This is a genomic window from Hyunsoonleella pacifica (genome assembly GCF_004310335.1).
Lineage (GTDB): Bacteria > Bacteroidota > Bacteroidia > Flavobacteriales > Flavobacteriaceae > Jejuia > Jejuia pacifica.
This window is the reverse complement of record NZ_SIRS01000002.1, coordinates 115,343-173,013: the sequence shown is the minus strand read 5'-3', so window position 1 is coordinate 173,013 and position 57,671 is coordinate 115,343. Positions and strand designations below refer to the sequence as shown.

General features: G+C 32.9%; 55 protein-coding genes (1 of these 55 cut by a window edge). 37 read left to right on the top strand and 18 right to left on the bottom strand.

All coding sequences use genetic code 11. The features are described from left to right. Positions 1-15: 15 nt before the first annotated feature. Positions 16-429, bottom strand: a complete 414-nt coding sequence (locus tag EYD46_RS04195) for a TerB family tellurite resistance protein (RefSeq protein WP_130935814.1) — start codon at positions 427-429, stop codon at positions 16-18. Between the two features lie 359 nt (positions 430-788). Here EYD46_RS04195 and EYD46_RS04190 point away from each other — a divergent pair, with 359 nt between their 5' ends. Beyond that, positions 789-1,067, top strand: a complete 279-nt coding sequence (locus EYD46_RS04190) for a DUF1456 family protein (RefSeq protein WP_130935813.1) — start codon at positions 789-791, stop codon at positions 1,065-1,067. 39 nt (positions 1,068-1,106) lie between these two features. Here the strand turns inward: EYD46_RS04190 and sucC are convergent, their stop codons facing one another. Continuing rightward, complete coding sequence (sucC, locus tag EYD46_RS04185; protein WP_130935812.1) at positions 1,107-2,297, bottom strand: ADP-forming succinate--CoA ligase subunit beta; 1,191 nt, start codon at positions 2,295-2,297, stop codon at positions 1,107-1,109. A gap of 208 nt (positions 2,298-2,505) precedes the next feature. Here sucC and lysA point away from each other — a divergent pair, with 208 nt between their 5' ends. The 5 genes from lysA to EYD46_RS04160 all read left to right on the top strand — a co-directional run bounded on the left by lysA (position 2,506) and on the right by EYD46_RS04160 (position 8,378). After that, the gene (lysA, locus tag EYD46_RS04180) at positions 2,506-3,741 is read left to right on the top strand and encodes a diaminopimelate decarboxylase (RefSeq protein ID WP_130936230.1); all 1,236 of its coding nucleotides are present in this window, start codon (positions 2,506-2,508) and stop codon (positions 3,739-3,741) included. 428 nt (positions 3,742-4,169) lie between these two features. Further along, the gene (locus EYD46_RS04175; protein ID WP_229731282.1) at positions 4,170-5,348 is read left to right on the top strand and encodes a DUF1624 domain-containing protein; all 1,179 of its coding nucleotides are present in this window, start codon (positions 4,170-4,172) and stop codon (positions 5,346-5,348) included. Between the two features lie 172 nt (positions 5,349-5,520). Continuing rightward, the gene (locus tag EYD46_RS04170; RefSeq protein WP_130935810.1) at positions 5,521-7,002 is read left to right on the top strand and encodes a sensor histidine kinase; all 1,482 of its coding nucleotides are present in this window, start codon (positions 5,521-5,523) and stop codon (positions 7,000-7,002) included. After that, the gene (locus EYD46_RS04165) at positions 6,999-7,385 is read left to right on the top strand and encodes a response regulator (protein WP_165454334.1); all 387 of its coding nucleotides are present in this window, start codon (positions 6,999-7,001) and stop codon (positions 7,383-7,385) included. The genes EYD46_RS04170 and EYD46_RS04165 overlap by 4 nt, the downstream gene beginning before the upstream one ends. Before the next feature lie 264 nt (positions 7,386-7,649). Next, positions 7,650-8,378, top strand: a complete 729-nt coding sequence (locus tag EYD46_RS04160; RefSeq protein ID WP_130935808.1) for a hypothetical protein — start codon at positions 7,650-7,652, stop codon at positions 8,376-8,378. A gap of 61 nt (positions 8,379-8,439) precedes the next feature. Here the strand turns inward: EYD46_RS04160 and EYD46_RS04155 are convergent, their stop codons facing one another. The 3 genes from EYD46_RS04155 to glyA all read right to left on the bottom strand — a co-directional run bounded on the left by EYD46_RS04155 (position 8,440) and on the right by glyA (position 10,848). Beyond that, positions 8,440-8,994, bottom strand: a complete 555-nt coding sequence (locus EYD46_RS04155) for a hypothetical protein (RefSeq protein ID WP_130935807.1) — start codon at positions 8,992-8,994, stop codon at positions 8,440-8,442. A 23-nt stretch (positions 8,995-9,017) separates the two neighbouring features. After that, positions 9,018-9,341: a hypothetical protein gene (locus EYD46_RS04150; RefSeq protein WP_130935806.1), complete on the bottom strand. Its 324-nt coding sequence runs from the start codon at positions 9,339-9,341 to the stop codon at positions 9,018-9,020. Positions 9,342-9,576: 235 nt separating this feature from the next. Next, entirely contained in the window at positions 9,577-10,848 is a 1,272-nt protein-coding gene (gene glyA / locus EYD46_RS04145; RefSeq protein ID WP_130935805.1) for a serine hydroxymethyltransferase, read from the bottom strand. Positions 10,849-11,043: 195 nt separating this feature from the next. On the opposite strand from glyA, the gene fahA reads away from it, so the two are divergent. Both fahA and EYD46_RS04135 read left to right on the top strand, forming a co-directional pair. Next, positions 11,044-12,324, top strand: a complete 1,281-nt coding sequence (gene fahA, locus EYD46_RS04140; RefSeq protein ID WP_130935804.1) for a fumarylacetoacetase — start codon at positions 11,044-11,046, stop codon at positions 12,322-12,324. Between the two features lie 345 nt (positions 12,325-12,669). Beyond that, a complete protein-coding gene (locus EYD46_RS04135; RefSeq protein WP_130935803.1) occupies positions 12,670-12,987 on the top strand; it encodes a hypothetical protein in 318 nt (105 codons plus the stop codon). Between the two features lie 400 nt (positions 12,988-13,387). On the opposite strand, the gene EYD46_RS17945 is transcribed toward EYD46_RS04135, so the two are convergent. The 4 genes from EYD46_RS17945 to EYD46_RS17685 all read right to left on the bottom strand — a co-directional run bounded on the left by EYD46_RS17945 (position 13,388) and on the right by EYD46_RS17685 (position 14,897). Then, positions 13,388-13,612 (bottom strand): hypothetical protein, encoded by a 225-nt coding sequence (locus EYD46_RS17945; protein ID WP_229731283.1) that lies wholly within the window; start codon positions 13,610-13,612, stop codon positions 13,388-13,390. A 172-nt stretch (positions 13,613-13,784) separates the two neighbouring features. Continuing rightward, on the bottom strand, positions 13,785-14,312 hold the full coding sequence (locus tag EYD46_RS17940) for a hypothetical protein (RefSeq protein WP_229731284.1): 528 nt from the start codon (positions 14,310-14,312) through the stop codon (positions 13,785-13,787). Next, a complete protein-coding gene (locus EYD46_RS04125; protein ID WP_206662886.1) occupies positions 14,296-14,718 on the bottom strand; it encodes a lecithin retinol acyltransferase family protein in 423 nt (140 codons plus the stop codon). Before EYD46_RS04125 ends, EYD46_RS17940 begins: the two co-directional genes overlap by 17 nt. A gap of 5 nt (positions 14,719-14,723) precedes the next feature. Further along, entirely contained in the window at positions 14,724-14,897 is a 174-nt protein-coding gene (locus EYD46_RS17685; RefSeq protein WP_165454333.1) for a hypothetical protein, read from the bottom strand. Between the two features lie 146 nt (positions 14,898-15,043). Here EYD46_RS17685 and EYD46_RS04120 point away from each other — a divergent pair, with 146 nt between their 5' ends. Next, the gene (locus tag EYD46_RS04120) at positions 15,044-15,385 is read left to right on the top strand and encodes a helix-turn-helix domain-containing protein (RefSeq protein WP_130935802.1); all 342 of its coding nucleotides are present in this window, start codon (positions 15,044-15,046) and stop codon (positions 15,383-15,385) included. Further along, a complete protein-coding gene (locus EYD46_RS04115; RefSeq protein WP_130935801.1) occupies positions 15,360-15,959 on the top strand; it encodes an ImmA/IrrE family metallo-endopeptidase in 600 nt (199 codons plus the stop codon). Before EYD46_RS04120 ends, EYD46_RS04115 begins: the two co-directional genes overlap by 26 nt. A 155-nt stretch (positions 15,960-16,114) precedes the next feature. On the opposite strand, the gene EYD46_RS04110 is transcribed toward EYD46_RS04115, so the two are convergent. Continuing rightward, on the bottom strand, positions 16,115-17,650 hold the full coding sequence (locus tag EYD46_RS04110) for a YifB family Mg chelatase-like AAA ATPase (RefSeq protein WP_130935800.1): 1,536 nt from the start codon (positions 17,648-17,650) through the stop codon (positions 16,115-16,117). Between the two features lie 423 nt (positions 17,651-18,073). Between EYD46_RS04110 and EYD46_RS04105 the strand changes: the two genes are divergently transcribed. The 12 genes from EYD46_RS04105 to EYD46_RS04050 all read left to right on the top strand — a co-directional run bounded on the left by EYD46_RS04105 (position 18,074) and on the right by EYD46_RS04050 (position 35,288). Then, entirely contained in the window at positions 18,074-19,897 is a 1,824-nt protein-coding gene (locus tag EYD46_RS04105; protein ID WP_130935799.1) for a hypothetical protein, read from the top strand. 26 nt (positions 19,898-19,923) lie between these two features. Continuing rightward, a complete protein-coding gene (locus tag EYD46_RS04100) occupies positions 19,924-21,660 on the top strand; it encodes a hypothetical protein (RefSeq protein WP_130935798.1) in 1,737 nt (578 codons plus the stop codon). Then, positions 21,644-22,372 carry a hypothetical protein gene (locus tag EYD46_RS04095; RefSeq protein ID WP_165454332.1) on the top strand — a complete coding sequence of 243 codons (729 nt, stop codon included), beginning with the start codon at positions 21,644-21,646 and terminating at the stop codon, positions 22,370-22,372. The genes EYD46_RS04100 and EYD46_RS04095 overlap by 17 nt, the downstream gene beginning before the upstream one ends. Continuing rightward, positions 22,369-24,351: a hypothetical protein gene (locus tag EYD46_RS04090; RefSeq protein ID WP_130935796.1), complete on the top strand. Its 1,983-nt coding sequence runs from the start codon at positions 22,369-22,371 to the stop codon at positions 24,349-24,351. Before EYD46_RS04095 ends, EYD46_RS04090 begins: the two co-directional genes overlap by 4 nt. 24 nt (positions 24,352-24,375) lie before the next feature. Further along, entirely contained in the window at positions 24,376-26,472 is a 2,097-nt protein-coding gene (locus EYD46_RS04085) for a hypothetical protein (protein ID WP_130935795.1), read from the top strand. 31 nt (positions 26,473-26,503) lie between these two features. Continuing rightward, positions 26,504-28,666 (top strand): hypothetical protein, encoded by a 2,163-nt coding sequence (locus tag EYD46_RS04080; RefSeq protein ID WP_130935794.1) that lies wholly within the window; start codon positions 26,504-26,506, stop codon positions 28,664-28,666. Between the two features lie 28 nt (positions 28,667-28,694). Beyond that, complete coding sequence (locus tag EYD46_RS04075; protein WP_130935793.1) at positions 28,695-31,058, top strand: DUF7452 domain-containing protein; 2,364 nt, start codon at positions 28,695-28,697, stop codon at positions 31,056-31,058. 27 nt (positions 31,059-31,085) lie between these two features. Next, complete coding sequence (locus tag EYD46_RS04070; protein ID WP_130935792.1) at positions 31,086-32,498, top strand: hypothetical protein; 1,413 nt, start codon at positions 31,086-31,088, stop codon at positions 32,496-32,498. 215 nt (positions 32,499-32,713) lie between these two features. Next, entirely contained in the window at positions 32,714-33,256 is a 543-nt protein-coding gene (locus EYD46_RS04065; RefSeq protein ID WP_130935791.1) for a hypothetical protein, read from the top strand. A gap of 19 nt (positions 33,257-33,275) precedes the next feature. Beyond that, positions 33,276-33,929, top strand: a complete 654-nt coding sequence (locus EYD46_RS04060) for a hypothetical protein (protein ID WP_130935790.1) — start codon at positions 33,276-33,278, stop codon at positions 33,927-33,929. Further along, positions 33,899-34,660 carry a sensor histidine kinase gene (locus EYD46_RS04055; protein WP_130935789.1) on the top strand — a complete coding sequence of 254 codons (762 nt, stop codon included), beginning with the start codon at positions 33,899-33,901 and terminating at the stop codon, positions 34,658-34,660. The genes EYD46_RS04060 and EYD46_RS04055 overlap by 31 nt, the downstream gene beginning before the upstream one ends. Continuing rightward, on the top strand, positions 34,647-35,288 hold the full coding sequence (locus tag EYD46_RS04050) for a response regulator transcription factor (RefSeq protein WP_130935788.1): 642 nt from the start codon (positions 34,647-34,649) through the stop codon (positions 35,286-35,288). The genes EYD46_RS04055 and EYD46_RS04050 overlap by 14 nt, the downstream gene beginning before the upstream one ends. Before the next feature lie 15 nt (positions 35,289-35,303). On the opposite strand, the gene EYD46_RS04045 is transcribed toward EYD46_RS04050, so the two are convergent. Both EYD46_RS04045 and EYD46_RS04040 read right to left on the bottom strand, forming a co-directional pair. Next, positions 35,304-36,323 (bottom strand): transglutaminase domain-containing protein, encoded by a 1,020-nt coding sequence (locus EYD46_RS04045; protein WP_130935787.1) that lies wholly within the window; start codon positions 36,321-36,323, stop codon positions 35,304-35,306. Positions 36,324-36,334: 11 nt separating this feature from the next. Further along, a complete protein-coding gene (locus tag EYD46_RS04040) occupies positions 36,335-36,979 on the bottom strand; it encodes a carboxypeptidase-like regulatory domain-containing protein (RefSeq protein ID WP_130935786.1) in 645 nt (214 codons plus the stop codon). A gap of 180 nt (positions 36,980-37,159) precedes the next feature. Here EYD46_RS04040 and EYD46_RS04035 point away from each other — a divergent pair, with 180 nt between their 5' ends. The 10 genes from EYD46_RS04035 to EYD46_RS03990 all read left to right on the top strand — a co-directional run bounded on the left by EYD46_RS04035 (position 37,160) and on the right by EYD46_RS03990 (position 43,729). Next, a complete protein-coding gene (locus tag EYD46_RS04035; RefSeq protein WP_130935785.1) occupies positions 37,160-38,338 on the top strand; it encodes a molybdopterin molybdotransferase MoeA in 1,179 nt (392 codons plus the stop codon). Positions 38,339-38,344: 6 nt separating this feature from the next. Continuing rightward, positions 38,345-38,683: a winged helix-turn-helix domain-containing protein gene (locus tag EYD46_RS04030; protein ID WP_130935784.1), complete on the top strand. Its 339-nt coding sequence runs from the start codon at positions 38,345-38,347 to the stop codon at positions 38,681-38,683. Between the two features lie 113 nt (positions 38,684-38,796). Next, on the top strand, positions 38,797-39,537 hold the full coding sequence (locus tag EYD46_RS04025) for a sulfite exporter TauE/SafE family protein (RefSeq protein ID WP_130935783.1): 741 nt from the start codon (positions 38,797-38,799) through the stop codon (positions 39,535-39,537). 1 nt (position 39,538) lies between these two features. Beyond that, positions 39,539-40,123, top strand: a complete 585-nt coding sequence (gene mobA, locus EYD46_RS04020; protein WP_130935782.1) for a molybdenum cofactor guanylyltransferase — start codon at positions 39,539-39,541, stop codon at positions 40,121-40,123. Next, entirely contained in the window at positions 40,107-40,340 is a 234-nt protein-coding gene (locus tag EYD46_RS04015; protein ID WP_130935781.1) for a MoaD/ThiS family protein, read from the top strand. Before mobA ends, EYD46_RS04015 begins: the two co-directional genes overlap by 17 nt. A gap of 18 nt (positions 40,341-40,358) precedes the next feature. After that, positions 40,359-40,802, top strand: coding sequence for a molybdenum cofactor biosynthesis protein MoaE (locus EYD46_RS04010; RefSeq protein WP_130935780.1), 444 nt, complete (start codon positions 40,359-40,361; stop codon positions 40,800-40,802). Between the two features lie 49 nt (positions 40,803-40,851). Then, a complete protein-coding gene (locus EYD46_RS04005; protein WP_130935779.1) occupies positions 40,852-41,217 on the top strand; it encodes a four helix bundle protein in 366 nt (121 codons plus the stop codon). A 23-nt stretch (positions 41,218-41,240) separates the two neighbouring features. Beyond that, entirely contained in the window at positions 41,241-42,152 is a 912-nt protein-coding gene (moaCB, locus tag EYD46_RS04000; RefSeq protein ID WP_130935778.1) for a bifunctional molybdenum cofactor biosynthesis protein MoaC/MoaB, read from the top strand. A gap of 85 nt (positions 42,153-42,237) precedes the next feature. Beyond that, the gene (gene moaA / locus EYD46_RS03995) at positions 42,238-43,245 is read left to right on the top strand and encodes a GTP 3',8-cyclase MoaA (RefSeq protein WP_130935777.1); all 1,008 of its coding nucleotides are present in this window, start codon (positions 42,238-42,240) and stop codon (positions 43,243-43,245) included. Between the two features lie 25 nt (positions 43,246-43,270). Further along, positions 43,271-43,729: an RNA methyltransferase gene (locus EYD46_RS03990; RefSeq protein ID WP_130935776.1), complete on the top strand. Its 459-nt coding sequence runs from the start codon at positions 43,271-43,273 to the stop codon at positions 43,727-43,729. Between the two features lie 68 nt (positions 43,730-43,797). Here the strand turns inward: EYD46_RS03990 and EYD46_RS03985 are convergent, their stop codons facing one another. Further along, a complete protein-coding gene (locus tag EYD46_RS03985; RefSeq protein WP_130935775.1) occupies positions 43,798-44,988 on the bottom strand; it encodes a response regulator in 1,191 nt (396 codons plus the stop codon). A gap of 175 nt (positions 44,989-45,163) precedes the next feature. On the opposite strand from EYD46_RS03985, the gene EYD46_RS03980 reads away from it, so the two are divergent. Genes EYD46_RS03980 through EYD46_RS03970 form a run of 3 tightly spaced genes read left to right on the top strand, consistent with a single transcriptional unit; the run spans position 45,164 to position 50,973 of the window. Then, positions 45,164-48,250, top strand: coding sequence for a hypothetical protein (locus tag EYD46_RS03980; protein ID WP_130935774.1), 3,087 nt, complete (start codon positions 45,164-45,166; stop codon positions 48,248-48,250). Positions 48,251-48,253: 3 nt separating this feature from the next. Beyond that, the gene (locus EYD46_RS03975) at positions 48,254-49,459 is read left to right on the top strand and encodes a hypothetical protein (RefSeq protein ID WP_229731285.1); all 1,206 of its coding nucleotides are present in this window, start codon (positions 48,254-48,256) and stop codon (positions 49,457-49,459) included. Beyond that, on the top strand, positions 49,456-50,973 hold the full coding sequence (locus EYD46_RS03970) for a cellulase family glycosylhydrolase (RefSeq protein WP_130935773.1): 1,518 nt from the start codon (positions 49,456-49,458) through the stop codon (positions 50,971-50,973). The genes EYD46_RS03975 and EYD46_RS03970 overlap by 4 nt, the downstream gene beginning before the upstream one ends. On the opposite strand, the gene EYD46_RS03965 is transcribed toward EYD46_RS03970, so the two are convergent. The 5 genes from EYD46_RS03965 to EYD46_RS03945 form a co-directional block, all read right to left on the bottom strand. Then, entirely contained in the window at positions 50,963-52,180 is a 1,218-nt protein-coding gene (locus tag EYD46_RS03965) for a glycosyltransferase (protein WP_130935772.1), read from the bottom strand. The two genes, EYD46_RS03970 and EYD46_RS03965, sit on opposite strands and share 11 nt — an antisense overlap. Before the next feature lie 412 nt (positions 52,181-52,592). Further along, positions 52,593-53,834, bottom strand: coding sequence for an oligosaccharide flippase family protein (locus tag EYD46_RS03960; protein ID WP_130935771.1), 1,242 nt, complete (start codon positions 53,832-53,834; stop codon positions 52,593-52,595). Then, the gene (locus tag EYD46_RS03955; RefSeq protein WP_130935770.1) at positions 53,818-54,123 is read right to left on the bottom strand and encodes a hypothetical protein; all 306 of its coding nucleotides are present in this window, start codon (positions 54,121-54,123) and stop codon (positions 53,818-53,820) included. Before EYD46_RS03955 ends, EYD46_RS03960 begins: the two co-directional genes overlap by 17 nt. 26 nt (positions 54,124-54,149) lie before the next feature. Beyond that, on the bottom strand, positions 54,150-54,428 hold the full coding sequence (locus tag EYD46_RS03950) for an STAS domain-containing protein (protein WP_130935769.1): 279 nt from the start codon (positions 54,426-54,428) through the stop codon (positions 54,150-54,152). 123 nt (positions 54,429-54,551) lie between these two features. Beyond that, positions 54,552-55,739 (bottom strand): glycosyltransferase, encoded by a 1,188-nt coding sequence (locus EYD46_RS03945; protein ID WP_130935768.1) that lies wholly within the window; start codon positions 55,737-55,739, stop codon positions 54,552-54,554. A 203-nt stretch (positions 55,740-55,942) separates the two neighbouring features. On the opposite strand from EYD46_RS03945, the gene EYD46_RS03940 reads away from it, so the two are divergent. Both EYD46_RS03940 and EYD46_RS03935 read left to right on the top strand, forming a co-directional pair. Next, positions 55,943-57,079 carry a response regulator gene (locus tag EYD46_RS03940; RefSeq protein WP_130936227.1) on the top strand — a complete coding sequence of 379 codons (1,137 nt, stop codon included), beginning with the start codon at positions 55,943-55,945 and terminating at the stop codon, positions 57,077-57,079. A gap of 180 nt (positions 57,080-57,259) precedes the next feature. Next, positions 57,260-57,671 carry the start of a tetratricopeptide repeat protein gene (locus EYD46_RS03935; RefSeq protein ID WP_229731286.1) on the top strand. It continues 1,661 nt past the right edge of the window, so the window shows 412 of its 2,073 coding nt (coding positions 1-412); the start codon lies at positions 57,260-57,262; the stop codon falls past the right edge of the window.

The window sequence follows — 57,671 nt, the reverse complement described above, 5'->3', positions numbered from 1 at the left end:
TTTTGTCAACATTTACTAGTTATACTGCGTTTTAAAAATATCTATTAAAACATCAGGAGGGACTATTTTATTAGGAAAACTTTCCATTAAGTATAATACTTTCGAAATAGACTCATGACTCAATCCCATACGCAATCCAAAATTATAGAGTTTAATAACTCCTGCAGATGCTGTATTATTACCATGCTCTTGCTCAATATTCATTAGTAAAACTAATCTATGAAATTGAACAATACGTTCACTATGCGATTTTAAATGCGAATAGTTTACGGGATGAGTGATTAAATAATCAAAATCTTCACGTGAAATATCTAATTGTTTGGCTACTCCAAGTAAAAAATTATACTCTATATCTTTTATGTCTTTATCATATTGCGCAAAAGCAATCATTTCTGATAAAAGACTTAATTTTTCCATTCTATTAATCATTCTATGAGGGTAATTTTATTGATAGTATAAATTTACATAGAAAGGTTTTTTGCTAATCGTGGATATACTACCTCTCATCGAAAAACGTAACGCTATTTATCGGGTATTTTATTAGTTTTATCAAGTTTCATTTTTTTTAGTCTGATATAATCGCACATCAACATTTTATCGATAATATCTCAAATACAATAAAAATATTTTAAATTATTGTAAATCAGTGTTTTAAAATAAAAATACAAGTGGTTTTTTACTATAAATTTTAAATTACCTTTGAAAACAATAACAAAACGCCAAAAAGGTATGCCTCTTGTTTTAAAATCGATGAAATGCATTACTGAATTGTGGCTTAAAAATTTGATATGACAAATAATGATATTTTAAAAAAGTTGAGAGTAGCTTTAAAGTTACGTGATGATGATATTGTAAGTATATTAGCTTTAGTTGATTTTAGAATCTCTAAAAGTGAATTGGGAGCGTTTTTCAGGAGAGAAGACCATCCAAAGTATATGGAATGTGGAGATCAAATACTTAGAAATTTTTTAAATGGGTTGGTAATACATTTAAGAGGTCCAATGCCTCCCAAGCAAAAATCGACACCAAAAGGAGAAAATAGAAAACAAAAAAAGAGCGATATTTAAATATCGCTCTTTATATATTTTATCTTTCTAAAAGGGTTTTTAAGACAAAACCTCTTGAACCTTATCAGCAGCTTCTTGGAATTGAGTAGCACTTAATACATCAAGTCCAGAATTGTCAATTAATTCTTTTGCTATATCAGCATTGGTTCCTTGTAACCTTACAATAATAGGTACATTAATATTACCCATATTTTTATAAGCATCAATTACACCTTGTGCTACACGATCACAACGTACAATACCACCAAAAATATTTATCAAAATAGCTTTTACTTCAGGATCTTTTAAAATAATTTTAAATGCAGCCTCTACTCTAGCCGCATCAGCAGTTCCTCCAACATCTAAAAAGTTTGCTGGTTCTCCTCCGGCTTGTTTAATTAAATCCATCGTAGCCATTGCCAAACCTGCACCATTTACCATACACCCTACATTACCATCTAAATCCACATAGTTTAAGCCAACTTCCTTAGCTTCTACTTCAATAGGATTTTCTTCTCGTAAATCCCTTAAATCAATATAATCTTTATGTCTGTATAACGCATTGTCATCAATAGTAACTTTAGCATCTACAGCCATTATTTTGTTATCACTTGTTTTTAAAACAGGATTAATTTCAAATAAAGACGAATCAGATTTTACATAAGCCGTGTATAATGCTGTAACAAATTTTGTCATCTCTTTAAAGGCTGTTCCAGATAAGCCTAAGTTAAACGCTACACGTCTAGCTTGAAATGGCAATAAACCAACTGCAGGATCAACTTCTTCAGTAAAGATTAAATGTGGTGTTTCTTCTGCTACAGTTTCAATATCCATTCCGCCCTCTGTAGAATACATAATCATATTTCTACCAGTACCTCTATTTAAAAGTACAGACATGTAGAACTCATCTGTTTCACTTTCTCCAGGATAATATACATCTTCAGCAACTAAAACTTGGTGTACCTTTTTACCTTCTGCAGAGGTTTGTGGTGTTACCAAATTCATTCCTATAATTTGTCCTGCAATATCTTCTACTTCTTGTAAATTTTTGGCAAGCTTTACACCACCACCTTTTCCTCGTCCACCAGCATGAACTTGGGCCTTTATTACATGCCAACTGGTTCCAGTTTCAGAAGTTAATTGTTTTGCAGCAGCTACGGCTTCATGTTTGTTTTGAGCAACTATACCTCGCTGAATGCGTACACCAAAATTGCTTAAAATTTCTTTTCCTTGATATTCGTGTAAGTTCATAATTTCCTCTATCGTTTTTAAGAAAAGCAAAAGTAAATAATCACTTGTAATTATTCTAATATTTAACGTAGTATTGCTTTCAAAAAAAAAGATTGATAAACTCAGAATGTTAAATAAATAACAAAATGTTTAATTTGTATAATTTTTAGTTATTTGATTTGTTTTTGATGCTAAAAAAATATCTTTGTCCGAAATTAAAAAAACACCAATGGAAAACACCCAGTTGTTAAAGATTGTAAAAGAGTTTGGAAACCCTTTATATGTGTATGATGGAGAAAAAATTGAATCTCAATATCATAAATTAACCAGTGCATTTAAATCTGTAAAAAACTTAAAAATTAATTATGCTGTAAAAGCGTTATCTAATATATCAATACTTAAATTATTTAAAAAACTGGGAGCTGGTATAGACACTGTTTCTATACAAGAAGTACAATTAGGTTTAGCCGCTGGTTTTAAGCCAGAACAGATTATCTATACACCAAATGGTGTGTCTTTAAATGAAATTGAAGAAGCTGCTAAACTTGGTGTAAATATAAATATAGATAACTTATCTATTTTAGAACAGTTTGGAGCAAAGCACCCAAAAACTCCTGTTTGTATTCGTATAAACCCACATGTAATGGCGGGTGGGAATGCTAATATTTCAGTAGGACATATTGATTCTAAATTTGGGATTTCAATCCATCAAATACCGCACTTATTACGTATAGTTGAGAATACTAAAATGAACATCAATGGCATTCACATGCATACGGGTAGTGATATTTTAGATATTGATGTATTTTTATATGCTAGCGAAATTTTATTTGAAACTGCTAAAAACTTCAATAATCTAGAATTTATTGATTTTGGCTCTGGTTTTAAAGTACCATACAAAACTGGTGATATTGAAACTAATATTGAAGAGCTAGGTAAAAAACTTTCTAATAAATTCAACGCTTTCTGTAAAGAATATGGTAAGAATTTAACTTTAGCTTTTGAGCCTGGTAAGTTTTTAGTAAGTGAATCTGGACATTTCCTTACTGAAGTTAATGCTGTAAAGCAAACAACTTCAACGGTTTTTGCTCAGGTAGATTCAGGATTTAACCATTTAATACGACCAATGTTTTATGGTTCACATCACGAAATTGATAATATTTCTAATCCAAATGGCCGTGAACGTTTTTATTCAGTTGTAGGTTATATATGTGAAACAGATACTTTTGGAAACAACAGGCGTATCAATGAAATAAACGAAGGTGATATTTTACGCTTTAAAAATGCTGGCGCATATTGTTTTTCAATGGCTAGTAATTATAATTCTAGATATAGACCTGCTGAAGTGTTATGGTATAAAAACAAAGCTCATTTAATTAGAAAACGTGAAACTTTTGATGATATTCTACACAATCAAGTTGAAGTAGAGTTTTCAGTAAAAAAAGAAAAAGCTACATCGGTATAACAAAAAAGCGTTTCAAATGAAACGCTTTTTTTATTCCATTTACGCCAATTATGTTTTTACAATTTTTTAAACTATACCTTGGTTAGTTTAGTGAAATCTAAATAAATCCCTGAACTCAAACAACTTCATTTAAAACACCAGTCATAGCTGTTTTTAGCAAAACAACCCTACGAGAAATATCATAAACTTTAATTTTCTCAATTCTTACACTATTCTCATAATAAAACCTAGATAACCTTTAACTGAGTTAACAATTGTATTTACGAAATAGTATCACAAAAAAACATCAAAAGTAGTTTTTCTTTCATTTACAGTAGTTTTTTAATCCAATACTAAATACACATATTGTATAAACAGTATATTTTAAAACTAAAGTTTGTTACTTCCCTCATATTTATCTAAATTCAAGGCAATCAACCAAATATATTTTGCAAAACAAATCTAAACGCATTGAATCTATAGACATTTTAAGAGGTCTAGTAATGCTACTAATGGCATTAGACCATACAAGAGACTACTTTCATTATGGCTCATTTTTTTCCGACCCTACAAACCTAGACACTACTACCACTTCTTTATTCTTTACCAGATTTATAACTCATTATTGTGCACCAGTATTTATCTTTTTGGCTGGAACTTCTGCGTTCTTGTACGGTACTAAAAAAAGTAAATCACAATTATTTAAGTTTTTAATCACACGTGGATTTTGGTTAATTTTTTTATCAATTATAGTCAACAATTTTATTTGGAAATTTGATGTTACCTATGGTTTTATAGTCCTTCAAGTAATATGGGCTATTGGCTTGTGTATGATATTATTATCCTTCACTATTTATTTACCAATCAAAGCCATTCTAGCTATAGGTGTACTGTTAGTTGCTGGTCATAATACATTAGATGGTATCGTATTGAAAGGCTCCAGTTTTACTTCCATAATTTGGTACATACTCCATCAGTCACAATTTATAATGATAGATGGTAGAATGTTTGCTTTTGCTTATCCTATCATACCATGGTTTGGACTCATTAGTTTAGGTTATTGTTTTGGGACACTATACAAAAAGGACTTTAATACAGATTTAAGAAGAAAATATTTAGTTAGAATTGGAGTAAGTTGTATTGTATTATTTTTTATTTTTAGATGTACAAATATGTATGGAGACTTAGTACCATGGTCAGCTCAGGATACTACAACCAAAACAATACTATCGTTTTTTAATCTTACCAAATACCCTCCCTCTTTATCGTATCTGTTAGTAACTATTGGTCCAGCATTACTGTTTTTAGTTGCTATTGAAAATGTAAAAAATAAAGTTACCAATATATTGCTTGTTTTTGGACGTGTACCCTTATTCTATTATTTCTTACATATTGTTGTGCTTCATGTATTAGCCATTGTAGGTATATTGATTTTTGGTGGAGACTGGGAAAACATGATTTTAACAAATGATGTATTTAGAAATGCAAAACTTTTAGATTATGGCTACTCGTTATTTGTTGTGTACCTTGTTTGGATAGGTGTAGTAACACTCCTATATTTTCCAAGTAGAACTTACATGCGGTATAAAGTAAACAACCGTGATAAATGGTGGCTTAGTTACTTATAAATAAAATAATTCTAAAAAATTGTTTGAATCTGTAAAAGGAAAGGTTGGGTTAAATTAACCTATTTAAAAAATCTAAACAACTAGCATTTCATTCCAAAAAAAGCTTTTTATCGACTAAATATCCGTTTTAACGATAATTTACATATATTTGTAATCCAAAACCGACCCAGTTATGTATTCCTTGCAACCCAAAAAAGAAACCCTTCACCTCTCTAAAATGGTGGAGGAGATAGCTACCATTGGTACTTGGGAAGTAGACTTAAATACCAATAAATTAATGTGGAGTGATGTTACTAAAAAAATTCATGAAGTACCATCGCATTATACACCAAATGTAAAGTCTGGGATAGAATTTTATAAGGAAGGGGAAAATAGAGAAAGAATCACATCCTTATTTAAAGAACTCGTTGAACATAACACCTATTTTGATGAAGAGTTTGAAATAGTTACCGCCAAAGGAAATCGTAAGTGGGTACGTTCAATTGGTGTTATAGGTTACAGGCGTGGGTCTACAACTAGGGTTGCTTATGGTACTTTTCAAGATGTTACTGAAAAAACCAATTTCACGAGACAAATCTCTATAAGTGAAGAGCAATTCAGAAAAATCTTCGAATTTTCAGAGACTGGTATCGCGTTGATCGATCTTAATGAAAAGTGGCTTAGAATAAATCAACATTTCTGTGATATGCTGGGTTATACAGAAAATGAGTTAAAAAAATTACCTTATTACAAATTAGTTTACCCCGAAGATCTTGAAAGAAATAAAAAAGAGTTTACAGCTTTTCTTAAGGGAGAAAGTCAATCATTTTCAATACAGAAAAGGTTTGTCCATAAAAACGGAGGCCCTATATGGACTTTAATAACAAGGTCTGCAGTTAAAGATAATCTTGGCAATACTATCCACTATGTGTTGCATGCAAAAAATATTAATGATGACAAATTGCAACAAATAAGAATAGAAAAGCTATTAGATATTTCGAGAAAACAAAATGATAAGCTCTTAAATTTTGCTCACATTGTATCTCATAATTTAAGATCTCATTACAGTAATCTACAAATGTTACTTAACGATATTAAATTAGATGATTCTAAATTGGCAAATACCAGCCAATTTGAATTAATGAGAATGACCATAGATAATTTGGGAGAGACCATACATAACTTAAACGATACTGTAGATTTATCAACAAAACATCTTGATGGTCTTAAAACCGTAAACATCAAAAAACATATAGACAATACCATTATAAGCATTAAACCATCTATTAAACAATCTAATGCCATAATACGTCAAAATGTGGATAAATCCATTGAAATACGCTCTATACCGGCATACATAGATAGTATTTTTCTCAATATTTTAAATAATGCTGTGAAATACAAATCTCCAAAGAGACAATTAGTAATTGACATAAATGCTAAAATTGAAAACGAATATGTTATCATACAATTTAGAGATAATGGTTTAGGAATTGATTTGGATTTACATAAAAATAAAATTTTTGGGATGTATAAAACTTTCCATGATGTGCAAAATGCTAATGGTCTGGGGCTTTACATTACTAAAAATCAAATTGATTACCTTGGAGGCGACATCACAGTAGAAAGTAAAGTAGATGTTGGCTCTAGTTTTTACATAAAATTAAAAAAGTGAAAAAAAATAATTTAACCCTTTTAATTGATGATGACCCAGTATACACACTTTTAGCCGAAAAATTATTGAAAAGTGTAAAATTCTCTAATGCATATATTACATTTGATAATGGCAAGGATGCCATAGAGGGTTATAAAAATATGGTGGAATTAGGTAAAATTCCTGATACCATACTTTTGGATTTAAACATGCCCGTTATGGATGGTTGGCAATTCTTAGATGAATTAATAAAGCTTAACCTTCCAATACCTTCAAGGATTTATATTGTAAGCTCTACCATCGATAATAGAGATCTCAAAAAAGTAGAACAATATGAGTGCATTAAAGAACTCATTTCAAAACCTCTTACGCCAGAAAAAGTAATTTATATGATGGAGTCGTAACTAACGTTTTAGTTACAAAATTCACTCTCATATCACTTCTTAAGTAGTCGCTTTAAAAACGTAAGCACAAAACTCCATACATCTTTAAATTTGAATTAATTCCCAAAAAACACTATATTTAAAAATCTGACACTTAGCAAAATCAGTAAATTCATCTCTCAATTCAACAACAATAATTTAATAGCATTGCCCTAAATTAATATTTAATAACCCGTGCTGGAATAGTTTCAGCATTTTATATATTAATTTAAACCAATCAAAATTATGAGAAAATTATTGTTTCTTATTGTATTAATGCCCCTATTTATTATTTCACAAAACGACGACTCGTTTTTGCTCACACTCTCGGAAGTCACTGTAAAACCAGGTCATAATGCACAGTTTATTGCCGGCGTAAAAGCATGGAAAGAATGCTATTTAAAAAATGAAGGTAAAGACAAGTGGAACATGTGGAAACGCCTTCAAGGAGAAGGGAATGTTTACACAATTTCTGGTAGAATGGCCAATTGGGCAGAAATGGATGAAGATGGAGACGAAGCTGGAAAAGCATGCAGAATGACAGTGGTTGATCTTATAATGCCACATGTAAAGAGCTTTCATTATAATATTGCCCGTTTTATGCCAGACGTAAGTAGAAAAGCGCCGTTCTCGGAAAATACTGGTTTAGTTTGGGTGTATAATGTAAAAATAAAAAACTCTACTACATTTATGGAGTGTGTCAAAGCAATCGCTACCGCTGTTAAAAAAGCCGAAAAAGATAATAGAGGATATTGGTACTCTGTAGTTGGTGGTGCTCCTGAAGTAGCAGATTATTTTATAAGTGTACCATTTGATAATTTTGCTGGATTGGATGTAGAACAAGATGGGGTTTGGAAAGTATATGAAAAAGCCAATGGCAAAGAAAAAACAGAAGCGTTAAGAAACAAATTTAGAGCATCGTTATCGCACGATTGGTCCTATATTTATACACTCCAAAAGAAGCTTTCTAACTAACCTTAAAAAAGAAATAGCTTTAAAAAAGTCTAGCATAACCGCTAGACTTTTGTGTTAATTTTTAATCCCTAAGCTTTCCAGCAAATACACTAACTTTAGAATTAAATGGGTTTCCTGATGCACGTCTAAGCATTACCACTTGTCCGCAATGCCATAAGGCATCTGCTATAGGCCCATTTATGACATTCCAAAATGGATATTTACTATTATCAAATTTTGAAAGGTCTTCTGTAGTTCTTAAAATGTCTGAAGCCTTTTTAAAATTTAATAAGGTTTGTTTTCGTTTTTCATCAAAAGTCATTGCTTTACCATCAACAGGCTTAAAATCTTTGATGATTGCACTTAATATAAAGTTTGACAAACCAAACAAATGGTCTATGGTTTCGCCTGAGGTTCTACCAGAATCACTAGGTTTATAGGCTAAATCTTCTGGTCTTAAACCTTCTGTAGCCCAATAATAACGGAACCCTAAGCCATCAATCATTCTAGACACTGCTGTTCCTGCCGTGTAGCTTTCTGCTGCTTCTGGTATTTCGTAATAAGGTAGTTTGGTATCGTCTTGCGCCATGATCGATATAGATAATAAGATTGAAAAAGTAAGTGTAATTGCTTTCATTAATTCCCTTAAGTTTATAGGTTTTATTTAGGCTCTAAAGTCATAACATAATCATAGCTCTCGTTAAAAAGAGCTACCATTTTTTCAGTGTCTTTGAGTATAGATTCTGGTATTAAAACATAGCCTTTCATTACTGCACCATAAGATTGATAAAGTGAAGAATTAAAGGTTTTTATGTACTTTTCTTGTACTTCTTTTGAAAAGCGCACGCCTATTTCTCCTGCCTTATTTAATAATGTAAACATATAGCCATTAGCAGATGTATAAATCATGGATTTTCCCTTACGTTCAAACCTAGGGCATTTGTCTACTATGTTATCATAACGCTTTAGCTGTGCTTCCCACATAATGCTTATGGTTAGTTTTGAAGTCTAAATATAGGATTTATAATATTCGAAGTACTAAAGGAAATCTTAAATTTTCTTGAAACACTGGATTTGCGTTAACGATTGAACGGCATGTTGGAGCTCCTCAAAGAGAGCGACTAGTGAAAGCGTGTTAAAACGCCCAAAAACAAAAAATCCCACCAAAAGGCGAGATTTTTATACTATATTTAAGATAGCCGCATTTAGTATAAAGCCACTACACAAATAAAGGCTTATCCTTCATCATTGCATTTACACGTGCTTTTACAGATTCTAAAGTTGCTTCGTCATCATAATTCGTAACCACCTCATCTATAAGTTCTACAATGGCTTTCATATCGTCTTCCTTACATCCACGAGTAGTAATTGCCGCGGTTCCTAAACGAATTCCTGAGGTTATAAATGGCGACTTATCATCAAATGGTACCATATTTTTATTTGCTGTAATATCTGCCTTTACCAAAGCCTGTTCTGCATCTTTACCTGATACATTTTTGTTTCTTAGATCGATAAGCATCATGTGGTTATCTGTACCACCAGAAATAATATGATAATCTTTAGCGACTAAAGCCTCTGCCATTGCTGCTGCATTCTTTTTTACTTGCAATTGGTATTGTAAAAAATCATCAGTTAAAGCCTCTCCAAACGCAATTGCTTTTGCTGCTATAACATGTTCTAAAGGTCCGCCTTGGTTACCTGGGAATACGGCAGAATCTAGCAACGACGACATTTTTCTAAGCTTGCCACTTTTTAAAGTAATACCAAATGGGTTATCAAAATCTTTCCCCATCATAATCATCCCGCCTCTTGGCCCTCTTAAGGTTTTGTGCGTAGTAGTAGTTACTACATGGCAATGTGGTAACGGATCGTTTAAAATTCCTTTAGCTATTAACCCTGCAGGATGAGAAATATCAGCCAATAAAATAGCACCAACACTATCTGCTATTTCTCTAAAACGTTTAAAATCTATATCTCTTGAGTATGCAGATGCCCCTGCTATAATTAATTTTGGTTGCTCTTTGGTAGCAATCTCTTGTATTTTATCGTAGTTTAAAACTCCTGTTTCTTTTTCAACACCATAAAATACAGGTTTATATAGTCTCCCTGAAAAATTCACTGGAGATCCGTGTGTTAAATGTCCGCCGTGCGATAAATCAAACCCTAAAATGGTATCGCCTGGTTTTATACACGCATGGTACACCGCTGTATTGGCTTGACTTCCTGAGTGAGGCTGTACATTTACATATTCTGCATTAAACAAGGTTTTAGCTCTATCTATAGCAATTTGCTCTACCTCATCCACTACTTCACAACCGCCATAGTAACGTTTACCTGGGTAACCCTCAGCATATTTGTTGGTTAAAACAGAACCTGCAGCTTCCATAACTTGTTCGCTTACAAAGTTCTCTGAGGCAATAAGTTCTATACCGTGTAATTGGCGCTCTTTCTCAGCCTGAATCAATTCAAAAATTTGTTCGTCGCGTTGCATAAAATTAAATTGTCGTTAAATAATTGCGCAAAAATAACAAATACAACCCTTAAAAACATCAAATTTTATAGATTTACTGACCAAGTTATACACCGTTTTATTAACCTTATAACCAAACCTATATTTTATTGATTTTTTTTCTATTAAAATGAAAAAATTATGTAGGTTTGAGAAACATAACATCAAAAAAATACTATGCCATTATCTGCTAATAATCCTGATAGAACCTCGTGGTTACACGTTGATAAAAATTCTGATTTCCCCATCCAAAACATTCCCTTTGGTGTGTTTTTAACACGCGACGATATTATTACCATTGGTACACGTATTGGAGACACTGCCATAGATTTAGGGGCGCTACACCAACTGGGGTATTTTGATGGCATTCCTTTAACTGATGATATTTTTCTTCAGGATACACTAAACGATTTTATAGCAGACGGGCGTAAAACATGGCGTGCCGTAAGGAATCGTATCGCAGAAATTTTTGATGCTGAAAACGATACATTAAAAAACAACAAAAAAGACAAGGAAACGGTTTTGTTCAGATTGGATGAAATTGAAATGCAACTCCCTGTACAAATTGGAGATTACACCGATTTTTACTCTAGTATAGAACATGCTACTAATGTAGGTACCATGTTTAGAGATCCAGATAATGCCCTGTTACCTAACTGGCTACATATTCCTGTAGGGTATCATGGACGTAGTTCGTCTATTATTCCATCTGGTATTCCTGTACACCGTCCGCAGGGGCAAACGCTTCCTAACGATGCTGAAACCCCAATTTTTGGACCAAGTAAATTGGTAGACTTTGAACTAGAAATGGCGTTTATAACTACTGATGCTAACGATTTAGGAGAACCCATTCCTGTGGAGGAAGCCGAAGAATATATTTTTGGACTGGTACTCCTTAATGACTGGAGCGCCAGAGACATTCAAAAATGGGAGTATGTTCCCTTAGGTCCATTTCTTGCAAAAAATTTCGCGTCATCTATTTCGCCTTGGATTATTACTTTAGATGCCCTAGAACCTTATCGTGTTGAAGGTCCTAAACCAAAGAAAAAGCAGCTCCCTTATTTACAAAGTAAAGGTGCTAAAAGTTTTGATATTAATCTAGAGGTATCCATCCAACCAAAAGGTGCTAAAGAAACTGTAGTGAGCAAGTCTAATTTCAAGTACATGTACTGGAATATGGCACAACAATTGGCACACCATACGGTTAATGGTTGCCCTGTAAATTCTGGAGATATGATGGGGAGCGGCACTATTTCTGGTCCTACAGAAGATAGTTATGGCTCTATGCTAGAATTAACTTGGAAAGGCGAAAAACCACTAAAAATGGCAGATAACACCGAGCGTAAGTTTATTAACGATAACGATACGGTAATTATGCGTGGCTATTGTGAAAAAGATGGTACGCGTATTGGTTTTGGAGAAGTATCTACTAAGTTATTGCCAGTTTTTAAGAAGTAATGTTTGTTTTTAGTAGCTAGGCGCCTGCCTGCCAGCAGGCAGATTACCCACAAGGGGTCGGGCTTTCCACTATATCTTTTTCTCGTGCCTCAAAAAAGGATGCCATTGCAATCCCTAACGCGTGTGTTTGCATGCATCAGTACTAAACCTTAAAATACCTTTCCGTTTTACTAGTTTTAGGTTCTATGTGCTTCAAAATTAAAAATAGAGAAATCACTTCTTATCTCCACTAGTTACTAACTAGGGGTAATAGAAAAATAGGATTTTTTAATATCCATTAAAATACGTACTACAACAGGATTATTTTTGTATATTCTCTTTGCTTTAACATTGAATCTTATAATTATGAAAAAATCTATTATAACATTAACAGCTTTACTATTTTGCATCTTAATATCCGCTCAAAACGCTACTAAAACTAATGATAAAAATACCAATAGTTATTTTATACGTTACAAATCTAAAGTTGGTGAGAAACAAAAAGATTTTATCAAAAGAGTAAATAAAGAGTTTGCTAGAGTATCTAAAGGTGGGTGGTATGCGGTACAATTTGATAGACAAAATGAAAAAGATAAAGATGACAACAAGATTTTTGTCCTCTATGTACTTTATAATAAGTACAAAAAAAGTATTGATAAACCAGTGACTCTATATCACGAATAACTGAACTCCTACCCTATCGATACGGGTACTGAGGTCGGGTCTGTCTGCCGGTAGGCTTTTCACTATATCTTTTTGCGTAGCAATCCTGAATCTGTTTCAGAATCTTATTATTTAAAGAACTATTCTCAAAATACTTTGAGCCCCTAGGAATTCTTAAGGATTTAGTAAAAAGGATGCCGTTGCAATCCCTAACGCGCTTGTTTGCAAGCATAAGTACTAAATGTTAACACCTTTTTAATTATTGGGTTTAGGCTGTAGATACTAAAAATTAAAAATGGAAAATTACTCTTACCGCCACTAGTTGCAAACTAGCGGTACGGGGGAAACTAATTAATTTCATTGTATAAAAAAAGCCGACTAATTTTTATGTTAGACGACTTTCTGTTCAAAGTAATACTGATTATGCAACATTATCTAAGTTTTCTAAGTTAAGTGATGGATAATGCTCTTTTGCGTATATCTGAAATTCAAGTAATGAACCCTGATATTTCAATACAAAGTCAATCAAATCTCCTTTTGGTTTATGATAGTCCTTATAGATTCTCTTTATAATTGCCTTTTTTGTGCCATCTTTAAGTTTACTATAGTACTTTTCATTTGATGGATTTACTGTTTTACTATTCAAAATTTCGTAAGAAATGTAATTTCTTGAAATAAACCAGTTATACAAAGTGGAATAGTCCCTTGAGCCACTAATGATATTTTTAGGAAGTAGGATTTTGTGCCTTCCAGAATACACAGGTAATTGTACTTTCTTATAATCCCATTTTTTAGTAATAATATTGAAAAATTTAATCTTAACCTCGTTTGTGGGGGGTATTATACTTTTTACATTGCTTATAAGTAAAGTCTGCGAAAATATCTCTACAAATGTTGGCTAATACGTCTGACATATTATCTTGACCAATACCCTTTACCAGTAATAACACATTGTGGGCTTCATTAGTGATAGATACACCCTTTTTAGCAAATCTATTATTCCTTAACGCAGAAAAAATTGTTTCAGCTTTTTCATAAGCTATACCCTTTCCTTTATTGGTTTTGGAATACCCTAAATTATACTCATTTGCTTCACTCAAATGTGATAAAAAGGGAATACCTTTTTTTCGGTCATTGGCTTTTACAAAGGTGGTATTTAGTTCTTCTAAAAACCTACCACTACGGAAGTTTACTTGTGATGAGATAACTCCTTGCTTGTCGTTCACAATCAAAAAAGGGCATATAAATGCTTCTAAGTCGCTTTCTAGTGGTATGTCGAGATGGTCTGAGTCATCTGGAACACCAAAATGTTCATTGAATGTTAAATTTTCATTTTTCTGTTTCATTGTTTATTAATTTAAAAATTACACTAATTGCAAGAACCGTTAACGCAACGGCTACCTGCGTACTATTTTCTTTACCTTTTTGAACCCAGTTTGCAAAATGCTCACAGTTAAAGTTCAATAGGCTATACTTTTCTCCTAATCGGGAATACGCTCTACGTAACGCTAAACGTCTTTGAAATTCTGTTCCAGAAAAGCGTCTGATTTTTACAGGTTCATATTCCTGTAATAGAGTATTAAGCTCATAATGGGATATAGGTTTAACACCATCTTGTAAGTTTCCTAGAAAGGAATAACCACCTGCGTAAACTATGTAGTGGTTTAGGATTCTGCCTAAACCTGTTCTTTTTTTTGCCACAATCACATCCGCAGGCTGTAATTGATTGTGCATAATTAAATTGTGTATCATAAAAGCTACTTTTCTTTTCTTACTCCTTTAAATTTTCCGCCACTCGTTTTTACATCCATAAATCGACCAGTATCACCGTGCCTTTTCACGTAAAGATTAGTTTTAGGATTTAATACTTGCGAACGATTCTTTACCGCTCCTTTTCTTGCGTTGTCTCCAACAGGCTTATTTTTTGCCATTTTTTATTAATTTAAAAAGTTATATATTTGAACCGTCTCTTATGTGAGACAATCGTCCTAACAAAGACACGAAATTATTTTCGTTTCTCCAAAGAAACATTTGTATTACTTGTGAAACATTATTAACATCTTATCCACAATTCAAAATGAATAACACTTTAGATACTATTAAGTTTTCTGAAATGATTAAGTCCAAGAGAGGAAAAACAGGGCTTAGAAAGTTAGCAGATGAAATAAATATAAGTGCATCTACACTTTCAAGAATTGAACAGGGGAATCTTCCTGATATTGATACTTATTTAAAAATATGCAACTGGCTTGAAGTATCTTCTGAATATTTTGTTTTAGGCAGAGAAAATTCTGACATAGACTCTCACAAAGGGGTTATAGCACATTTACGAGCTGACAAAACATTACCCCCAACTACATCTGAAGCACTAATTCAAATGATTAACTTAGCGTATGAGTCAGCAACAAAGGAAGCCTAAATTACGAAGAGGATTCAAAACTTGGTCTGATAAAAAAAGTGTAGAATGCAGGAAATGGTTAGGGCTTTCAGCTGTTGCTCCACTTTGTGGTTTTGAGCTTTGTGAAAATTTGAAAATACCCGTATTAACCCCGAAGGATGTAAAAGGTCAAAACCCAATTTTGCTTGAAAATTTATTGGGAGAAGGTAGTAATATATGGTCAGCGGCAACTATCCCACTTGGAAATAATAAATTTTGGATTATCCATAATGATACACATTCCAGTCCTAGGCAGCAAAGTAATTTGATGCATGAGCTTGCTCATATCATTTGTGAGCATAAAGTGGATGAATCCAAACTAAAATTAGGTTTATCAGGATTTCTTAGAGACTTTGATGAGGAACAGGAGAATGAAGCCGAATGGTTGGGTGCATGTCTTCAACTACCAAGACCAGCTCTTTTGTGGGCTTTGAAAAAAGGAATGTCTCAAAAAGATATAGCCAATTATTTTAATGCAAGTGAGGAAATGACACGTTACAGGATTAATGTTACAGGTGTGATGTCTCAGCTCCATTACGCGAAAAAGTTTTATTAAAGTACTTATTTCAAATTTAAAAGTTATTTTACTAAAATATTTTGATTTTTTTAATTTTCTCTCTTCTACATGCATATTTATTCTCCCGCTACCTCTAGTTTGCAACTAGTAGCGTTCCGAGTAAGCTTAAAATTCCTGCTTACGCAGGAATGTAGTTACCCCAACCACCCCTCACGATCCAAACTACGATATTGAATAGCCTCACTAATATGAGAACCATTTACAGTTTCAGAACCTTCCAAATCTGCAATAGTTCTAGATACTTTTAAAATTCTATCATAAGCACGGGCCGAGAGATTTAAACGTTCCATAGCGGTTTTTAATAATGCTTTAGAAGCATCGTCTAACACGCAATATTTTCTAATTTGTTTTACATTCATCTGCGCATTATAATGCACACTATCAGAAGCTGCAAAACGTTGGGTTTGTATTTCCCTAGCTTGTGTAACACGATTTCTAATGTCTACCGAAGATTCGCCCTTTCTGTCGTCAGATAGCTTTTCAAAAGGTACTGGTGTAACTTCAATATGAATATCAATCCTATCTAACAGTGGGCCAGAAATTTTGCCCAAATAACGTTGCATTTCAGCTGGGCTCGAGATTACTGGCGCATCTGGATCGTTAAAATAACCACCCGGGCTTGGATTCATACTTGCTACCAACATAAAAGAACTTGGATAGGTTACTGTAAATTTTGCTCTTGATATGGTTACTTCCCTGTCTTCCAAAGGTTGACGCATCACTTCTAAAACTTCACGTTTAAATTCTGGTAATTCATCCAAAAACAATACACCGTTATGCGATAACGAAATTTCTCCAGGTTGCGGATAACTCCCTCCTCCTACTAAAGCTACGTTAGAAATAGTATGATGCGGACTCCGAAACGGCCGTTGCGCCATCAATCCCGTATCTTTCACACGTCCTACTACCGAATGGATTTTTGTGGTTTCCAAAGCTTCATGTAATGTCATAGGAGGTAAAATACTGGGTAGTCGTTTCGCCAACATAGTTTTTCCTGCACCCGGTGGTCCTATTAAAATGATATTATGCCCACCTGCTGCTGCAATTTCCATACATCGTTTTATACCTTCTTGCCCCTTTACATCAGCAAAATCAAACTCTGGGTAATTTAAATTTTTCTCAAATTCTTTTCGGGTATCAATAATGGTTTGCTCTAAAGCTTCTCCTTTATCAAAGTAATTGATAACTTGTTTGATATTGTCTACACCATACACCTCAAGATCATTAACAATAGCAGCCTCTTTCGCATTTTGTGCAGGTAATATAAAGCCCTTAAAGCCTTCTTCTCTTGCTTTTACCGCAATGGGCAATGCACCTTTAATAGGTTGCAAACTTCCATCAAGCGAGAGTTCTCCCATTATTAAATAGTGGTCTAAATCCTCAGCTTTAATCTGACTAGAAGAGGCTAAAATCCCAATAGCCAAAGTCAAATCATAAGCACTGCCCTCTTTTCGCAAATCTGCGGGAGACATATTGATGATTATTTTCTTTCCAGGAATTCTATATCCGTTATTCTGAAGTGCCGCCGCTATTCTAAAATTACTCTCTTTAATGGCATTGTCTGGCAAACCTACCAAATGGTATCCAATACCTTTATCGGTGTTTACCTCTACAGTAACGGTGGTAGCTTCCACACCAAATACAGCGCTACCAAAAACTTTTTTTAGCATAGTAGTTATTTACTTGCTAAATGTAAGAAATGTATTTGTAAAAATACCCCTTGAAAATAATTCAAAGGGTATTATAGTAGGTTTAGTTTTCATGAAAGCCTCATGAATATCATTTAGGAATACTCATACACTATGATTGAGGGAATTGGCATATCAGATTATCCCTGTAATTCAATTGTTAACACGATATTTCGCTAAACAGCAACATACTGTAACCAATAACATATTTTGAATGTACAAGACAAAAATATATTCAAAATCAAAAAAATTCAAGAGCCAAAACCCTAAAAAACTAAGGGTGTTTTTTCTAAATAACAGGGGTTTTCCCCTTTTTAAAAAAGCAGCGAAGCACGCAAACAAAAACAAGAATTTCACTTCAATATACTATAAACCATGGTTTTACATTTGAAAAAATTTAAGATCATGAAAAACAACAACAGAAAACAAATAGTAATTAGAACCATAATACTGGTACTATTTATACACTTTGCAATAGCTGCAAATGCACAAGTAAACTACGACGAAGGAAGAATGGTAATTAACGGTGTGCAATTACTTCAAAACAGTAACGAACCTAACACCTACCACTACTTACCAAAGTACCCAAGATTAGCAACTAAAGATGATGGCGACTTTGAATTGATGTGCATGAAATATATTGGACAAGGTGGCAATGCAAGTGGTGGACTTTTCCATACCCTTATACAGTTTGACCTACCCGATGATGAACTAAAAGACCTTGAAGAAGAACTAAAAGAAAAAAAGGGAGGTGCGAAAATAGCGGGGCCAGTACCATTAAAACAGGTTTTAAAAGATGGAGAAGACGGCATAGCAAGCTTTAAAATCGTATCCTCTATTTTAAATAATGTAGATGGAGACAACCCATTTACACAAAATGTTATAACGTCTGGTCATGCACCTTTATATAAAAACTCTAAAGCAGCAATAGCAGCAAAATTAAGTCAAGAAGGTGCTACACTTTTATGGGAATCTTTACAAGGAAAAACTTCTGATGTTTCTGTAGTTGTGAGTGGTTTTTATGAAGCTAAAGTTAAAGGATATAATGCTGTAGTAACAGCTGATATGTCTACTATCTACGATCATTACAGTAAAGTATATAGCAACCAACAAGGCTATACCAAAAGGCAAATGCGTAAAATTACTGATGAGATGGTTCAAGACCAAAAACTAAACATTGATGTTTTTGATAGATCACAAGGTTTAGGCATAAAAACTGATGACATGAACAGTATCTTATCTTTAGTAACAGACAAACTTATAGAGTTAATGTTTGATGCTGAAATGGGTTGGGCTAAACAACCAGAGAAAGAAACTGCTGTAGAACAGGGACAACTTTTAGGAAGGCGTAAAAGAGGATTCTTTAGTAAGGTTTTTGGAGGCGCCAGAGATGAAAAATATGTTACGGATAACCAGTTTGTTCTTAAAAAGAGGACAGATATCAAAATCAATAAATTTTACTTAAACCTAAGTAAGTCTACAACAATTAAAGTACCCGTTTATTCCTCTGGAAATATAAGTGGTCTGTATGAAGTTTTTAAAGAAGACCCAGCCAGTAAGGACAAATATTTTAGAGTAGTAAATCTAGAAGATTCAGATTTTTTAAAGCGCGAAATTGTTTTTCAACTTGATGGAGAATATGTGGACAGTTTTAGTGAAATATTAAATTCAGTATCTGTTAGTTTTAAAAAACACTATGGAGAAGATCATAATGATGTTACGAGAGATGTAGTTATACAACGCTCTGATTTAGAAGCTGGAAAAGACTACAAAAACATTTTCTATCCAAGGTTAGGCATTACAGGAGCAGATTGGCTAGATTATGAATACAAACTCAGCTGGAATTTAAAAGGAGACGACAAAGCCATAAAATTACCCAAGGCAAAAGATGGGTGGCTAAAAACAAATGAAGCCTCCATAGCATTAACGCCTCCATTTACCAAACGTGTAGTACAGATTGATGCTGACAGAACCTTTTTTAAAGACGCAGATATTCAAGCATGTTCTGTACGATTCTTTACGATACTTAACGGACAACCAAAACCACAAGGCACTGTAGTTTTAAGACAAGGTGATACTGAAAACACTACCACAATTAACTTGTATCATGATAAAGAAGAACCTGTAGTGTATCAGGTAAGTTGGTATAGTAAAACTGGTCCAACTGAATTAAACCCGAAACCTTTGGAGGGTAACTACCTGTTTTTATTACCTCCAGTAAAAGAGTAACACATAACACCTCTAATTTTTTTATCATGAATTATTTAAAACACAACATCACAATAGTTGTACTCCTATTATGGTGTATCACAGCCAATACACAGTCAATTTTAATAGATCAGGGGGTAAATGCAGATGGTTTATGGTGTTTCCCTATTCACAAAAAAGAGAATAGCTACCGTTATTTACCTCAAAGATCAAGACTATCTCTAAAAAATGATAGTATTCCAGAATTTTCATTTTTAAGATACATTTTAGAAAAACCTTCAAATAATACTGCCAAAACAATTACAGAAGCAGGAGGTGGAGGCATACTTAACTTTTTGGTACTATACGATACTCCAGAAGCGTCAGTTTCTAATGCAGAACGCTTTCTAAAGAAAAAATTTGAAAATGATGCCATTACCATTGAAGGCCCAATAGTATTTGATACAGGCAAATACACACTTGTATCTTCTATTCTAAATCCTACCACAGGTAATTCTGAAAAAGCCATACTTGGCACCGGAGAAGCACCTATTCTAGAAAACAGTAAAATACCACTCTCCTTTAGTGTAGACCCAGTGAAATCTAAACTACTACTAGAGAGTTTAAAAATGTCTACGCCAGATGTCTCATTAATTTTTGAATTAGAATTTTCTGGATTAACCGAAAATTATGAAGCCGAGTTAGAAATAGATTGGTCTGAAGTTAAAAAGAGTCATGCTTTTGATGCTGGCGGTAGTATATACTATGTAGGAGCAGATGTAGGCTTTGGTTTTGATAAACTTAGAAAAGACAATGCCATAAAGTTTACAAGTACCGGCAAGGACGAATCTATGGAAAGCCTAGTACAAACCGTGTACGAAAAATTATTAGAACTCATGTTTAAACCTACCCCATTAGAACAGGTACCAGAAGAACATAGAGGTGGTTTAGAAGATGCTTTAGGATCACTATTAGGTTCAAATGGCGCTATGGGTAGTCGCAATACTACTGGCTTTGGGTTAAATGTAAGTTATCAATACAAAGAACACCGTACTACAGGAAAAAGCAATATGGTGTTTAATGGACGAAGTGTGGTTAACAGAAACCACTACATCACTTTTAACGCTGGAGATCTTTATAAAAAATATGGAAATAATAAGGAAATATTTAAAGATGTACCACTATGGGATCCTACGTTTCAACAACGCGATGTATATGTAGGCGTAGATGGCAATATCGAAAAAGAATTCGATAAAATGTTGAATAGTGTTACCGTAAAACTCTACAAGAAACACCAAAATGACTCTATTACTTTAAAAGAAGTTTTACTTACAAAAGACAGCTATAAAAACACTAATGGTAAGTTCGCTATGACCTATTTAAATCATGGAGACAGTAACCAAAACGAATGGCTAAACTACCATTATAAAACCATTTGGAAATTTATAGGGGGAGGTACTTATATCGAAGATTTAAAAAAAGAATCTGCCTCAATGATAAATCTCTACACTCCTTTTGAAAGAAGAAAAATTGAGCTCTCTGGAGACATGCAAGCCCTTAAAGAGCTTAACATAAGAGCTGTTGCTGTAAAAATTAAATACGACTTTTTTGGAGAGCCAAAATCAAAATACGTCACACTTTATCCTAAGGATGAGCTAAGTGAAAAATTCTTCGAAATAACATTACCCAAAGGAATAGAAGATGTTGAATATACTATAACCTGGTATATAAAAAACAGTAGCCCAAAACAAACAACTGGCACGGATAAATACGGGTTAATATTTATTGATGAAGTTCCAAACTAAAAACTTAAAAGACATGATATTTCAGTTAAAATATAGAATACTATTAAGCTTTTTTGCATGCACTTTTGGGTGCTATGCCCAAATCCTAGATGCTTCAGAAGAACTTATTATAAAACTTTCAGACAGTTCAGAAGTAAAAATATACAAGAAAGTAAACGGATTTGATGACACATCAAATGAATACTATTGTTTACCATCACACTTAAAATTCTCTGAAAGCAAGAGTAAAGAGCCTGAATTCTCATTACTCATCTATGCTGAAAAAAGCGGTAACCAAGGAGGAATACTCCATTTCTTAACTACTTGGGGCTTATCTCTACAACAACGCAATGAGGCAGAATCTATTTTAAGAACCCTAAAGGGAGATGAAGCAAGACTCATGGGAGCAGTAACACCAGAGTTAGATACACAGTATTCGAATATTAATATAATAGGCTCCTCTCCCCTAGTTAAAGCCCTAAACACATCAGCTACTAGCTTAGGTAAAGTACCCACTTATTCTAACTCCAAAACAGCGAGTTCGTTCAAGCTTAATAGCTATAATGCGCAAGCATTAAAGACAGCTATAGCAAACAATTCTCAAGATTTAAAAGACATATTTCTCTCTATGCATTTTGTAATCAAGTTTAGAAAAAAAGGAAAAAGCACCCCTCATAAAACAGTTTACAAATTAGAACAGAATTTATACAAATTATTAAATACACAATCATGAAAACAAAAATTAAACAAACAGTAAAATGGGCCATATTATATTGCCTATTATTCACAAGTTTTGTGTCTTTTCAAGCACAAATAGTTGATGACACTAATAAGTTAAGTCTTACGCTTAGTGACGGTACGCAAGTTGTACTATACGGACAAGCCTCTAGTTTATCCGATAGAAAAAGTAAAAATTATTTTTATTTACCAGTATCCCTACGCCTAGGCCAAAAACCAGATACAACACCAGAATTTCTATTTCTACAATACATTACAGAGCAAAACGAAGCAAATGGCGGTATAGGTGGTGCCTTGTTACACATGCTAATGGAGTGGGGTTTAACACCTAAACAACAAAAAGAAGTAGAGCAAATTTTACATGAAGGAAAACAAGGCGCTAGAAAGAAGAGTGTTTTAAAAGGTGCATTAGATGTAAAACCAGATGGAGATAAATCCTTACGTATCATATCTGCAACGTTATCAGACGATAAATTGGCACCATCTGTAGTACAATCATTAAGTGCTCCTGTATTACCTGGGGGAAAAGTAGCAGTAGCATCTAACCTTAGTGCCAATGGCGCACAATTATTAGCAGCCACGTTTAAAAAAACAAGATCTATAACAGATTTATCCATAGAAATGGGCTTTAAATACACTACCCGAATTCCAGCAGCCAAAGGTCGTGTAATTGTCAATTGGAGTGAAGTACAAAGGCACATGGAAAGAGATAAAGCTAAATATGTTGAGGTACATGGTAAAAAGAAAAGAGGGGGCATTTTTGGAGGTATTGTAGATGCTGTTTTTGGAAAAAAATCTGAGGTAAAAAGCAGATCGTATGATGAGGTACGTAGCGTGATAGATTACATGGTAGAAAAAGAATATATCAAAGTAGATTTTGATGAAAACATAGCCGATGATCGTGTTACCAAAATACGAGAAGCCTTTTTTGATTTCTTTTTACAGAAAATGACAGAATCATCAGATTCTGATGCTTTAGCCCCTCCTACAGAAAAAGAAAAGGCAGCTATGCCAAACATTAAATATGGGAAGAAATACACATATAATAGAACCTTTTTTGAAAGTAGTTTTAAAAAGAAAACCGAAACTTATTATCTCAATTACAGATTGGCCGTAGAAAAACCTTTTACGCTTACGGCAAACTTAGCTAGTTGGTATGATGGGGTAAAGAACAACAAAAAATGTGTAGGGTCTGTACTTTTAAACAATCCATTTTTTACACACAGAGACATTAATATGATACTTGATCTAGAGGCCAAGGAAATGTTCGATCAAGAAGTAAACTACGTAACCGTAAATGTTCGAAAAAAACGCAATTCTGGAAACAATTTTAATGACTCCAGAACCATAGATGCAGAACATTTAAAGAAAAACGGATTAAAAGCTACCATAACCTATGCTCGTGGGGAAGATAGAAACCCTGATGTTTACGAATATAAAAGCCAATGGAGTTTAAAAGGCGGAAATCTATATCCACAAGATCCGCAATGGGTTAAAGGCGATTGGCAAGGTTTAACACTATTCCCTCCAATAGTGCCCAGAACTATAGAATTTGAAGCAGATTTAGACGAACTAAGCTCTTTAGGTATCGTTAGAGCTACGCTCCTATTACGCTATTACAAATTTGGACAAGAAATTGAAAGCAACATTCCTCTTACCATATCTAAAGGAGAGCCACTAATTGAAAAAATGATTTTTACTGATCGTAATACCAAAGGCTATGCATATCAACTAGTACTTACCCACAAAGACAAAGGTAAAATGGCTCTAGGATGGGATGATAAAATAAACGATGACTATGTCTATGCCTCTATTCCACAGGAATTAAAAGATGAAGACCCAGACTATTTAGAAAAAATAATCAAAGCAGGAGAAACCATTCTAAAACCTGGAGCCGATGGAAAAGTAAGTAAAGCAGGAGAAATTCTAGAAAAATTTAAAGATGTTATCGGTGTGATAAAAGACGACGAGTAAAGATTTAAAAAAATAAAAACAATCATGAAAATTTTATATAAATATAGTTTGTGTTTGCTATTTGTTACGTTACTACATATAGAAAAAGTAGTGGCTCAGCGGGATTTCGCAATGCAAATTACAGTAGATAAACCTGTTGAAGCAGAAGATGTAGTATTGTTTCCAGGCGTAAAAGACAAAGATTCCTACTGGTACATGTCTAAAAATGTAAAGCTGGCAACTAATGAAGACGGTAGCCCAAAAGTATCCTTTGTAAAATGGGTATATAATGAAGATAATGGAGAAGACGAAGGCTTAGGTGGCGGTGTGCTACATTGCGTTTTTGGATACGGCGCAACTACCGAGCAGTTAAATAAAGCACGCACAGCTCTTAGAAGAATAAATGGAAAGGGAAAAATAGTTGGACCTGTAATTTTTAAAAGTGGTACAGTAACGGTAGCTGTTCCTAAGTTAAATGATCCTGAAAAACAAGAAGTAGTAGCTGTAGCCCCAGCGCCTACGATACAAGGTGCCTATGTGGCTACCAATCTACAATTAGATAAGCGTTCTGCAAGTTTACTTTGGGAGTCATTTGATACACCCAACCCCTTAGTAACTTTCAATTTTAATATGGAATTAGCAGGTTACAACTCACCATTAGAAGCTAAGATTACCATAAACAGAGAGCAAATACATAATTCTAGACGAATGCAAGCAGGTGTTGCCACACCATGGCTTGCTGCAGAAGTAGGTAGCTTTTTTGATGAAATGATTGACAATGGCGCTATTGAGATAGAAAAGATTGGAGAAAATTTTGAAATGCAAGAAGCTATAGATAGAGCTGTAGAAATGGCTACTCAAGAGTTTTTTACGCCATTAGGCAGTTCAGACGGTCCAAACTTATCTCAGTTACAAGGCTTAAACGGTCAAGAACCATCATTTTTAGATAGAGCCTCAGGAGTGCTAAATACAGCTAGACAAGATGCAAGATCTGAAAATCAGCGTATAAGATCAGAGAATAGGCAAGCTGAAGACAGAGCAGAAAGAAGAAATCAAAGAATTCGAGAAGAAAACCGAAGAGAAAGAGAACGTGTAGATCGTGTAAATGAGCAAAACAGAGAACGTATAGAGCGTGAGAGAAGAGAAGCCCAAGAAAACGAAGATGAAGAGGATAGCGAAGAAGATGATGAAGGTGAAGATGATGAAGAGAATCATGATGAGGATAACACACAAGTTACCCCAACAGAAGCTGGTATTACACCAGAAAATGTATCTCAAGATGTATATATTCCTATTGAAGCAGAACAAAGAGATGAAGTTACTGCCAACACCAGAGATGAAGAATCTGTTCCTTCCATAGCTATAGTAGCGTCTTATATACAACGAGAAGTTAGAATATCAGGAAAAAAAGTAATCTCTTTTAAAGAAACATACCCTACAACGATACCAATGCCGTTTGGGGGAAATTTAGGAGTAAGTAGAAAAGACTGTGCTAAATGCTTTTTAGAAGTTAATTTAAATGATCCTGTATTTAAACAACGTCAGCTATTAGCAGTTATAGATGGTTTTAATCAAGATAACTTTTCTCAATTTATCAATTATGCATCACTACAAATAAAGAAAACCCATCAATCTGGTAAAACTACATTTGATGAAGTACGTGTTACACGTAAAAACTTTAATGATGAAGGTAATCTATTTACATTATTGTACGGTTGGAACGGAGATAATGATCGCTCCAAATGGCTGGACTACGAGTACAAAGTAGGTTGGAGTTTCTTTGGAGGAAAAGAATTTGAAACCGATTGGATAAACTCTAATAAAAACACCATAAACCTAAGTGCTCCACTACAACAAAAGGTAATCACAATAGAAGCAGAACGCGATCTTTTGGAAGAGGCTAATGTAAGGTCTATTGATGTTAAAATAATTTACAACTTAGGTGGAGAGGACTTACAAAAACAATTTACAGTTAACACTTCAAAAGACGTACTAAATGGACAAGTAGTTATTATGCTTCCAAAAAACAAACAAGAATATGATTATGAAGTAACATGGAGGTTGTGGGGAGGTAAAGAAGTTAAATCTGGTCGTAAAACTACCTCTTTTGAAGTCTTACAAATTGATGAATTACCCAATTAAGCCTCATCAATAATCACTAAAACAAAATATTATGAAAACATATAGATTATTAATAACACTTATAGTAAGTATTATAAGTTTGATGTTTGTTTCCAGGTTACAAGCACAATCGCAAGATGTACAAACCATAAAGCGATTGGTGGAATTTACATATTTCTCAGATCCTACTGTTAATTCAAGATCTGCAATAAAAAAAGACGACGTTATAAGTGGTACTTATGAAGGTACATTTTGGACAGATACTAATATTGATGAATTGCAAAACTTTGTAAAAGCACTTTTGCAAACACCCGCTAACGGAGGAGATGCTACACTACAAAACTATGTTGCCCAAGTATTACGATTAACAAATAGAAAAATTCTAATATACCTGTGGAATGATGATGCATCCAGAACACGATCCCAATACGCACATCCCAATAAACCTTGCGTAAGTGATTACGATCGTAGCGCTAGCGGCGTAAACAATAGAGTTTGGCCATGTGCCAGTCATTTAACTGTTGCACAAGACCCTAATTGGGGTGGATACGTACATGTTGGGCAATACTATGGACAAGATAAAGGGCTAACAAAACTTAAGGCTACTTTTATTCATGAATTTATGCATACACAAGACCCTGTAAGTGCATTAAACAATAGATTTGAAGTAAACGGTCATCTTTATCGTTACAGTTCAGATGGAACTCATTTTTACACTGAAGCCTTGCCTAATAAACGTGCTGCATACAAAGAAGCCGTGGCAAACACACTTAGTTTAATGTTTGATGGTGCAGATTTAAACCATTATTTAGATTGGTATGCTAATAATGGCAATTTAATAGTGGAAAGAGAAACCCCTCATGGTTTTTTTAGATTTTTCAGAGAAATATTAGGGTATTCAGATGATGTATGGTTATACGATCAAATTAAAGAAGCTATAGGAGCTGGAACACCAGATGGTATTGTTAGAGGTTACGATGCTTACCCAGTACGAAGCCTTCCTGCTCGCTTTATAGTACATAACGAAACCATTACCGCCATGGCCTTGGCTATTACCTCTATGCATGTGAGGGATATAGATCCTTTTATGTTTGGAATTAAAAAAGTTAACGATGCCATAAAAGCAGATCAAAGCAAAGACCCCTTTGCACTAATTCTAAACAAAATGGCTCTAGGACTAACATCAAGAGGAGATTCTTTAGCACAAATTAAAGAGCAATTAGATAGTAGTGGCGTACAAGACTCACCTTACTATATTGTGCTCCCCCTTGCTTACTTCGACTTTTTTACTGGCTACTCAGCATCAAGTAAAAGTGAATTTAATACATTATTCAACAATCAATTAGATAGTACACTTTTAGATATTTATTGGAATTATTTTAAAACCCGCGTGCGTACAGTATCAATTCCCCCTATTCCAAACTCTTCAGGGAGTACTAGGAGTACACAATCAAGAATATGGGACAATCTTACAGATGTGTCTATAAAATGTGGTGTAACGCAAAGTATGATGCCCGGTGTGGAAGATTTTAATTTTGAACCACCATCATCTGGAGATAGTACTTCATCAGGCGCATCAACAGATACAGCTTCAATTGGAGAATCCTCATCAGCAGGTGCATCCACCAGTTCTGACGGGGCATGTCGAGATTGGCCCTCTTTTGGTACAGAAGCTTCTGTAACGGCTAATGGCGTTACCATCCCAGTTTTTAATGCCAATGCAACTCAAAAAAATAATATTGAGCAAACACTTACAAGACTTCCTGCCGATCATTTACGATCTATACCAAGAATAATTATTGTTTCTAATGATGGTCCAAATTATTTTTTAAGCCACCCAGAGCGTGGTGGAGCTTCATGGCGCTGTAATCCTGCCAACAGAGATAAGGAGTGGATTAAACTTTCAGCTTATTCCTTATCAGAAGCAAGAAACCGACGTATAAATTATACATTATTACATGAAATTGGACATTTTATTGATAGAGATCATCAAATACTTTCTGGTCATCAAGAAGAGGCAAGACGCTACCTAAGAGACACAAACTATGGTGGGAGTACAACTGGGGCTGGTGAAGCTATTGCACAAGGCTATATGTACTACTTTGTAACTACTACCGCACAAGAAAGACGTCCTAGAGTACGAGATAGACTACCAAGATATCTTATTGATATTTTAGAAAATAGTACCGCTTGGAATAATCATGAAAATTGGTAAGAATTCTAGTAATAAAAAAAACAAAATCATGAAAACATTTATTTATAAAACAACGTTTCCAAACTTAAGCTTGTTAGTAGTACTACTACTTGTTTCAATAAACGTTAACGCACAATCAGTATTTAAACATACAGCGTCTACAACAAATACAAATCGCCATATTTCATCCATAAACCATGCGAGTACCAATGGAAAAAAAGATAAAATTCTAATTGTAACTCACGATTATGGAAAATCTGGTCCTTACCAAACCAAAGCCTATGGCGTTTGGTATAACGGTAAGAAATGGACTATTTTTAATCAAGATAAGTCCCCTATGACCGCTAAAACACAATTTAATGTTTTAGTAGTCAATAAAAGTGCTAATGCCTTTACCGTGAAAGCTGGGACCAATAGTAAATCGGTAAAACTAAACCATGCGAAATTAAATAACAATCCCAACGCAGCCTTTTTAATTACCCCAAATTGGGGAGCAAGTGGGCCATACAACAAAAGCCCAATAGGTGTTTATTATGCTTCGGGAAGATGGCATATTTTTAATACTGATGGTAAATCCATGCCAACTGGAGCAAAATTTAATGTATTTATAAATTCCAAAATTTTTAAACACAAAGTTACCAATGCAAACAGAAAGCGACACATTACATACATTAACAACAGTACGACCAATAATAAGCCTAATGCTTTAGTGTTTACTACGTTTAATTCTCAAACATCTATAAAGAGTTTTAACAACCCGTTAGGTGTGTGGTATAGTGCCAATAAATGGACCATTTATAATGAAAACCGAAAACTCTTGGCAGGGAATGAAGCGTACAATATGCTTTCACTACCATCAACATCATCTAGTATTCCCATAGTGTACAAACCTGTTATTAAAAAGCCACCTGTAGTTATAAAAACTGAAAAGACACCAACCAAAGTAGACTCCGAAGGCTTAAGAAATATAGGTTTGGTAAAATATAAACCTATTAGAACGAATAGTGGTACGCCTACTGATAAAGAACGAAAGGGTCCAGATATTACAAAATATGAAGATATAGAATCTACTTTAGAGGGAGATAATTATGTGTCATTTCTAGAAAAACTTAATGTATTTAGAAAAATCTATAAAGACCAAAACACAAACTCTAATGTATACTACTATTTTCCTGCAGAATATACCTTAAAATGGAATAAAGACACCAATGAGTATGCATTTAACATTTACTATATGTCGTCAGAAGGAGGCAAAGGCAGTGTATTGGTAAATGCAGAGTTAACACCGCAAGTTAGTAGTGAGGATGTAAAACTTGCAGAGAAACTATTGGCAGCAAAACTCAAAAAACCTGTAAAGTTAATGCCAATGGATCTTAGAGATGTTCCTAAGGTAGACTTTGGAGCCACACTTACTAACTTTAATGTAAAAGCAGAAAGTATAAATTCCAGTGTACCTTCAGACTATCACAAACCCATCATTCTAGATTGGAGAATGGACAGTAATATTGATGATTTTGTAGGTGCCATGTTAAATAACATAGGTGTTAACATCAATCTAGAATTTAGACCCTATGGAGACGAAACTACAGTAATTAATGTTCCTGTAAATTTGGAAGTTAACTCTCCTATGACATTTGGGAAAATAGAATTTAATCAAACTACAGAAATCATAAATGGATGGACCAACACTCTGGATTACCCCATCATACCAAAACAATTAGTTTTACAAAAAAAACAAGGTAACAAAACCTATTTTGAAACTGTTGTTTTGCAGAGTAATGAAATTCCAACAAGTGAAACACTACACTTAGATGATACAACTATAAATAAACTTCAAAGCAGTAATAACATTACAGCTTTATGGTTAGACTATGCACTAAATAAAGATTGTAATACATGTAATCAAGAAGTTAAGAAAAAAATTATAGGCGGTACCTCAGGAAGCCAAATTACCAATTTGGAAATTCAGGTATTAAATGTACTAGAATATACTGATGCACATTCCATGAAATTGCTCATTAAATCGGTTCAAGCAGATCCTAATGGCGTAAATGAAATTACTTTCCCTGCGATAACCATTGCTGAAGATGGACAAACCCATGAGGGGATTCAGCTATTTGTACCCGAGGGTAAAGAGCTTTTTTATCAATACCAATTAATTACCATAAAAAAAGATGGAGAGGTACAAACAAGTGCATGGCAAAATAGCAGTTCTAGCCTACTAGTGCTAGGGGAAAGTCAAATTAAATCTATGGAAGCTTATAATGAGAAGTCCGATATAGAAAAAGCTAAAGATTCTGCTATTGAAAAAGGAAAAGAGAAACTCATTGAAAAGGGAAAGGAAATTCTTGAAGACATATTTAGTAAGAAAGAAGATGATAAAAAAGAGAATTCAGGAAACGGTAGTAATTAATAAACAGTACTCAATACATTAAAAGCTATGAGGGTTAGTCAAAGTTCAATACGCATAATTTTTGTTTTCACATTATGTATATTCAATCTGTTATCTGCACAACCAGAATTTGGTTCTAGAGAAGAAATAGAAGGAATAGTTATTTTTCATGACAAGACTAGCCCTCTTTTATTTTATTATGAACCTGGAGACCTTATCCTAGATAAAACAGCAAACGGAACACCAGACTTTAGGTTTCTAGACATGCGTTATACCGGTACTAAATGCTATGACGACATTGGAGAAAAAAGATTCAAGAGTTTATTACAATTTGGTGTTGTAATGAAAAAAATAGAACCTGAAACCCTTAAACGTATAAAAACACGTTTAAAAAAGCATGGTAACATTAAAATAAAACCTCTACCTATATCACATATTAATACAAGGCTCATACTTCCTGTAGAAAATAACAAATACGCAACTATTGATCATGATGGAGCGCTGGAAGCTGCTGATAAATCAGGATTTTCAAGCTCAAAATCATTTTGGACCAAACGTACTTATACCGTATCCTTAACCAAATATGAATCTCAATTATTTAACAAACAGTTAAAAAACAAGCTAATAGGCTTAAGCTTAAACTACTCATACAACGCTAATGTCTGGTTTCCAAACGAAGAATCTATATCTGGTTCAAGAGATGTAAAAGCGCATTTTGAAAAAGACAGCGTTCTAGATACAGCAAACAACATCAAGAACAAAATCGTAAAAAATAATACGTTAAGCATAGAAATTGATACAGATAAATTTACAGAAGTAATTAAGCAAATAGATTTAAACGAAGAGATTCCCCCAACCTATGCCGCTGTGGAAGTAAAATGTTATGATTTTACCGAAAACTTACGACCAGAGCTATACATGAAAATTATTGAAGTTGAAGCTGTAAGCGTAAACAATAGTGAACCCATTACATACAAAGTAAAGTTTTTAGAAAAGCACCCTAGCCTATTTACACAACATATCAATTTTCCTTATGCTGTAAATATGAACTTACCCATGAGATACAGAGTTACTGAAATTGATACTAACGGAAAACGAAAAATACTGGATTGGGTAGAAAAACCTGAGTGTTCATCAGTTATCGATGTAACTTCAGTAAGTAAAGAACAAAAGATTGTTAACAATGTATTAGATGTAGAAATAGACAAAGCCTATTTTGATGATGAAATAACACATACAATAGAATTTCAATTAATATATCATTATAACAACCAAATTACAACCCAAACTTTAGTATTTCAAAAGGAAGATAATATCCCTGTAAAATCCATTCATTATAAATCAGATAAAGAGTCAGAAGTATTGTACACAACAAAAAGAAAAAATGAAAATGATGAAGTATCTGCTTCAGATGAAAAAATACTACAAGATGATTATATATTTATAAACTATAATGAATAGCAACTGCCTAATTCATTATTAATGTACAAAAATTATTATGGGTGTTTTTCCCCTTTTTTGCACCAAATACATCATCAAAAATCAAAAAAACACAACACAATGCACTGATAAACAAAACCTTGAATAAAAATCCATTTAATATCATAAATACATAGCATTATAAAATCAAAATATTAATCTGTATTTTTGATGTAAACACAAAAAACATCTTAGTCATGAAACCAAACTTTTTAGTTAAACCTACACTCATACTTTTAGCACTAGCAGTAAGCTTTATATCCTGTAAGAATAATAATAACGTGCCGGACAATAATGATAATACAGAGCAAGAAAAACCAAAACCTACAAAGCCCCCAAGACAAACCATTAGTTATAAATATGCCAAAACCTTGGAAGAAGAGTTTGTAAATACTAGGTATAAAGCAATAAAGAAAGTATTAAATGTTGATGATACACGAGAGTTTTGGTTTGACCTGGAAGAACTTAAAAAATATATCGCTTATGTAGAATACGAGGCAGATAGATTAGGATATGAAAATTTAGGTATTAGAATTTATAACGGTGCCTATCCTGATGACAAAAAATTCCCAGATCCTGGACTCTCTACCGTTTTTTTAGTACCTACAGGAGACGAAAAGCCTAAGAGTAAAGGGGGTATTTTAACTTTTAGCATTCCTTTGAGTCCTGAAAGTAATAATATTACTGAAATTCAATCATATAATTATGGGCAAGCTGGACGCCCTCCTAAAAAAATGTAACAAAATTAAACTCGAATAAATGAATATTGACTATACAACGCTATTAAGTTATTCTATTAATTTATTCGAGTTATTAGCTGTTTGTAGTGCTGCTATAAATTACAAGAAATACAAGTATTCTTCCGAAAGCTATTTTTTACATTTTTTAATACTAACGTTTATAGTTGATACTATTTTAGGTAAATTAGTAGGCAAGTATACAATCATCAATAACATCTGGCTTTATTATGCTTACACCGGTTTAAGCTTTCTATTTTATTTTTGGTGGTACCATACTGTTTTAAAAAATACGCTTCAAAAAAAAGTAATTATCTTATTTAGTGTACTTTTTCTCCTTGTGTACTTTGTATGTGGTAGTCAGGTTGATTATCACAAATACGTGTTTGTTCTTGGTGCTGTTTTTTTACTTGTACTAACAGGGTTTCATTTACACGACTTAATCAATGCTGATGATCATGCTCTAAAAATTAAGTACAAACTTAGTTTTTGGATAACTATAGCTCTGGTACTATTTAATGTTGGCATGATACCTTTTATCTTATTATCAAAATATTTTAATGTTTGGATTTATAATTCAGCTTTTACTATCATTTTATTTTTTCTTAATTTGATTTTGTATGGTTGTTATATCATTGGATTTACATGGACGAAAACGAAATACAATCAGTTCTAATCATATCTTCGGTTGTACTGTTCTCTGTAGTATCAACCATGATTTCACTTTTCCTACTTTTTAGAAAAAGGAAAAACGAACTATTATTAGAAAAACAACACGCAAAACAACAATTTGAGCAGGAAATATCTAAGGCTCAAATAGAAATTAGAGAAGAAACGTTTAGAAACATAAGTTGGGAATTACATGATAATATTGGGCAATTACTTACCTTAGCTAAAATACAATTACAAACAAATACAGATATCGATGAAATAAAAGCAACCATAAACAAAAGCATTAAAGAAGTAAGAGTGTTATCTAAATTAATAAACCCAGATGCTCTAAAAAAAATGACTCTTGAGCAAGCCATAAATGACGAAATAAACCGTTTTAATAGGCTTAAGTTTATAAAATCGAGCATTAGCGTTACGGGAAATAGAAAAAACTTAGATCATAAAATTGAGATTGTTTTTTTTAGAATTTTACAAGAGTTCTTTTCAAATACTATAAAACATGCACGTGCTACGCATTTAGATATTACACTCAACTACCAGCCAAACGAATTGATAATTTCAGCCAAAGACAATGGTAGAGGCTTTCTTTTAAAAGATCAAGAGAACTCCGGCATTGGTATAAGTAATATAAAAAATAGAGCTAAATTGGTAAATGCTAGTGCTACTATAGAAACTCAACCTCAAAAGGGCACTAAACTAACTATTACATACCCATACTACGATGAAAACACATAAAATAGTAGTGGTTGAAGACCATACTTTATTATCGCAAGCCATAGCTAGTTTAGTGAATTCTTTTGAGGGTTTTCAAGTATTGTATACTTGCAAAAATGGTATGGAATTACTAACTAAACTAAAAACCCCAGCGAATATTCCAGACATCATTCTCATGGATGTAAATATGCCCATTTTAAATGGTATTGAAACTACAGAAGCTCTAAAAAATGAATATCCAAAGATTAAAGTACTCGCGCTCTCTGTTGAAGAAAATGATGATACCATTATTAAAATGCTAAAAGCAGGAGCAAAAGGTTATTTACTAAAAGATGTAGAAAAAGATATTTTAGAAATAGCACTACTAGAAACTATAGAAAGAGGCTATTATCATACTAAAGATGTATCTGATGTTTTAGTAAAATCCTTAACCAATGATGATTCTGACAAAATACAATTAAAGGAAAGGGAATTAGAATTTATAAAACTTGTATGTTCTGAATTAACCTACAGAGAAATAGCTGATAAAATGTTTTTGAGTCCTAAAACAATAGACGGGTATAGAGATAATCTATTTCAAAAACTAAATGCAAAAAATAGAATAGGTTTAGTATTGTATGCCATTAAAAATGGTATCTATAAAATATAAAAAAGCTTCCTCAAGCTATTTAGTTTTTGAATTAAAAACCTTTACAGTGTAGGATGTAATAATAACATTACCAACCTTGGCATGTACATCGTATACTCCAGTTTTATCAAAAAAGCATTGTAACTCCAATATACCATTACTAAAAGACCTTTTGTTGATTTTTAATGCTCTAACATTACTATCAGTTACTAGCTTAATATCCTTTAAGTATGATGAGTTTAGCACATCAAATTGAAAAATAATCACTTCTCCTGTATTAATTCGTGTTACTAACGCTTTAGGGGTTTTGGGAATAACCTCATATTTATAGGTACTTCCATAAATTATTGGTGCATTCACAAAATCCTTCAACGATGGCGGGCTACCATCTAACAACAACCAATTATTATTAATGGGATAATGATTTTTAACAAAAAGCCTAGGGTCTGCCAAAAAGAAACCATCATTATAATCTTTAACAAAAGTATATTCATCTAGGTTGAAGTAACCACTAGCTTGGGTAGTATCAGCAAAATACCATTTACCGTTAAGCTTTACAACATTCCATGAATGATTTGGGAAATCTACACTACCCACATTGTTTTCTGTGTTACGCCCATAGCCATCTATTGTTTCACATTCAATACCAGCTAAATTTACAAGAGCTTTAAGTATGTAGGCATAACCAGAACAAATGGTTTTTTTATTACGCAAGAGACGTTTAAATACTTTAGACTGTACCTTCCGATTCCATTTAGAAAACCCTTCTTGGTCATGTATCAGTTTCCTTCTTTTTTTTAGTGTAGCTACACTAAAATAATGATCGCTTTCAATGTTTAAACACACCCAAGTATGAATAGACCTAAACTGTTCTACTTGGGTGTTTAAATTATGAGTTAATTGGTGTACCAATAGGGGCAGATTTTGTAAGGATGCATTGGCATGGAGTCTTGCTATACTATCGGCTCTGTTAAAATCAATATGCTCAAAATCAGATTTCTGGGCATAATTCTCATAACAGCACAGTACAAGCACAAAAAACAAATAACATCGCATAAAGAGAAATATTATCTACCTTTAGAGCTATACACTTTAGAAGTTTGTACTTCGCCTAATAGGTCAATATCGGCGGCAGTTAACTTTATTTTTAAAAACTTTTGATCTTGTTTTATAACAACTTCCTGTGGTTCGTAGCCAATATAACTTATAATAAGTATATCACCTTGCTGTAATGGTTTTGGAAATTTAAATTTACCATCAAAATCTGCAATAGCACCTACTTTAGAGCCTTTAAGTAAAATATTCGCTCCTGCTAGTGGTCCAGATTCATCTTCTACAATACCTGTTAATTGTGCATTATCAACAATCGCTTTAGTTTCTGTTTTAATCTTCCCCATTTTCTCTTGTGCCTGAATAGCCTGTAAAGAAAATAAAGATAATATAACAATTGCCGCAATATTCCACAGTTTAAACGTATTGGTATGAGGTTTTGAATTTTCCATAGATCTGTTTATTTGAGATGATTTAAAAAAGCCGCATATTCCATGCTGTCTATTATTAAGATAATCGATAATTTGAGTATCAGACATTTGTCTGAAGTCAATAACTTCCTTTTTACAAGAATTACAGAAACCTCCAGTTTGCGTTTTTTGAAACTGACTAAATTGTTCTGAGCACGGGTTACTAATTGAGATACTAAAATTTTTGTCCATAATATTAATTTTTTGTTATCTCGAAACTAAAAATAAGAAATATTGTAAACTATTTAGTTTTATTGAAAATAGATTTTGAGTGAGTGAATATAACGTTTGACTTAGTAATTATTTTTTTGAATAGTTTTAACTTTAAAATATGTTTTCGTTATATTTGCATGGATATAACGAAAATAATTTATGATCTCTATCTCCGAAGCAATTTCTTCTGTAAAAACTAACGTAAAACCATTATTACAATCAACCACAAAAAAAGTTGAAAAAGCAGGTGGTTATGAGTTATTTGAAGATATCGCATCCCCTATTAATATGCCGCCTTTCAGGCAATCTGCCATGGATGGTTATGCATTGAATTTACATGATAATTTGTCCTATAAACTAATTGGTGAAGTAAAAGCTGGGGATGAGTATAAATTCGAATTAAAGCAAGGAGAAGCTATTCGTATATTTACAGGTGCAGCAGTACCAGATTCTGCCAATGCTGTAATGATGCAAGAAAAGGTAGAAGTAGATGATAATACAATATCTATTACCCATCAAGTTAAACCAGAACTAAATATTCGCCCTTTAGGAGAACAAGTAAACATTGGAGATATCGCTTTAAAAAAAGGTACAAAGTTAACACCTGCAGCCATTGGATATTTATTGTCTTTAGGTATTACTGAAGTTTCAGTCTACAAAAAACCAAATATTGCTATAATCACGACAGGAAACGAACTTATAGCACCTGGACAAGAACTTTCTCATGGGAAAATTTATGAAAGTAACTCCAAAATGTTATTAAGTGCTTTATATAATTTAAAGTTTTATGATGTAACACTTTATAAAGTTGAAGACGATTACAGTAAAACTGTTGAAACACTCAACACAGCTTTAAATAACAATGATTTGGTATTAATTACAGGTGGTATCTCAGTTGGCGATTACGATTTTGTTGGGAAAGCACTCAAAGAATTAAACGTTGAAGAACTATTTTATAAAGTGAAGCAAAAACCTGGGAAGCCTTTGTTTTTTGGAAAAAAAAGTAACACAAATATTTTTGCATTACCAGGCAATCCTGCTGCTGCTTTATCTTGTTTTTATGTGTATGTGTATATCGCTCTACAGAAAATGATGTATCGTAATACTTTGGAATTATCAAGGGTTACTGCAACTGCATCCAATCCCTTTCAAAAGAAAGGAGACAGACCGCAGTTTTTAAAAGGTATTTATGATAACGGACAGGTTGAAATTTTAGACGGACAAAACTCTTCAATGCTACAAACCTTCGCATTAGCTAATGCCTTAGTGTTTGCTCCAGAGGATATCACTGATATTAAAACAGGAGATGAGATAGAAGTGATTTTATTACCAAATTAAAAACCTATGGGCTATAAAATAAAAAGCAGAATATGGATAGAATCTGAAGACAATGTACTTCTAGGCGAAGGCAGAGTACATTTACTAAAAGCTATTGATGATACAGGCTCATTATCAAAAGCTGCTAAATCATTAAATATCTCTTATAAAAAAGCATGGCAAATGCTAGACGCTGTAAACAAATCAGCTAAAAAACCAGTTACAATAAATAGTATTGGTGGAAAAGGTGGTGGTGGTGCTGAACTTACAGAATATGGAAAATCTTTGGTTAACGCCTTTGATGAGATTAACAAGAATTGTTGGGCGTTTTTGGATAAGGAATTGGCTAGAATTGAAAAACTATAATTAAAATATTAAACGCTTGTCATTTCGAACAACGTGAGAAATCTCACCTGAATAATGAGATGTCTCAATCGTACCTCATTTCGACATGACAAAGACTGAATAAATTAACATAAGTGCTACAAATAGAAAACATATACCTATTCCTCATCATACTACCCATAGTATCATTCCTGTATGCCAGTGTGGGACATGGTGGTGCAAGCGGATATTTGGCATTAATGGCATTATTTTCTTTTGCACCAGAAACTATGAAACCTACTGCCCTATTGCTTAATATTTTTGTAGCAGGCATTTCATTTTACTATTACTATAAGGCGGGACATTTTAATAAAAAACTATTTATGTCTTTTGCTATAGCCTCAATTCCATTGGCGTATTTTGGTGGTACTTTAGAAGTTGATGCTTCTATTTATAAGAAGATTTTAGCAGTATTACTCATCTTCGCTATTTTAAAAATGCTTAATGTATTTGGGAAAGAAAGCGATAGTATTACATCTGTAAAACTGTGGCAAGGGATAATTGTTGGTGGCATAATAGGTTTCTTTTCAGGGCTAATAGGCATTGGTGGTGGTATTATTTTAACACCTATCATATTGTTATTGCATTGGGGTAATATGAAAGAAGCTGCAGCCGTTTCTGCCCTATTTATTTGGGTAAACTCTGCTGCTGGTTTAATAGGGCAACTACAAAGTGGTGTATCGTTACAAAGTGGTTCGTTTTTACTTGTAGCAATTGCTCTAACAGGCGGCGTTTTAGGTGGTTATTATGGTAGTAAAAAGATAAACAATCAGAGGTTAAGATATATTTTAGCAGTTGTACTCATCATAGCTTGCGTAAAATTAATGTTTACTTAAAATGATAGATAAAGCAGACATAACTGGTATTATTTTAGCGGGTGGAAAAAGCTCTAGAATGGGTACTGATAAAGGATTTTTAAAGTTGAATACAAAACCCTTTGTACAATATAGTATTGATGCTTTAAAACCATTGGTTTCTAATATTATTATTGTGTCAGATCATTCAGAATATGATAGCTTAGGGTATAAGCGTATCACAGACGATATTAAAGAAGCTGGTCCCGTTTCAGGAATTTATTCTGGTTTAAAGGCTTCAGAAACAACATATAATTTGGTTTTGAGTTGTGACATTCCTTTAATAACAACAATTGTACTCCAAAAATTAATTGATGCCGCTGATGAAGACTCAGAAATTATTCAGGCTGAAAGTAATGGCAAAACCATGCCTTTAATTGCATTATACAAAAGTAATATAAGAGACACATTCAAAAGTTTTTTAGAACAAGATGAACGCCGATTACGAATAGCCATAAAAGCGTGTAAGCATAAGAATGTTGTGTTAGATGAAACACATCAAAACGCCACATTAAATGTAAATACAAAAGAAGAATTAAAACATATTGAAGATGTTTATAACCATTAAATATTTCGGACAAATAGCGGAAGTCACGAAGAAACATGAAGAGCAATTAGAAGTCTCAGAAGGTGCTGTTTCAGAACTTTTAGATGCTCTAAACACTAAATATTCTAACTTAAAAAATAAAGATTTTCAAATTGCACAAAATCAGAAATTGGTGTCTTTAGATGCAAAATTAACTGGTGCAGAAATTGCGTTATTACCTCCTTTTTCTGGTGGATAAATAAAAAATATTAAAGTAATGATAAATAAGAAACCAAAAAACGTATTTAGAGAAGGTGCTATATCATCTGATTTTATAGGAAACTCTATTTATAAGCACCAAACTAAAACTAGTATAGGCGCGCATAATATTTTTCTAGGGCAGGTTCGTGCCGATGAAATTGACGGAAAAACGGTTGCTGCTATCGAATACACAGCTTATGAAGATATGGCAAACCAAAAATTTCATGAGATACGGGAAACTGCTTTTGAAAAATTTGAATTGACATGTATGCATATTTATCACAGTTTAGGTACTGTAAAAGCAGGAGAAATATGTCTATTTGTTTTTGTATCCTCGCCGAGGCGAAAAGTAGTTTTTAAAGCTTTAGAATATATCGTTGAAGCCATAAAAGCAGATGTTCCTGTTTTTGGGAAGGAAATCTTTGAAGATGAATCTCATCAATGGAAAGTTAATTCGTAAATAAGTTTAATTGTTGATTTGTTTAACTGTTTAATTGTAAAAAAGGACAATGGCATATACGTTTTCATTTGAAAAATTGAATGTTTGGGCAGATTCAAAAGAATTGGTCAAAGAAATTTATTTAATAACTAAAGATTTTCCGAGTGAAGAAAAATTTGGTTTAACAAATCAGTTAAGACGTGCTTCTATTTCTGTAGCTTCAAACTTAGCTGAAGGTACCTCAAGAATTACAAATAAAGACAAAGCCCATTTTTCAACTATGGCTTTCAGTTCGTTAATGGAAGTAGTTAATCAACTCATTATTGCCAACGAATTAAATTTCATAAAACAACATGAATATCAAAAACTTAGAAGTGAAATTGAAAAAATTTCAAATAAGTTAAATGCACTACGAAAATCACAATTAAACAAATAAACGATTCAACACATCCACATCAAATGGTCGATATCACACATAAAAATACAACACTAAGAATCGCAGTAGCACAAGCAATTGTAAAAGTAAGTAAACCTGAAACGATCGAGGCTATTAAAAACGATACTGTTCCAAAGGGAAACGTATTTGCTATGAGCAAAGCGGCTGGACTTTTGGGCGTAAAACGCACGCCTGATATTTTACCCGATTGCCATCCCTTGCCTATTGAATTTACTGGTATTGAATATAAAATTGATGGTTTAGAAATTACGGTACTATTTACTGTAAAAACTATTTACAAAACTGGTGTTGAAGTTGAGGCAATGCATGGTGCGAGTGTCGTGGCCTTAAATATGTATGATATGTTGAAACCTATTGATAAAGGCATTGAAATTCATGCCATTAAACTTCTCAAAAAGAAAGGTGGTAAATCAGATTTCAAGGACACCTTTAGAAAGGATTTAACAGCAGCTGTGGTAGTATGCAGCGATAGCATTTCTGCTGGGCAAAAAGAAGATAAAGCTGGAAAAGCGATTATTAAAAAATTGGAGGAATGCAATGTAAAAGTAAATGAATATGTAATTATTCCAGACGAAAAAGATAGCATTCAACAAAAGGTAACATCATACCAAGAACTAGGGATAGATATGGTAATTTACACTGGTGGGACAGGGCTTTCTGGACGGGATATTACCCCTGAGGCTTTGCTTCCAATTTTGGATAGACGTATCCCAGGTATTGAAGAGGCTATTAGGAGCTACGGACAAGGTCGTATGCCCTTTGCAATGCTTTCTAGAAGTGTTGCTGGAACTATTGGAGATACTTTAGTTTTGGCACTTCCAGGTTCTACAAATGGCGCTAAAGAATCTATGGATGCCATTTTTCCTGCGATATTACATAGTTTTAGAATTTTAAAAGGAGTGAGACATGATTGAAATGTTTATACGTGGAATCGTTAAATCGTTTATAGAGCAGCCGATTAAACAGTTAAACAATTAAACGGTTACACATAACTAAGATATGAGCGAAAACAAAAATATATTACAAGATACCCACGGTAGAGATCATACCTATTTGCGTATTTCGTTAACAGAACGTTGTAATTTACGCTGTACCTATTGCATGCCGGCTAACGGTGTACCTTTATCGCCTAAAAGTCATTTAATGACCTATGAAGAAATATATGATATCGCTAAAACCTTTGTAGATCATGGTGTTACTAAAATTCGCTTAACAGGAGGCGAGCCTTTGGTTAGAAAAGACATTCCTGTAATTTTAGAAAAATTAGCGACACTTCCAGTAGAACTTTCCATCACTTCAAATGCCGTAATAATTGATAAATTCATTGACGTTTTAAAGGTAAATCGTGTTACTAAAATCAATGTAAGTTTAGACTCTTTGGATGAAAGTAAGTTTAAGCATATTACTAGACGTCATGAATTTAAGCGTGTTTACGATAACATTTTATTACTAGTAAAAGAAGGGTTTACAGTTAAAGTGAACGCAGTTTTAATAAAAGGGTTTAATGACAATGAAATCATCGATTTCATCAATTTCACTAAAGATTTACCTGTTTCTATTCGTTTCATTGAATTTATGCCTTTTGATGGTAATAAATGGGATATGAGTAAAATGGTATCGTATGCAGAAGTGATACAATACGTTAACAATGCTTTTAAAGAAAATGATATTATACGTTTACAAGATGCGCCAAATGACACCTCAAAAAACTATAAAATAAAAGGATATAAAGGTAATTTTGCCATTATAAGTTCGGTAACCAACCCATTTTGTGATTCTTGCAATAGATTACGTTTAACAGCAAACGGCCAATTAAAAAACTGTTTGTTTTCTGCTACAGAATCTGATCTATTAACGGCTTTAAGAGCAGGAAAATCGATTGAACCGATTGTTCAAAAAGCGGTGCAAGCCAAATTTAAAGTACGTGGAGGCATGAATACTTTAGAGAAACTTCAGAAACCTGATTTACATTCAAAAAACAGAAGCATGATTACTATTGGAGGATAATCTACAGAATATTTACTTTTGAAAGATGAATGACAACTTTGAAAACGAGTTCTTCGGTATAGGCATACAAAACGGTAAAACACCTGAAAACTTAGGTGTACTTTGGAGATCTGCTCAAAACTTAGGTGCTAGTTTTATTTTTACTATTGGAAATCGCTATGCAAAACAAGCCTGCGACACCCATAATGCTGTGAAGTCTATGCCCTATTTTCATTATGAAACTTTTGATGAATTTTATAAAAATCTACCTAAAGGTGCTAGACTCGTAGGTGTTGAACTTACTAATGAAGCTGAAGATTTAGAAACGTTTAATCACCCCAGACGTTGTGTTTATTTATTAGGTGCAGAAGACCATGGACTGTCAAAAAAAGCTATTGAAAAAAGTCATTTTTTGGTAAAGTTTAAATCGCAATTAAGTTTAAATGTTTCGGTTGCTGGCAGTATAGTGATGTACGACAGGGGTATTAATAAGCCTAGGTCTTAAATAAACAAAAAGGCAGTACTAATAGTACCGCCTTTTAATCACAAAAAACATAAACAAATCAAACTACATTAACTCTTGTGAACTAATTTAAGCTCAATCTGAGTGCTATCAATCAAACTTTTTTTCCCTCTGTATACCCAAGCAATTTGTACTAATTGCATTACGATTTTAATAGAATCTTTCATTGATAGTTTAGAGCCATCAGCATGAATCCATCGCTTTAAAGGTTGTTCACAGATATATTTTTTAGCTTTTTCTACTCCAAAATGACCTGACATCCTTTTAAATATTTCAACATCAAAAATCCATTGTGTCACAAATTTTTTATCAAAGGCCAAATGAATAACGTCCTTTCTAAAGATTTTTGCACCACACTGTGTGTCTTTAAAGTTCATCCCCAGAATCTTTCTAATGATAAAGTTGATAGTCATACTTATTAATCTTCTGGCTGACTCTTTAGTAATGTTAGCTCCCATTCTACTTATTCTAGAACCACTTACTATCTTAAAATCTGAATACTCTATAGTAGAAACCAAATCATCAAAATCTTTTAAATCGGTTGATAAATCTGCATCTAAAAATCCAATAAAATCTAATCCTTTCTTTTTTGTCATGTATAACATACCTAACCTCACTGCCTCTGCCTTACCTCCATTTTTTTCACAGTTATACACGGAAATATAGTCTTCGCGTCCTTTTTGTAAATTGTGCAATACATCTAGTGTATCATCAGTACTACCGTCGTTAACAAAGCATAAATGATATCCTGAATTTTTATCAATAAATTGAAGGAATTCGTCACTTAATAATCTGTCTTCTTCATTATAACAAGGGATTACAACACCAACACAGCGTTGTTGAATCATTACACTGGTTTTAGACGTAACACCTTTGTGTTCTGGAGTACCTATTAATCGTTTTATGCGTGCACAAATTTCATTTAAGCTTAGTGGCTTTTTCATGTAATCGTTAATTCCTAATTCAAAGCCAGCAGTAATAATATTGTCTTGCCTATTACCAGATAATACCATAACTGGAGTATTAGCACGTTTAGACTTTCTTATATATTTTACAATTTCTAAACCTGAAACCGTAGGCATATTAATATCAACAATAACTAAATCTGGGTGGAGTGTGTTGTATTTTGAAATACCTTCGTTAGCATCAGTCTCCACAATAACCTCATAACCTAATTCCGCTAGTCTTTTTTGTAATGGTAAGAGTACTAATTGTTGGTCATCTATAGCTAAAATTTTCATGGCAAATAGTTTTGTTATTGTTTACAATACAAAAGTATTATGATTAGCGTAAGAAAAGCTCTATTTTAGCCTAAGAAGAAGATTGGTATAGATGAATGGAAGTTTACTGTAGACGAGCTAAATCTTAAACAAACTATGCAATGCATGTCTTTTTCTTGAATTAAATTGATACTTATTGAATCCAACCAAATCAAATAAATTTTTAATAGTTGCACTTCTTATTGGTGTTACATTTCATGGGACTTCTATCTTTTTTACGTTAGAAAGTACGTATGATGCACTCATCCATTTATTTTTTGCAGAACACTATGCTACTAGTTGGTTTGAACCTTGGAATTATAAATGGTATACAGGTTTTACCGTAATGAGCTATCCTCCCTTAGTACATCAATCTATTGGGGCTTTGTCTTTAATAGGCGGTTTAAAATTTGGACTTTTTACGGTGGCGATTGTTAGTATAATATTATTTATAACTGGTTCTTACAGATTTTCATTATTAATGACTGCGAATAGAACTGTGGCTGGTTACGCCTCAGTTCTAGCTGCTTTGTCATCATCTTTTGTTGAAACATTACATGTATTTGGGCAATTACCTAGTATTATAGGGATTTCTGTTTTAATGCATGCTTTACCTGAAATTTATCTATGGCTTAAAACTGGTAAAATTCGCTATTTGTTTACCTGTTTATCTCTAATTTCTGTTACAGTTACCTCACATCATGTAACGCCTATTTTTGGAATGGTATTCTTTATTTTTCCACTTATTGGTACTGTACTTATGGATGTATCCAAAGAGAAAGCTGGCAATATGAAAGACGTTACTTTTAAAGTATTTTTAAATAGCTTTTTTAAACTTTTTAAACGTATCGTTAGTTTCGGGCTCTTGGCTTTGGTCATTATTGTTGGATGCATCCTCCCCTACTGGATCAATTCAAAAAAAAACCCTATAACACAGGTACCTATTCCGCATGGGTCTCGTGATAATTTTCTAGAAATCACCTCATCAGGTTTGGTGTTTTTTCTAATTCCGTGGGGTGTATTATTGATATTACTTCCTTATATTTTTTATAGATATTATAGTAAGCGCTATTTATTTTTTGGTTTTTCTATAACTATTTTAACGGTTTTAGGAACTGGAGGTACCACACCTATACCTCGTAAGTTTTTAGGAGAAACTGCTTTTAATATTTTAACCTTAGATAGGTTTACACTTTGGGCTTCTATCATGTCGTTACCACTTTTTGGTGAGTTTGTATATAGACTAGTTGAAGGCGACTTAAAAACCTTGATTCAGCAAAGATTTGGTGCAGTATATCACAGAATTATAGGAGGCATTTTTGCTGGTCTATTTGTATTCATGACCATTTTTACTATGAGTTTGGGCTATTTTAGACCATCGCAACCTCAGAAAATAAAAATGCTGCCCATTATTAATTTTTTGAATCAAGATCAGCACGACCTTTGGAGATATATGACTTTAGGCTTTGGCGACCAAATGGCATGGTTATCTGCCCAAACAAAAGCTATGAGTGTTGATGGCAACTACCATTCTGCAAGACGTTTACCAGAACTCACTACAAGACCTATTGAACGTTTAGAGAATTCAAAATTTAAAGGTGTTGAGGGTATTGGGTCTCTTCAACAGTTTTTAACCACACCAGAAAAGTATAATCTAAAATATATTTTCTCTAACGATAAGTTTTACGATCCTATTTTGTATTTCTGTGGCTGGCAACGCTTACGACAATTAGAAAATGGTATTCAAGTTTGGGAAAAATTAAATGTACCTCCTGTATCATCAATTTTGCCTAAAGAAGACGTAAGTAAATGGCAAAAAATCCTTTGGGGTATTATGCCTTTTTCAACTGTACTTATAGCTTTCTTTTTGAATGTACATGTATTGTTTTCCAGAGCGCTTAAACTAAAACTTAAGCGTGTACCCGATTATTTAAGCTATAAAACCACTTACACCAAATTTTCTAAACCTATTTTGAGGATAACCCATCTATGGTCTTTGTGTTTAGCAATAATTGTTGGGTATGGTATATATCTATTTTATATAAAAAACGATAGCCATCACACACCAGAAAATGCTCTTTTGGCGTATTATGATGCTTTAGATTTTAAACGATTTGAAAAAGCACATAGCATGATTAACCCTAATAGTGATTTAACTATTGCACAATACATGTTAGAAATTTCTGTTACCGACGGTTTACTAAGTTCATACGCTAAATTAGATGCTATTGATACAGAAATAACTAAGAAAAACGATTCATTAGCCTCTGCCATAGTAACCACTAAATGGATTACGCCCCTCGAGAAAATAGATAAAACCTTCTATAAATCTTTAGTGAAAATAGGTGGTAAATGGTTTATTGAACCCGATGATATTGATTTAGATTTGCCTCCAGATCAATTTTACTCTGATAATGAAACCGCCTATTTTAATCAAGGGAGAAGACGAATAACTACAGAACAAACACATCATGAAGATGTTTTAAAACAACCCGTTTTAGAGATACTTCAAGCAAAACTAGTTAAACATGATAAGAGTTATTCGCTTATTGGAGAAATTCAAAATATAGATAATGTACCTGCTGATGTTGTGTTAAAAGGCACATTGTATAACGATGATAATAAAGAACTTGCAACGTACAACGCAAAACATCAGGTAAAGCATAAATTGATGCCAAAAGAAGTAAGTGTCTTTAGAATTAATTTTGAAGGTATTGCGTGGTCTAAAACTCAAGATTCTATTCCCAAAACTTTTAATCCAGATGAGTTTACACCTGTGGAGTTTGAAGAGCAACCTACTAAATTTAATTTACAAATAGCTGGAAATGTTTCTGGATCAGATTTATATAAACAAACTGTTTTAAGTAATTTACAATTAACTAAAACTACTATTTCTGGAACCCTATTTAATTCTGGAATTAAAGAAATTACGATTCCTCAATTAATTATTAGTTATTATGATGCTGACAAAACATTATTATGGGTTGACCATAAATTTATTAAAGAAGGTATCAGGCAACAACGCAAGCAATATTTTGAATATGCCATGGAAGAAGATACAACAATAATTATCAACGACTCAATGGAAAATTGTTTTGTAAACGGATTACCTAATGCTGATATTTCTAATAAAGTGATCCCAAATAGAATTAAAAAACATACGTACTCACAGTTACAAGCTATAAACCATCCTATTTATAGTTTTATTAAAGTTGAAACCAACGCTTATTTAGGAAATCCTTGATGAATGATTAAATTTAGTTTACATAATATTATAACACTAGTGCTTTTAATTATAAACAGTTATACTGTTTATGCAACCGATAATATCCAATTAATCACTACAACTACAACATTTGTTGCAGGAGAGGATGTAACACTAAAATTTAAAATAGAAAATAATACTTCGCCCTCTTTATATATAAGCAATAGTTTTGGGTCAACACTTATAAAAGCTCACAAAACAGATAATATCTTAAGTTATAACATTCCGTTACACCTATCGTCAAGAGTGGGTACTATTAATTGGGTGCTTCTAGCTAAACCTAATTCATTACAAGGTAGCCTTAAAATTACACCCCAAAATACCGTAAATACCATTCAAAACTATTTAGGACCACCAAGTATTACAGCAGGAGGTAATGATTATAGCATGCTAGTTGCCATACCAATTGATAACTATGATAATCCTTTAGCTAAAGGTACCAAAGTAGCTGTAAAGCATCAGTTTCACAGTAGCCGAACTATAGATACAATTTTTATAAAAAACAATATTAGTTATAAGAATATCTACTCCACAAAACAAACAGGGCGTATTCTTTTAAATTCATCGTGCCTAGAGTTTAATTCAAAAGAGTATGACATTAACGTGATGCCTGCACCTCCTACCAATTTTAACATTGGTTATAGTAGACATCATAATTATGCTGATGGTAATCAAATCACAACATTTACTACGTCAATTATAAAAGATAAATATGGTAATATAGTAAGTGATGGTACTTACGTAGATTTTTTTATTAAAAACGGAACTAAAACCGTTTTAAAAACATCCGGTACTACCATAAAAGGTCTAGCTACTGCAAAAATGATTCATCCAGACCATGCAGACACCTGGGAAATTCAAGCTTTTATAGACGGTATGGCAGAAAGTAACAGTATAAAAATTGATTATAAAACTGTTATTTCAGATTTTAATATTGAGTTTTCCAACGATAACCGAAACATTACAGTTGGTCCATTAAAAAGCTTCATGGATCAGATGATTCCAGATGGTTTACAAGTTACACTTTATATATATTCAGGAGAAAACCTAGTACATACTAAACATAAAAGTAGTTCTGATGGTTATGTTACTTTCACATTAAACGTTAACCAATTTCCTAAAGGCACGTACAACATTACAATAAAAGTTGCCGGTAATAGTAAATCTGTAAACACTGTAAAACTATGACGGCACTAAACAAAAACTTATTGAGGAGTATTTTGGTATTGTCATACATTGCCATTATTGGTTTAATCATTTTAGGGCTTAGCAGCGTATTTTCGTATTTAAATACAGGAGCTGACAGAAGCAAAATGCTGCATACAGAAATACAAAAAATAGACCAGTATTTACCAAAATTGGAATGGGCACCTTTACAGAATGAAGGCAGACCAATGGATTTACAAACTTTAAAATCTATCGAAACCGATTATCTAGATGCCTGGTATGTAAAACATGTAGCCTACAAAACAAATACAACAAAGGGTATTGATGATTACTATACTGAAAATGCGAGAAAATCTATTTACTCCCTTGTAGATAGAAATACTAACGAGGCTATTAGTATTGATGGCACTACCCTAGAACATCATTTAGTACTAGATTTTTTTAGTGAAGATGGACAGTTGGTTGTCCTAAAAGATAGGGACGTTTTAGAATACAAACGCATCTATCAAAATGATGAAATGATATTGGAAACCAGAGAACGTTCCACCTATAAAATCGTTATGCTATTAGAAGATGGCTTTTGGCGCATAAGGCATTTAATTAGGGAACAAACCGTACCATATAAAAAAGAGTTTACCCCATCATCTAACACCATTACCCAAATTAAAGGTATTAACTATTACCCACAAGCCACACCTTGGAATATGTATGGCGATAATTTTGATGCAGAAATATTATCTAAAGACTTTAAAATTATAAAAGATGCAGGCTTAAACAGTATTCGCATTTTTGTGCCTTATGAAGATTTTGGAAGTGCAAATGTAAACTCCAATAAACTAGAAAAACTAAAAAAAGTTCTAGATATTGCCGATCAGCATGAGCTAAAGGTTATGGTTACACTCTTTGACTTTTTTGGGGACTACGAAGTTTTAAATTGGTCGCTAAATCAACATCATGCTATTAAAATTGTATCAGCCTTAAAAGATCATAAAGCACTTTTGGCTTGGGATATTAAAAACGAACCTAATTTAGATTTTGAATCTAGAGGAAAAATTAAAGTGATGGCTTGGGCTAAACAGATGATTGAAACGGTAAAATCTACAGACACAATACATCCTGTAACTATAGGTTGGTCTAATACTGAAAGTACTATTATTTTGAAAGACAAACTAGATTTTGTATCCTTTCATTATTATGAAGGTTTGGATGAACTTGAAGCATCTTACCTCAATTTAAAAACAGTTATACCCAACAAACCTATTGTAATTACAGAGTTTGGATTGTCCTCCTATCGTGGATTATGGCGTCCGTTTGGTAGTTCTGCTGAAGATCAAGCTGACTATCATAAAGAGGCTCAAACGCTATTTTCAAAACATAATATCCAGTTTATGTCCTGGACACTTTACGACTTTACAGAAATACCAAAGGAAGTCGTTGGACGACTTCCCTGGCGTAAACGGACTCAAGGATATTTTGGTTTTATCAACCAAAACGGAGAGACTAAGCCCGCATTTAAATTTATTTCTAAAGAATAACTTCTTGAGATTGTACTGTTGTTACTTCTGATTTTTTATCTCTTATCGCTTCAAAAGTATTGATATACATATCTACAATTCTGGACATTGGATACGCTGTAGCGGCTTTATAGTTTGCCCTTTCAAGCTCTACACGATATGCATTATCTTCCAAAATCTTCTGTAATGCTATAGCTAAACTACTAGGGCTTTCTGCATCAAAAAATTCCCCTTTATACCCTTCATCTTGTACTAATAAAGCTAAATCTCCTAAATCAGGCATTACTACAGCCTTACCATAACTTCCCGCTTGGTGTAACACTCCAGAGCTACCAGTTGTTGATGTATAAGGGAAAACTACTACTGTACTTTCTTTAAATAATTTTGGTACGTCTTCTTCTGCAACATATCCAGTAAATGTTAAACCTTGTACATAGTTGTATTTTTGTTTAACACTCTCTAAATATCCTGGTGTGTTGGGGTTATCTGTTCCTGCAATAACAATTTCCATATTTATATCAGAAACCTCTCTTAACATCTCTATTGCCTTAATCATATTTTCAACTTTTTTATAAGTTCCAAACTTTCCAAAAGTCATTATTTTAAAAGGTTCTAAAGGCGTTTCATAACTAGGCTCTTCAAGAATCTCAAAAGTACCATGAGGAATTAACTTCACATTTTTTGCATTATATTTTTTGCTTAAAATTTCAACATATTTCTGCATTGTTACAGTCACAGTATCAGCTTGCAAAATCAATCTAGTTAAAGCACCACCAATAAGCCCATATATTTTTTGCATGATTTTATTACTCGTGAATCCTGCTCTACCTAAATCTACTTGTTCCATAATATTGTGGAGCAATACAATGTTTGGAATCTTTTTTAGCTTACATACTAGAGGTAACATTAAACCTAACGCTGCGGCAATTTTTTTATCGCCAAATTTCATAAATTGTAAATTGAATAGTACCGCGTCTGGTTTTACTTGATTAATAGCTTTAGTAACTTTTATAATGTTTAAATAGCTGTTAAAAGTCCAACACTCTTTTACAGTGATTTTACACCCAACTTCAGTAAAATTGATATCCTTGGCTCCTTGAGTGGTATCTGTAAGTAGTACCAACTCTGTGATATTTTCTTTTTGTCTAAAATGCTTAACTAAATGATATGCATATTCATTTAAGGTTACTTTACTTGGCGGGTATGCTGTTACTATGGCTAATTTCATAAGTTCAAGTTTTATTGTTAATCTATGGGCTTATGGTGTATTCAGTCATTTATTAATTCTTTATAAATAAGATTAGTCTAACTGAATGGGTCATAATTTGACTTTTTTAATTATTTATGACTTATACTACAAATTTGGGATATTTATAAGAACAATTAAGGTCTTGTTAGACCGTTGGAACCTTAGTGTAGACGAATGGTAAATTGCTTTAGATTAAGCTGATTTCAGATACATCTAACATAAATGATGTGATTATTTAGTGAATTAAGTGCAGTACTTTTCAATATTACTGGAACAATTTGCAATTTAAAGAACATAGTCATTTAGACAGGGTAAACTATCCGCCTTTCGACTACATTGAACACCGGATTCAAGAAATCACAAAAAATAGCTAAATGCTTTTTTACTAAGATTACTTTGAAGATTGGGAATCTAGCTTGAAAAATATAATCTGTATTATCAAAAGCAGCACCATGGCTACAATTTGCACATGGACTACCTCTGTTAAACTATTATGAAAAAATATAACAAGCGCTACTTGTAATATACCAAATACACCAGAAATAACAACAGGTATATATTTATCTAAAGACAGATAGTAATAGGCGAAAATATTAGATATGGCAAACATTGAAGTAGCGATAGCATACTGCCAAAGTAATGGAGCCATTGCCATATATTGTTTACCAAATAATATTTTAATGATAAGTTCTGGAGCGCTAAAACATACTATTATTATTGTTATAGAAATTGCTGCAATGTAGCCTACATATTTAAATAAAATGGGAGCAGTATGCTTCCCATCTTTCTTTAATTGTACTACAGTTGGTAAAAGCAACATTACAAACATCCAAGCAATAAAATATACAATACGCCCTATTAAAGCTAAAGACGCATATAAACCTGCTTCATACGATTCAAAATAATGTTTTACCAAAAGAATATCACTATTGTTTATGATAATCTGGGTTAACTCATAAAATGCTGTGATTATAAAAAAGCTTCGGATGGCTTTTTTTTGTGTTAGAGGTAACACTTGTTGTTTTAAGCTAATAATAGAAAATTTGAATGGTAATAGACCAAATATAAATGACACAAAAATACCTATAGCGATGAGTATCGGAGATTTAATATCTAATATAAGTATCAGTGCTAACGTGATAAGTAATCTACTCCACATTTCGGTTTGATACGTAATTGATAAGGATTTAAATGCTTTTTTTCCTTGAAAAACGCCTCTATTAACACTCATTAAAAAATAAATAGGTACGCCACATCCAAATACCACAAACATACTAGATGATGACGTATTAAAAATACTTTGTAATGTTGATGAAAACACAATAATGACCAAACCAAAAATAAGTCCAACCAAAGTGGCATTTTTATATATTTTAGATATAAAACTTCTAAATACTTCGTTTTCAAAAAGCACTGAAAATTTAGCCGTGACTAATTGAAATGTCATCGCAGCAAAACTTAAGACTAATAAAAACGTAATAAGTACAGCAGCATCTGCAAAAGCAGCGGGCCCCAATAACCTACCAAGGATAAGGTTATATAGATAGTTACCACCATTTACTACTAGAACACTTAACATAAATAACTGTTCTGGTGTAATACGCTTTCTTATACTTTTAGCTATGGTAATCATTTCTAAAAATATTAGTTAGGTTTGCTTTTTTAAACTTATCCTTAATCTTCTTGTTGTCCTTACCTAAAACAAATACTGTTTTACTTCTTCGCTTTGCTTTGTTTTGAATAAATCGCATAACATTTAAAGCTGTTTTATCTATTTGCTTTACGCCATTAAGACATATTACTATTTCGTAATATTTATCCAATAGTGTATTAAAATAATTTGCTACGTTATACGTATGCTCTTCAATAAAATGACCATGTAATTCATACACACCTTTATTATTTATTATCCTGAAGTTCATGACATTATAAATTTGGGGTTAGGCTATTAAGCTACACTGGTTACGTACAAATCATCATATACTTCTTTACATCCAGTTCCAATAATATAGATTCTTTTGTTATTAGTCATACAATTAGCATATATAGCTCGTAGAGCTTTCATTCCCGCAGAATCAATGGTAGTTACATTTTCGATATCAATAATTAACTCTTTAACGTCTTTCATAGCTAAACTTATATGATTTTGAAAGTTTAAAGCTGTAGTATTATTGATGATACCAAATACTGAAAAAATTTCTTTCTTTTGGGTAATTTTAAGTGCCATAATTTTTGAGTTTAAGTGGTTATAATAATTGGGGTAATTAGTTTATTATATATCAAATATCTTAGGAAAAGACATGAACGCCTATTAAATTTCGTTCAATAGCTTTCTGCTGTAGATGAATGATTAAAAATTGGGGTTAAGCTCTACTAACAGCCTAAATGTATTTAGATACATTTCGGCTATATCAGACATAGGGTGAGCCGTTGCTGCTCTGTAATTAATTTGTCCTAACTTAACTTTGTAGTCATTATTTGTTACAATACTCTCAATAGCTTTAGCTAAACTATCTACTGACTTAGGATCAAAAAACTCACCTTGGTAGCCTTCATCCTTAACTAAGGAAGCCAAATCTCCTAAATCTGGCATTACAACTGCTTTACCATAACTTCCTGCTTGGTGTAATACGCCAGAACTTCCAGTTGTAGAAGTATATGGAAAAACAACTACTGTGCTTTCATTAAATAACACAGGAACTTCACTTTCTTCTACATAACCAGTAAAGCGTATTTGTGGTACATTTTTATAAGCTTCTTTTACCTTATCTAAATATCCAGGGACATTGGGGTTATCGGTGCCAGCAATTACTACTTCAAGATTTAAATCTGTAGATTTTCTTACTTGTTCTACAGCCTCAATCATAGCTTCAACCTTTTTATAAGTGCCAAACTTACCAAAAGCCATTATTTGCATTGGGTTAGATGGTGTTATGTAATTTGGTTCTGCTGGAATTTCAAACGTACCATGAGGAATTAATTTTACGTTGTTTACTTTATATTTATCTTCTAAAATAGTGACATACTTTTGCATTGTAACAGCTACAACATCTGCCTTAAGGATTAACTTGGTTAAAGTAGTGCCAATAAAGCCATATAGTTTTGTTAGTATTTTATTTGATGTAAAACCTGCACTACCTAAATCTACTTCCTCTAATATATTATGTAATAAAACTATATTAGGTATTTTTTTTAGTTTACAAACAAAAGGTAACATTAACCCTAATGCTGCGGCTACTTTTTTATCTCCAAATTTCATGAATTGCAGGTTAAACAATACAGCATCTGGTTTTGTTGAATTTATTGCTTTAGTAATACTTAATATGTTTCTATAGCTATTAAATGTCCAACATTCTTTAACTGTAATTTTACAACCGTCTTCTTCAAATGCTACATCCTTTGCATTTTTGGTGTAATCGCACAATAAAATTAATTCTGTAACCTCTCTTTTTTGTCTAAAGTGTTTTACTAAATGATAAGCGTATTCATTTAAAGTTACCTTACTTGGGGGATAGGCTGTCACAATAGCTAACTTCATAATATTATAGATTTTGGGGTTGGTATTTTCTTCGTGTTTTTTGTGTAAAAACCGACACGAAATCGAACAAATATACATTTTGTCGATAAAAAATACAAAAAAATCATATATTTCTTTCAAATAAAAGTTATATTTACAACAAAATTAATCATAAAAAAGACGGTAAAACGTCATATAATAACCCCAAAATCCTACCCATTATGATAAAAATTTTAGCAATAGATGATCAGCAATTAATCTTGCTATCATTAGAAAAACACTTAACTGATTTAGGTTTTAGCATAAAATGTGCTAGTACTGGAGAAGAAGGCCTAGAAGTCTTTGATTCTTATAAACCTGACATTGTTATTGTAGACATTAATATGGACGGCATGTCTGGTTTAGATGTCGTAAAACACATAAGATTTGAAAAAAAATCTAAAGTAAAAATTTTAGTGCTTTCTGGAAACACTAGTGAAGATACCATAATTGATGGTTTTGAATTAGGCATTGATGACTACATGAAAAAACCTGTATCATTAAACGAAGTTACTGCTAGAATTTCTAGAATATTTGGTATTAAAACTAACAAATTACAAAACAAAAGTACCAAAGACCAGATGCTTCAAAAGCGATGTGTTGGTGTAGTAATACCATGTTATAATGAAGAAGAACGATTATTAAGTAAAGAGTTTATAGATTTCGTAGACAGTAATCTAGGTTATCATTTATGTTTTGTAAACGATGGTAGCAAAGATAATACTTTAGAGGTTTTAAATAACCTCCAAAAAGGAAGAGAAACTAATATTAGCGTATATAATTGTGAAAAAAATGGTGGAAAAGCAGAAGCTGTAAGACAAGGTGTTTTGCATTTAGCCAAAGATCCTCAATTAGACTACATAGGGTATTTAGATGCCGACTTATCTACAGACTTTAGAGACTTTGACGATTTAGTAAAAACCATAGAAACTACCGATTTTAAAATTGTAAGTGGTTCAAGAATGAGTAGAATGGGTGCTGACATTACAAAGGAATCGGCTAGAAAAATAATTAGTAAAACTATAAATCTTATTATAAGAACTATTTTGGAAATGCCGTTTAACGATACCCAATGTGGTGCAAAAATCATGGATAAAGATATCGTAAAACATATGTTTAAAGATAAATTTATAAGCCCTTGGATTTTTGATGTTGAAATCTTTATACGTATGCGCAAGCATTATGGAAAGAAAAAAGCAATTTCATATATCTGTGAGCAACCCTTAAAGCGATGGATTCACGCTGATGGCTCTAAACTATCCATGAAAGACTCTATTAAAATTGTTGGACAGCTAGGGCAAATAGCATTTCATTATAAATAAAACAACTTTTTATAACTATACTATATAACTAAATCGGTTACTATTACTGGTAAACAAAGGCTATGTTTTGTTATAATTTATCGCCATTCAATTGGGTGTAGATAAATTTTGGCAAATAACTTGTTGCTATTAGACTAATAAAACTGGTTTTACCTTAAATTGCAGTATCACTAAAATTATATGACGCATATTAAATTATATGGCGTATTGCTCGCTTTTTTTATCACTACAATAGCGTATTCTCAAGATATGCAAACTGGGTTTAGTTATTTGGAAACAGGGCAATATGCTAATGCTGAATCCTTTTTTAAAACAGTACTAGAAACATATCCTAAAAATAAAACAGCTAAATTATGCTATGGCAGAGCTGTTGGGTTATTAGGACAATCCAAAAAAGCAGTACGTATCTTCACGGACTTATTAAACCTATACCCTGATGATTTTGAAATAAAACTTAATTATGCCGAAAGTTTACTTTGGAGTAAAAATTACGATGCTGCTAAATCGTTTTACGAAAACTTAATTGCAGAAAATAACACAAGTTTTCCTGCTCTTTTAGGATATGCTAACACTTTATCCAACTTAAAATTAT

Bases quoted from the DNA above. Each gene is read 5' to 3' on its own strand.
- EYD46_RS04195 (WP_130935814.1), bottom strand. From the start codon at position 429: ATGATTAATAGAATGGAAAAATTAAGTCTTTTATCAGAAATGATTGCT.
- EYD46_RS04190 (WP_130935813.1), top strand. From the start codon at position 789: ATGACAAATAATGATATTTTAAAAAAGTTGAGAGTAGCTTTAAAGTTA.
- sucC (WP_130935812.1), bottom strand. From the start codon at position 2,297: ATGAACTTACACGAATATCAAGGAAAAGAAATTTTAAGCAATTTTGGT.
- lysA (WP_130936230.1), top strand. From the start codon at position 2,506: ATGGAAAACACCCAGTTGTTAAAGATTGTAAAAGAGTTTGGAAACCCT.
- EYD46_RS04170 (WP_130935810.1), top strand. From the start codon at position 5,521: ATGTATTCCTTGCAACCCAAAAAAGAAACCCTTCACCTCTCTAAAATG.
- EYD46_RS04160 (WP_130935808.1), top strand. From the start codon at position 7,650: ATGAGAAAATTATTGTTTCTTATTGTATTAATGCCCCTATTTATTATT.
- EYD46_RS04155 (WP_130935807.1), bottom strand. From the start codon at position 8,994: ATGAAAGCAATTACACTTACTTTTTCAATCTTATTATCTATATCGATC.
- EYD46_RS04150 (WP_130935806.1), bottom strand. From the start codon at position 9,341: ATGTGGGAAGCACAGCTAAAGCGTTATGATAACATAGTAGACAAATGC.
- glyA (WP_130935805.1), bottom strand. From the start codon at position 10,848: ATGCAACGCGACGAACAAATTTTTGAATTGATTCAGGCTGAGAAAGAG.
- fahA (WP_130935804.1), top strand. From the start codon at position 11,044: ATGCCATTATCTGCTAATAATCCTGATAGAACCTCGTGGTTACACGTT.
- EYD46_RS04135 (WP_130935803.1), top strand. From the start codon at position 12,670: ATGAAAAAATCTATTATAACATTAACAGCTTTACTATTTTGCATCTTA.
- EYD46_RS17940 (WP_229731284.1), bottom strand. From the start codon at position 14,312: ATGAAACAGAAAAATGAAAATTTAACATTCAATGAACATTTTGGTGTT.
- EYD46_RS04125 (WP_206662886.1), bottom strand. From the start codon at position 14,718: ATGATACACAATTTAATTATGCACAATCAATTACAGCCTGCGGATGTG.
- EYD46_RS17685 (WP_165454333.1), bottom strand. From the start codon at position 14,897: ATGGCAAAAAATAAGCCTGTTGGAGACAACGCAAGAAAAGGAGCGGTA.
- EYD46_RS04120 (WP_130935802.1), top strand. From the start codon at position 15,044: ATGAATAACACTTTAGATACTATTAAGTTTTCTGAAATGATTAAGTCC.
- EYD46_RS04115 (WP_130935801.1), top strand. From the start codon at position 15,360: ATGAGTCAGCAACAAAGGAAGCCTAAATTACGAAGAGGATTCAAAACT.
- EYD46_RS04110 (WP_130935800.1), bottom strand. From the start codon at position 17,650: ATGCTAAAAAAAGTTTTTGGTAGCGCTGTATTTGGTGTGGAAGCTACC.
- EYD46_RS04105 (WP_130935799.1), top strand. From the start codon at position 18,074: ATGAAAAACAACAACAGAAAACAAATAGTAATTAGAACCATAATACTG.
- EYD46_RS04100 (WP_130935798.1), top strand. From the start codon at position 19,924: ATGAATTATTTAAAACACAACATCACAATAGTTGTACTCCTATTATGG.
- EYD46_RS04095 (WP_165454332.1), top strand. From the start codon at position 21,644: ATGAAGTTCCAAACTAAAAACTTAAAAGACATGATATTTCAGTTAAAA.
- EYD46_RS04090 (WP_130935796.1), top strand. From the start codon at position 22,369: ATGAAAACAAAAATTAAACAAACAGTAAAATGGGCCATATTATATTGC.
- EYD46_RS04085 (WP_130935795.1), top strand. From the start codon at position 24,376: ATGAAAATTTTATATAAATATAGTTTGTGTTTGCTATTTGTTACGTTA.
- EYD46_RS04080 (WP_130935794.1), top strand. From the start codon at position 26,504: ATGAAAACATATAGATTATTAATAACACTTATAGTAAGTATTATAAGT.
- EYD46_RS04075 (WP_130935793.1), top strand. From the start codon at position 28,695: ATGAAAACATTTATTTATAAAACAACGTTTCCAAACTTAAGCTTGTTA.
- EYD46_RS04070 (WP_130935792.1), top strand. From the start codon at position 31,086: ATGAGGGTTAGTCAAAGTTCAATACGCATAATTTTTGTTTTCACATTA.
- EYD46_RS04065 (WP_130935791.1), top strand. From the start codon at position 32,714: ATGAAACCAAACTTTTTAGTTAAACCTACACTCATACTTTTAGCACTA.
- EYD46_RS04060 (WP_130935790.1), top strand. From the start codon at position 33,276: ATGAATATTGACTATACAACGCTATTAAGTTATTCTATTAATTTATTC.
- EYD46_RS04055 (WP_130935789.1), top strand. From the start codon at position 33,899: ATGGACGAAAACGAAATACAATCAGTTCTAATCATATCTTCGGTTGTA.
- EYD46_RS04050 (WP_130935788.1), top strand. From the start codon at position 34,647: ATGAAAACACATAAAATAGTAGTGGTTGAAGACCATACTTTATTATCG.
- EYD46_RS04045 (WP_130935787.1), bottom strand. From the start codon at position 36,323: ATGCGATGTTATTTGTTTTTTGTGCTTGTACTGTGCTGTTATGAGAAT.
- EYD46_RS04040 (WP_130935786.1), bottom strand. From the start codon at position 36,979: ATGGACAAAAATTTTAGTATCTCAATTAGTAACCCGTGCTCAGAACAA.
- EYD46_RS04035 (WP_130935785.1), top strand. From the start codon at position 37,160: ATGATCTCTATCTCCGAAGCAATTTCTTCTGTAAAAACTAACGTAAAA.
- EYD46_RS04030 (WP_130935784.1), top strand. From the start codon at position 38,345: ATGGGCTATAAAATAAAAAGCAGAATATGGATAGAATCTGAAGACAAT.
- mobA (WP_130935782.1), top strand. From the start codon at position 39,539: ATGATAGATAAAGCAGACATAACTGGTATTATTTTAGCGGGTGGAAAA.
- EYD46_RS04015 (WP_130935781.1), top strand. From the start codon at position 40,107: ATGTTTATAACCATTAAATATTTCGGACAAATAGCGGAAGTCACGAAG.
- EYD46_RS04010 (WP_130935780.1), top strand. From the start codon at position 40,359: ATGATAAATAAGAAACCAAAAAACGTATTTAGAGAAGGTGCTATATCA.
- EYD46_RS04005 (WP_130935779.1), top strand. From the start codon at position 40,852: ATGGCATATACGTTTTCATTTGAAAAATTGAATGTTTGGGCAGATTCA.
- moaCB (WP_130935778.1), top strand. From the start codon at position 41,241: ATGGTCGATATCACACATAAAAATACAACACTAAGAATCGCAGTAGCA.
- moaA (WP_130935777.1), top strand. From the start codon at position 42,238: ATGAGCGAAAACAAAAATATATTACAAGATACCCACGGTAGAGATCAT.
- EYD46_RS03990 (WP_130935776.1), top strand. From the start codon at position 43,271: ATGAATGACAACTTTGAAAACGAGTTCTTCGGTATAGGCATACAAAAC.
- EYD46_RS03985 (WP_130935775.1), bottom strand. From the start codon at position 44,988: ATGAAAATTTTAGCTATAGATGACCAACAATTAGTACTCTTACCATTA.
- EYD46_RS03975 (WP_229731285.1), top strand. From the start codon at position 48,254: ATGATTAAATTTAGTTTACATAATATTATAACACTAGTGCTTTTAATT.
- EYD46_RS03970 (WP_130935773.1), top strand. From the start codon at position 49,456: ATGACGGCACTAAACAAAAACTTATTGAGGAGTATTTTGGTATTGTCA.
- EYD46_RS03965 (WP_130935772.1), bottom strand. From the start codon at position 52,180: ATGAAATTAGCCATAGTAACAGCATACCCGCCAAGTAAAGTAACCTTA.
- EYD46_RS03960 (WP_130935771.1), bottom strand. From the start codon at position 53,834: ATGATTACCATAGCTAAAAGTATAAGAAAGCGTATTACACCAGAACAG.
- EYD46_RS03955 (WP_130935770.1), bottom strand. From the start codon at position 54,123: ATGAACTTCAGGATAATAAATAATAAAGGTGTGTATGAATTACATGGT.
- EYD46_RS03950 (WP_130935769.1), bottom strand. From the start codon at position 54,428: ATGGCACTTAAAATTACCCAAAAGAAAGAAATTTTTTCAGTATTTGGT.
- EYD46_RS03945 (WP_130935768.1), bottom strand. From the start codon at position 55,739: ATGAAGTTAGCTATTGTGACAGCCTATCCCCCAAGTAAGGTAACTTTA.